The 55,027-nt window shown below is 69.4% G+C and carries 53 protein-coding genes and 1 tRNA gene (1 of these 54 cut by a window edge); 24 read left to right on the top strand and 30 right to left on the bottom strand.

Annotated elements, in window-relative coordinates; genetic code table 11:
* The first annotated feature begins 128 nt into the window (after positions 1–128).
* On the top strand, positions 129–2,006 hold the full coding sequence (gene mutL, locus VN378_RS11725; protein ID WP_325743758.1) for a DNA mismatch repair endonuclease MutL: 1,878 nt from the start codon (positions 129–131) through the stop codon (positions 2,004–2,006).
* Positions 2,007–2,038: 32 nt separating this feature from the next.
* Here mutL and VN378_RS11730 read toward each other — a convergent pair whose 3' ends face one another.
* Positions 2,039–3,526 (bottom strand): DUF262 domain-containing protein, encoded by a 1,488-nt coding sequence (locus VN378_RS11730; RefSeq protein ID WP_325743759.1) that lies wholly within the window; start codon positions 3,524–3,526, stop codon positions 2,039–2,041.
* 171 nt (positions 3,527–3,697) lie between these two features.
* On the opposite strand from VN378_RS11730, the gene VN378_RS11735 reads away from it, so the two are divergent.
* Complete coding sequence (locus tag VN378_RS11735; protein WP_325743760.1) at positions 3,698–4,156, top strand: low molecular weight protein-tyrosine-phosphatase; 459 nt, start codon at positions 3,698–3,700, stop codon at positions 4,154–4,156.
* Between the two features lie 183 nt (positions 4,157–4,339).
* Entirely contained in the window at positions 4,340–4,615 is a 276-nt protein-coding gene (locus VN378_RS11740; RefSeq protein ID WP_325743761.1) for a YjhX family toxin, read from the top strand.
* Here the strand turns inward: VN378_RS11740 and rsmD are convergent.
* Together rsmD and VN378_RS11750 are read right to left on the bottom strand one after the other, a co-directional pair.
* Positions 4,598–5,173 (bottom strand): 16S rRNA (guanine(966)-N(2))-methyltransferase RsmD, encoded by a 576-nt coding sequence (gene rsmD / locus VN378_RS11745; protein ID WP_325743762.1) that lies wholly within the window; start codon positions 5,171–5,173, stop codon positions 4,598–4,600. The genes VN378_RS11740 and rsmD overlap by 18 nt on opposite strands.
* Positions 5,174–5,176: 3 nt before the next feature.
* Positions 5,177–6,670, bottom strand: coding sequence for a pseudouridine synthase (locus VN378_RS11750; protein WP_325743763.1), 1,494 nt, complete (start codon positions 6,668–6,670; stop codon positions 5,177–5,179).
* On the opposite strand from VN378_RS11750, the gene tadA reads away from it, so the two are divergent.
* Both tadA and VN378_RS11760 read left to right on the top strand, forming a co-directional pair.
* Positions 6,659–7,144: a tRNA adenosine(34) deaminase TadA gene (tadA, locus tag VN378_RS11755; RefSeq protein WP_325743764.1), complete on the top strand. Its 486-nt coding sequence runs from the start codon at positions 6,659–6,661 to the stop codon at positions 7,142–7,144. The two genes, VN378_RS11750 and tadA, sit on opposite strands and share 12 nt — an antisense overlap.
* A 39-nt stretch (positions 7,145–7,183) precedes the next feature.
* Complete coding sequence (locus VN378_RS11760) at positions 7,184–7,588, top strand: MliC family protein (protein ID WP_325743765.1); 405 nt, start codon at positions 7,184–7,186, stop codon at positions 7,586–7,588.
* Positions 7,589–7,670: 82 nt separating this feature from the next.
* On the opposite strand, the gene aroB is transcribed toward VN378_RS11760, so the two are convergent.
* Together aroB and VN378_RS11770 are read right to left on the bottom strand one after the other, a co-directional pair.
* Entirely contained in the window at positions 7,671–8,777 is a 1,107-nt protein-coding gene (gene aroB / locus VN378_RS11765) for a 3-dehydroquinate synthase (RefSeq protein ID WP_325743766.1), read from the bottom strand.
* Positions 8,774–9,382, bottom strand: coding sequence for a shikimate kinase (locus tag VN378_RS11770; protein WP_325743767.1), 609 nt, complete (start codon positions 9,380–9,382; stop codon positions 8,774–8,776). Before VN378_RS11770 ends, aroB begins: the two co-directional genes overlap by 4 nt.
* Before the next feature lie 56 nt (positions 9,383–9,438).
* Between VN378_RS11770 and VN378_RS11775 the strand changes: the two genes are divergently transcribed.
* The 4 genes from VN378_RS11775 (at position 9,439) to VN378_RS11790 (ending at position 12,504) form a co-directional block, all read left to right on the top strand.
* Positions 9,439–10,338, top strand: a complete 900-nt coding sequence (locus tag VN378_RS11775; RefSeq protein WP_325743768.1) for a site-specific tyrosine recombinase XerD — start codon at positions 9,439–9,441, stop codon at positions 10,336–10,338.
* Between the two features lie 84 nt (positions 10,339–10,422).
* Positions 10,423–11,373 carry an acetyl-CoA carboxylase carboxyltransferase subunit alpha gene (locus VN378_RS11780; RefSeq protein ID WP_325743769.1) on the top strand — a complete coding sequence of 317 codons (951 nt, stop codon included), beginning with the start codon at positions 10,423–10,425 and terminating at the stop codon, positions 11,371–11,373.
* Between the two features lie 82 nt (positions 11,374–11,455).
* On the top strand, positions 11,456–12,034 hold the full coding sequence (locus VN378_RS11785; protein ID WP_325743770.1) for a response regulator: 579 nt from the start codon (positions 11,456–11,458) through the stop codon (positions 12,032–12,034).
* A 41-nt stretch (positions 12,035–12,075) separates the two neighbouring features.
* Entirely contained in the window at positions 12,076–12,504 is a 429-nt protein-coding gene (locus VN378_RS11790; RefSeq protein WP_325743771.1) for a chemotaxis protein CheE, read from the top strand.
* Between the two features lie 2 nt (positions 12,505–12,506).
* Here VN378_RS11790 and VN378_RS11795 read toward each other — a convergent pair whose 3' ends face one another.
* The 5 genes from VN378_RS11795 to VN378_RS11815 all read right to left on the bottom strand — a co-directional run bounded on the left by VN378_RS11795 (position 12,507) and on the right by VN378_RS11815 (position 17,095).
* Positions 12,507–14,396: an ABC transporter ATP-binding protein/permease gene (locus tag VN378_RS11795; protein ID WP_325743813.1), complete on the bottom strand. Its 1,890-nt coding sequence runs from the start codon at positions 14,394–14,396 to the stop codon at positions 12,507–12,509.
* A gap of 124 nt (positions 14,397–14,520) precedes the next feature.
* A complete protein-coding gene (locus VN378_RS11800; protein WP_325743772.1) occupies positions 14,521–15,729 on the bottom strand; it encodes an acyl-CoA dehydrogenase family protein in 1,209 nt (402 codons plus the stop codon).
* 75 nt (positions 15,730–15,804) lie between these two features.
* A complete protein-coding gene (locus VN378_RS11805) occupies positions 15,805–16,110 on the bottom strand; it encodes an SCP2 sterol-binding domain-containing protein (protein WP_325743773.1) in 306 nt (101 codons plus the stop codon).
* Positions 16,111–16,205: 95 nt separating this feature from the next.
* Positions 16,206–16,895, bottom strand: a complete 690-nt coding sequence (locus VN378_RS11810) for a hypothetical protein (protein ID WP_325743774.1) — start codon at positions 16,893–16,895, stop codon at positions 16,206–16,208.
* 108 nt (positions 16,896–17,003) lie between these two features.
* Positions 17,004–17,095, bottom strand: a tRNA-Ser gene (locus VN378_RS11815).
* Between the two features lie 122 nt (positions 17,096–17,217).
* Between VN378_RS11815 and VN378_RS11820 the strand changes: the two genes are divergently transcribed.
* From VN378_RS11820 to VN378_RS11835, 4 genes are read left to right on the top strand one after another with little or no spacing between them, the layout of a single operon-like run.
* Entirely contained in the window at positions 17,218–18,792 is a 1,575-nt protein-coding gene (locus VN378_RS11820; protein ID WP_325743775.1) for an exopolysaccharide biosynthesis polyprenyl glycosylphosphotransferase, read from the top strand.
* Between the two features lie 13 nt (positions 18,793–18,805).
* On the top strand, positions 18,806–20,257 hold the full coding sequence (locus VN378_RS11825) for a lipopolysaccharide biosynthesis protein (protein ID WP_325743776.1): 1,452 nt from the start codon (positions 18,806–18,808) through the stop codon (positions 20,255–20,257).
* The gene (locus VN378_RS11830) at positions 20,254–21,192 is read left to right on the top strand and encodes a glycosyltransferase family A protein (RefSeq protein ID WP_325743777.1); all 939 of its coding nucleotides are present in this window, start codon (positions 20,254–20,256) and stop codon (positions 21,190–21,192) included. Before VN378_RS11825 ends, VN378_RS11830 begins: the two co-directional genes overlap by 4 nt.
* The gene (locus VN378_RS11835) at positions 21,192–22,130 is read left to right on the top strand and encodes a glycosyltransferase family 2 protein (RefSeq protein ID WP_325743778.1); all 939 of its coding nucleotides are present in this window, start codon (positions 21,192–21,194) and stop codon (positions 22,128–22,130) included. The genes VN378_RS11830 and VN378_RS11835 overlap by 1 nt, the downstream gene beginning before the upstream one ends.
* Here the strand turns inward: VN378_RS11835 and VN378_RS11840 are convergent.
* Positions 22,127–22,828, bottom strand: a complete 702-nt coding sequence (locus VN378_RS11840) for a hfsB (protein WP_325743779.1) — start codon at positions 22,826–22,828, stop codon at positions 22,127–22,129. The two genes, VN378_RS11835 and VN378_RS11840, sit on opposite strands and share 4 nt — an antisense overlap.
* Before the next feature lie 52 nt (positions 22,829–22,880).
* Positions 22,881–24,326 carry a chain-length determining protein gene (locus VN378_RS11845; protein WP_325743780.1) on the bottom strand — a complete coding sequence of 482 codons (1,446 nt, stop codon included), beginning with the start codon at positions 24,324–24,326 and terminating at the stop codon, positions 22,881–22,883.
* A gap of 121 nt (positions 24,327–24,447) precedes the next feature.
* Between VN378_RS11845 and VN378_RS11850 the strand changes: the two genes are divergently transcribed.
* The gene (locus tag VN378_RS11850) at positions 24,448–25,224 is read left to right on the top strand and encodes a polysaccharide biosynthesis/export family protein (RefSeq protein WP_325743781.1); all 777 of its coding nucleotides are present in this window, start codon (positions 24,448–24,450) and stop codon (positions 25,222–25,224) included.
* Here the strand turns inward: VN378_RS11850 and VN378_RS11855 are convergent.
* From VN378_RS11855 to VN378_RS11865, 3 genes are all read right to left on the bottom strand, one after another.
* Complete coding sequence (locus VN378_RS11855) at positions 25,221–25,967, bottom strand: Crp/Fnr family transcriptional regulator (RefSeq protein WP_325743782.1); 747 nt, start codon at positions 25,965–25,967, stop codon at positions 25,221–25,223. The genes VN378_RS11850 and VN378_RS11855 overlap by 4 nt on opposite strands.
* A gap of 61 nt (positions 25,968–26,028) precedes the next feature.
* A complete protein-coding gene (locus VN378_RS11860; RefSeq protein ID WP_325743783.1) occupies positions 26,029–26,343 on the bottom strand; it encodes a sel1 repeat family protein in 315 nt (104 codons plus the stop codon).
* A 193-nt stretch (positions 26,344–26,536) separates the two neighbouring features.
* A complete protein-coding gene (locus tag VN378_RS11865; protein ID WP_325743784.1) occupies positions 26,537–27,256 on the bottom strand; it encodes a glutathione S-transferase family protein in 720 nt (239 codons plus the stop codon).
* A 161-nt stretch (positions 27,257–27,417) separates the two neighbouring features.
* Between VN378_RS11865 and VN378_RS11870 the strand changes: the two genes are divergently transcribed.
* From VN378_RS11870 to VN378_RS11885, 4 genes are all read left to right on the top strand, one after another.
* Positions 27,418–28,017: an RcnB family protein gene (locus tag VN378_RS11870; RefSeq protein ID WP_325743785.1), complete on the top strand. Its 600-nt coding sequence runs from the start codon at positions 27,418–27,420 to the stop codon at positions 28,015–28,017.
* A gap of 162 nt (positions 28,018–28,179) precedes the next feature.
* A complete protein-coding gene (locus VN378_RS11875) occupies positions 28,180–29,160 on the top strand; it encodes an RcnB family protein (RefSeq protein WP_325743786.1) in 981 nt (326 codons plus the stop codon).
* 104 nt (positions 29,161–29,264) lie between these two features.
* A complete protein-coding gene (locus VN378_RS11880) occupies positions 29,265–31,487 on the top strand; it encodes an RNA degradosome polyphosphate kinase (RefSeq protein WP_325743787.1) in 2,223 nt (740 codons plus the stop codon).
* Positions 31,487–32,995, top strand: coding sequence for a Ppx/GppA phosphatase family protein (locus VN378_RS11885; RefSeq protein WP_325743788.1), 1,509 nt, complete (start codon positions 31,487–31,489; stop codon positions 32,993–32,995). Before VN378_RS11880 ends, VN378_RS11885 begins: the two co-directional genes overlap by 1 nt.
* Positions 32,996–33,002: 7 nt before the next feature.
* Here the strand turns inward: VN378_RS11885 and VN378_RS11890 are convergent, their stop codons facing one another.
* The 3 genes from VN378_RS11890 to VN378_RS11900 form a co-directional block, all read right to left on the bottom strand.
* Positions 33,003–33,563 (bottom strand): hypothetical protein, encoded by a 561-nt coding sequence (locus VN378_RS11890; protein WP_325743789.1) that lies wholly within the window; start codon positions 33,561–33,563, stop codon positions 33,003–33,005.
* A 60-nt stretch (positions 33,564–33,623) separates the two neighbouring features.
* A complete protein-coding gene (locus tag VN378_RS11895) occupies positions 33,624–34,256 on the bottom strand; it encodes an isoprenylcysteine carboxylmethyltransferase family protein (RefSeq protein WP_325743790.1) in 633 nt (210 codons plus the stop codon).
* Between the two features lie 83 nt (positions 34,257–34,339).
* Positions 34,340–35,305, bottom strand: coding sequence for a M28 family peptidase (locus tag VN378_RS11900; RefSeq protein WP_325743791.1), 966 nt, complete (start codon positions 35,303–35,305; stop codon positions 34,340–34,342).
* Between the two features lie 150 nt (positions 35,306–35,455).
* Between VN378_RS11900 and ligA the strand changes: the two genes are divergently transcribed.
* Both ligA and VN378_RS11910 read left to right on the top strand, forming a co-directional pair.
* Entirely contained in the window at positions 35,456–37,792 is a 2,337-nt protein-coding gene (ligA, locus tag VN378_RS11905; RefSeq protein ID WP_325743792.1) for an NAD-dependent DNA ligase LigA, read from the top strand.
* A gap of 42 nt (positions 37,793–37,834) precedes the next feature.
* A complete protein-coding gene (locus VN378_RS11910; RefSeq protein WP_325743793.1) occupies positions 37,835–39,070 on the top strand; it encodes a hypothetical protein in 1,236 nt (411 codons plus the stop codon).
* On the opposite strand, the gene VN378_RS11915 is transcribed toward VN378_RS11910, so the two are convergent.
* The 5 genes from VN378_RS11915 to VN378_RS11935 all read right to left on the bottom strand — a co-directional run bounded on the left by VN378_RS11915 (position 39,067) and on the right by VN378_RS11935 (position 43,929).
* Positions 39,067–40,056 carry an aldo/keto reductase gene (locus tag VN378_RS11915; protein WP_325743794.1) on the bottom strand — a complete coding sequence of 330 codons (990 nt, stop codon included), beginning with the start codon at positions 40,054–40,056 and terminating at the stop codon, positions 39,067–39,069. The two genes, VN378_RS11910 and VN378_RS11915, sit on opposite strands and share 4 nt — an antisense overlap.
* Before the next feature lie 72 nt (positions 40,057–40,128).
* Complete coding sequence (locus VN378_RS11920) at positions 40,129–41,943, bottom strand: aminopeptidase P family protein (protein ID WP_325743795.1); 1,815 nt, start codon at positions 41,941–41,943, stop codon at positions 40,129–40,131.
* A 185-nt stretch (positions 41,944–42,128) separates the two neighbouring features.
* Positions 42,129–42,632, bottom strand: a complete 504-nt coding sequence (locus VN378_RS11925) for a hypothetical protein (RefSeq protein ID WP_325743796.1) — start codon at positions 42,630–42,632, stop codon at positions 42,129–42,131.
* A gap of 55 nt (positions 42,633–42,687) precedes the next feature.
* Positions 42,688–43,557 (bottom strand): 50S ribosomal protein L11 methyltransferase, encoded by an 870-nt coding sequence (locus VN378_RS11930; RefSeq protein ID WP_325743797.1) that lies wholly within the window; start codon positions 43,555–43,557, stop codon positions 42,688–42,690.
* 3 nt (positions 43,558–43,560) lie between these two features.
* On the bottom strand, positions 43,561–43,929 hold the full coding sequence (locus tag VN378_RS11935) for a hypothetical protein (RefSeq protein ID WP_325743798.1): 369 nt from the start codon (positions 43,927–43,929) through the stop codon (positions 43,561–43,563).
* Between VN378_RS11935 and VN378_RS11940 the strand changes: the two genes are divergently transcribed.
* Entirely contained in the window at positions 43,910–44,176 is a 267-nt protein-coding gene (locus VN378_RS11940) for a hypothetical protein (protein WP_325743799.1), read from the top strand. The two genes, VN378_RS11935 and VN378_RS11940, sit on opposite strands and share 20 nt — an antisense overlap.
* Positions 44,177–44,253: 77 nt before the next feature.
* Here the strand turns inward: VN378_RS11940 and VN378_RS11945 are convergent, their stop codons facing one another.
* The 3 genes from VN378_RS11945 to VN378_RS11955 all read right to left on the bottom strand — a co-directional run bounded on the left by VN378_RS11945 (position 44,254) and on the right by VN378_RS11955 (position 46,096).
* Entirely contained in the window at positions 44,254–44,466 is a 213-nt protein-coding gene (locus VN378_RS11945) for a DUF3126 family protein (RefSeq protein WP_325743800.1), read from the bottom strand.
* Between the two features lie 137 nt (positions 44,467–44,603).
* A complete protein-coding gene (gene cysE / locus VN378_RS11950; RefSeq protein ID WP_325743801.1) occupies positions 44,604–45,425 on the bottom strand; it encodes a serine O-acetyltransferase in 822 nt (273 codons plus the stop codon).
* 20 nt (positions 45,426–45,445) lie between these two features.
* Entirely contained in the window at positions 45,446–46,096 is a 651-nt protein-coding gene (locus VN378_RS11955) for an NUDIX hydrolase (protein ID WP_325743802.1), read from the bottom strand.
* An 83-nt stretch (positions 46,097–46,179) separates the two neighbouring features.
* Here VN378_RS11955 and VN378_RS11960 point away from each other — a divergent pair, with 83 nt between their 5' ends.
* A complete protein-coding gene (locus VN378_RS11960; RefSeq protein ID WP_325743803.1) occupies positions 46,180–46,797 on the top strand; it encodes a nitroreductase in 618 nt (205 codons plus the stop codon).
* Positions 46,798–46,946: 149 nt separating this feature from the next.
* On the opposite strand, the gene hutI is transcribed toward VN378_RS11960, so the two are convergent.
* Positions 46,947–48,152, bottom strand: coding sequence for an imidazolonepropionase (gene hutI / locus VN378_RS11965; RefSeq protein WP_325743814.1), 1,206 nt, complete (start codon positions 48,150–48,152; stop codon positions 46,947–46,949).
* Positions 48,152–49,045 carry an agmatinase family protein gene (locus tag VN378_RS11970; protein ID WP_325743804.1) on the bottom strand — a complete coding sequence of 298 codons (894 nt, stop codon included), beginning with the start codon at positions 49,043–49,045 and terminating at the stop codon, positions 48,152–48,154. The genes hutI and VN378_RS11970 overlap by 1 nt, the downstream gene beginning before the upstream one ends.
* A gap of 25 nt (positions 49,046–49,070) precedes the next feature.
* On the opposite strand from VN378_RS11970, the gene hutU reads away from it, so the two are divergent.
* Together hutU and hutH are read left to right on the top strand one after the other, a co-directional pair.
* Positions 49,071–50,741, top strand: coding sequence for a urocanate hydratase (gene hutU / locus VN378_RS11975; RefSeq protein ID WP_325743805.1), 1,671 nt, complete (start codon positions 49,071–49,073; stop codon positions 50,739–50,741).
* 175 nt (positions 50,742–50,916) lie between these two features.
* Positions 50,917–52,443 (top strand): histidine ammonia-lyase, encoded by a 1,527-nt coding sequence (gene hutH / locus VN378_RS11980; protein ID WP_325743806.1) that lies wholly within the window; start codon positions 50,917–50,919, stop codon positions 52,441–52,443.
* A gap of 461 nt (positions 52,444–52,904) precedes the next feature.
* On the opposite strand, the gene fni is transcribed toward hutH, so the two are convergent.
* Both fni and VN378_RS11990 read right to left on the bottom strand, forming a co-directional pair.
* On the bottom strand, positions 52,905–53,924 hold the full coding sequence (gene fni, locus VN378_RS11985) for a type 2 isopentenyl-diphosphate Delta-isomerase (RefSeq protein ID WP_325743807.1): 1,020 nt from the start codon (positions 53,922–53,924) through the stop codon (positions 52,905–52,907).
* An 80-nt stretch (positions 53,925–54,004) separates the two neighbouring features.
* A protein-coding gene (locus tag VN378_RS11990) for a PPC domain-containing protein (RefSeq protein ID WP_325743808.1) crosses the window boundary here: on the bottom strand, positions 54,005–55,027 show its 3' portion. 807 nt of this gene lie beyond the right edge of the window; the window shows 1,023 of its 1,830 coding nt (coding positions 808–1,830); its start codon lies off the right edge, out of view; the stop codon is at positions 54,005–54,007.

Consider the following 55,027-nt stretch of genomic DNA (forward strand, 5'->3'; position numbering starts at 1 on the left):
CGCCGAGTCCGAATTGTCCGCTGTTTTTCGAGCGGACTCCCGTCGGGAACACCCGGAGTCCCATGTGGCCGAAGTGTCCATCGTTTCTCTACTTCCGGATGACGGAAAGCGGCATACTTGCGAATCCCATGCTCATCCGCCGCCTCCCCCCTGAAACGGTCAACCGCATCGCCGCCGGCGAGGTGGTCGAACGCCCGGCCAGCGCCATCAAGGAGCTGGTCGAGAACGCTCTCGACGCCGGCGCCACCCGCATCGAGATCCAGGCCGACGGCGGCGGTCTGAGCCGGATCCTGATCGCCGACGACGGGCATGGCATGGCGGCCGACCAACTGGCCCTCGCCGTCGAGCGCCACGCCACCTCCAAGCTGGAGCCGGATGACGCCGGCGATGTCGACCTGCTGCGCATCCACACGCTCGGCTTCCGCGGCGAGGCCCTGCCCTCCATCGGCTCGGTGGCGCGCCTGACCATCACCAGCCGGCCCCGCGACGGCGGCGAGGCCCATCAGATCACGGTCGAGGGCGGCGACCAGCGGCCGGTGGCGCCCGCCGGCTTCCCCGGGCCCCACGGCGCCCGCGTCGAGGTCCGCGACCTCTTCTACGCCACCCCCGCCCGCCTCAAATTCATGAAGTCCGAGCGGTCCGAGGCCATGGCCATCTCGGAAGAGATCAAGCGCCAGGCCATGGCGCACGAGGGCGTCGCCTTCACCCTCGACCTCGACGGCAAGACCACCCTGCGCCTGCCCGCCGAACATCCGGGCGACGCCGGCCGCCTCAAGCGTCTCGCGGCCCTCCTCGGCCGCGACTTCGAGGCCAACGCCCTGCTGATCGACCAGTCGAGGGACAATGTCCGCCTGACCGGCTACGCGGGCCTGCCGACCTACAGCCGCGGCAACGCCGGCCACCAGTACCTCTTCGTCAACGGCCGTCCGGTGAAGGACCGGCTGCTGCAAGGGGCGCTGCGCGGCGCCTACGCCGACTTCCTCGCCCGCGACCGGCATCCGGCGGCGGCGCTGTTCCTCGAGATCGACCCGCTCTACGTCGACGTGAACGTGCATCCCGCCAAGGCCGAGGTCCGCTTCCGCGACCCCGCCCTGGTCCGCGGACTCATCGTCGGCGCCCTGCGTCACGCCCTGGCCGGCGCCGGCCACCGCGCCTCGACCACGGTGGCGGCGGACGCGCTGGCGGGCTTCCGGCCGCACGCGGGCGTGTCGTCCGGACCCGCCTTCAGCCCGTCCTCACCCTCGGCCCAGGGCTGGAGCGGCTGGCAGGGCTGGGCTGCTCCAGCCAGCGCGAATGCCCAGATCATTCCGGGACTTAACGACCGGTCGGCGCGCGTCGAGTCCGGCGCCGGGGACAACGAGGATTTGCGCTACGGAATCGCGGGGAATTCGGCGACGCCGGAGTCGCACTCCGAGGATATGAGAGACTATCCCCTCGGCGCCGCCCGGGCGCAGCTGCACGGCACCTATATCGTCGCCCAGACCCGCGACGGCCTCGTCGTCGTCGACCAGCACGCCGCCCACGAACGCCTCGTCTATGAGCGGATGAAGGTGCAGATGGCGCGCGGCGCGGTGACACGTCAGGCCCTGCTGACCCCCGAGGTCGTCGAGCTCGACCCGGCCGAGGCCGCGCGCGTCTCGGCCCGCGCCGACGAACTGGCCGAACTGGGCCTGATCGTCGAACCGTTCGGCGCCGGCGCCGTGCTGGTGCGCGAGACGCCCGCCCTGCTCGGCGACACCGACGTCCAGGGCCTGATCCGCGACATCGCCGACGACCTCGCCGAGCACGGCGCGGCCCTGGCCCTGTCCGAGCGGCTCGGCGAGGTTTGCGGCACCATGGCCTGCCACGGCTCGGTCCGCGCCGGGCGCATGCTCTCCGGCCCCGAGATGAACGCCCTGCTGCGCGAGATGGAGGTCACCCCCCACTCGGGCCAGTGCAACCACGGCCGTCCGACCTATGTCGAGCTCAAGCTGGCCGACCTGGAGAAGCTGTTCGGGCGATGTTGAGGGAGGCTTCACCTATCGAGATGGCCAACCACCTAACTATTGGTCAGCAGAAGTGTTTCGAGATCGCTTCTGATTGCTCGCAGTAGGTTGAGCTGCAGTACCGGAAACTGAGCCGGCGCCGCGACCGCAGGAGAAGAAGCGCCAGCATACGCCGCGAATACGTCTCCGTGCTTCTTCTTCTTTTTGGCGACAGACTTTGTGTCGCCGTGATCGGTATCGTGCTGGAGTTCGGTGCGTAGGGTGTTCACATCCTTGAAGGACGTCGGCTTATCTTCGATTTTCGAGCCCGCTCCCTCCCACAGGAGGAAATAAAGGTTTTCGATCAAAACTTTGTAGGCCTCATAGCTTCCGGCCGATTCACCAATCATTGATTGGGCGCTAGCCGTTTTACTGGTCGCCTTGAAAAGATCCGACCCATTCTTCGCCGAATAGGCCTCATTTATCGCCGCGATATCCGCGCGAATTTGTTTCGCGACGGCCCCAATCTCGTTGTCGAAATTCGCGGCGGATACAACGTCGGCATCCGCGGTTTCGAGAAACTCGGGCACCGCTTGGAAAAGCTTCCGTAAAAGCACTTGATTGCGGACAATCGGCCCAGCTTTAACGTTTGAATTTACGCTCCGCTGGAAGGCGATGAGATCTCCATCCGTGGCGTCTTGCCCTTTCTCAACCTCCTTCGCGAGTGCCGTGACGAAGCTTCCGGCGAACTGGCCGATTTGGGCCTCTTTTCCCTTCAAGCTACCTGACTTCTGCAGTTGGCAGACCATCGTGATGAAAGACTGGGTGATTGAACGGCTTCGAAAAACCTTGGTGCCGGAAGGGACGCCAGCCGCGAGAGCGTCGAGCGCGGCCTTGATCCGCTTGGCCACCTGAGACTGATCTGAGAAGTTCGAGTTCGCCTCGAAAACCTGCCTCACGTCCTGATAGCGAACACCGGTTCCAATGCCTTCGATTTCAAGAGTTGCGACTTTCGCCATGACATCAAAATGCGCGTAGCGGCGATCCGCAAAAGCGACCCGGTTTTTGAAGAACGGATGTCCAGCCGATTTCTTGCAAAACGCCTTCAGTTTGCTGGGTATCGCGTTAAGTTTCTCGCTCGAGTTCAGTTGTAGACCGTTTTGTAGCCGCTGGAAAAACTCCATCAGCTCATCGTCAGATGCATCGGTGATTTCGTCGAAATCGATCTCAAAGTCGTCGACTTGATCTGACGTCTCGGCACTGAGATCACCGTAGGTCGCGCCACCGAATTCCTTCGCGGTTTCTTCGGAAAGGGACAGGTCGCCCGACAGAAACTCGAAGATAGTAGCAAGCCTCTGCTGACCATCAACCACCTCGTAAGTCTGCGGTCCGGTCACCATGAAGTAGAATTTCGGCAGCCGCCACCCTCTGAGGATCGAGTCGATCAGCTTCTGTTTTCGTGCGGTGTCCCAGACTTCATCCCGCTGCCATTCTGGAATTTCGTAACGGTCGCGCCGCTTGAAAATCTTGTCGAGCTCTCGCTTATCAGATGTGATCTTCATCTAGGCCTCGTGTCGTTCCTTCTCATGGCTACAACGTTATCGTCACTGCCGAAAGGTCAATGCAATCATTGCGAGAGACGGCAGTGCCTACGCTTGAGTGGACTCACGGGCATCGACCCGCGTTTGTCGTGCCGATTCAACTAGCTCCCTTCCTCTTTCCGGGCCCGCGTTATGCCCTCCATCCTCTTCGTCTGCCTCGGTAACATCTGTCGGTCGCCGCTGGCCGAGGGTGCCCTGCGCGCCGAAGCGACCCGGCTCGGTCTCGAACTGATCGTCGACTCCGCCGGAACCGGCGACTGGCATGCCGGAGAGCCACCGGACGAGCGGGCGCAGGCCGTCGCGCTGCGCCACGGCGTCGACATCTCAGCCCTGCGCGCCCGTCAGGTCCGGCTCGCAGACTTCCGCCGCTTCACCCATGTGATCGCCCTCGACCACGACAATCTCGCCAAGCTGCGCAAGCTCGCGCCGGCGGATGCGACCGCCGAACTCAGCCTGCTGCTGGACCATGTCGAGGGCCGTGAGGGTCAGGCCGTCGCCGACCCCTGGTTCGGCGACGCCGCCGGTTTCGAGGTCACCTGGGCCGAGGTGACAGCGGCGGCGCGAAAGCTCGCCGCGCGATTGCGCCTCTAGCGCCAGAACCGCGACCTGCGCTATGTCGCGCCGTCCAACCCTCGGGATCACCCCGACAGGAAGCCCATGTCCGAGATTGCCCGAAAGGCCTGAGGCCGACGGTGCATAACCGTCGAAGCCTCTGATCACCCGCCGGCGTGACTGCGCCGGCGAGAGCCTTCACGCATCCACGGACTTACCCAAATGAACATCTCCCGAGCGGAGCAGCGCACGCTGCACGCCCTGGCGCAGGGCGGCGCGATCGTCCTCGAACGCGACGCCGACGGCCGCATCCTGCGCGCCGACTGTTTCACCCGCGACGGCTATCTGCTGACCGACTGCAATCTGTCGGTCTGGAGGAAGCTGAAGACCAAGGGGCTGATCGCCTCGCTCGGCGGCGGACCCTACCGGGTCAACCGCGACGGCCTGGCGCGCCTGCGCAGCCAGCTCGACAACCGGGTCTCAGCCCGCCGTTGGTGAAACCCTGAGAAAAAGGACGCGCGCGGCGCCGTAGTCGCGCGCGTCCAGCCGTTCATAGCCGGGCGTGTCGGTCTCGGGCTCGTCCGAGCCGCGCTCGAACACGACCACAGCCCCGGGCTTCAGCCAGTTGCCTTCCAGCAGTCGGAGAAGCGTCTGCTCCCCCAGCCCCTTGCGATACGGCGGATCGAGGAAGGCGAGATCGAAGGCCTCGCCATCGGAACCGGGCCGGCCGCCGAGGTCGGTGGCGCTGCGCCGGTGCACGCGCGTCCGGCCCATGACGCCATAGGCGTCCGCATTTTCGCGAATGGCCCCGCGCGCCTCCTCGTCCGTCTCGACGAACAGGGCGAAGGCCGCGCCCCGGCTGATGGCCTCGAAGCCCAGGGCGCCCGAGCCGGCGTACAGGTCCATGACCCGCATCCCCTCCAGCGGCTCGGCCCAGGCGGCATGCTCCAGCACGTTGAAGATGGCCTGACGCGCGCGGTCGGAGGTCGGGCGCGTGCCCTCCCCTTCCGGCGCGACGATGGACCGGCCCTTCAGAGTCCCTGCGACGATCCGCACGGGTCAGCCCCTGGAGCGGGGACCGCGCGGACTGCCGCGCCCGCCGGCGGGGCCGGCGCCCGGACGCGAACCGCCCGGCTTGGAGAAGCCGCCGGGCCGGTCGCCGGACTTGCCCGCGAACGGCGGCTTGGCGCCCGGCTTGCGGTCGAACGAACGCTTGTCGCCGGGCCGGTCATCGGACCGCGCCGCCGGCCGCGCGCCCGTGCGGGCGTCGCCGCGCGGACGGTCGATGAACTGGTCCTCGCGCGGCTTGAACACCCTCTTGGGGCGTTCGCCGGCGGGCTCGGCGCCCTCCGGCCGGGCGCGCGGGGCGAAACTCTTCTTCGGATGCTCGAATTTCGGTCCCGCCTTGGCCCAGCCTGCCTTCTTGGGCGGCCGTGCGGCGCGTTCAGCGGCGGCGTCGGCGGCGGCTCCGGCGGCGCGGACGCGGCTGGGCTTGCGCGACGGATCGGAGATGGCCGAGCCCGAGGCGCCCTTGACGATCGGGGCCGAGGTGCGGCGGCCCGGGATCGGCGCCGGCGTGGCGACCGTATTGCCCTGGGGCAGGCTCTCGGGCCGGATATGCTGGGCCAGCAGTTCGCGGATCACCCGCGGACCGACCTCCTCGACCGATCCCGTCGGCAGGGTGCCCAGCTGGAACGGACCATAGGCCAGGCGGATCAGCCGGTTCACCGTCAGGCCGAGATGCTCCAGCACCTTGCGGACCTCGCGGTTCTTGCCCTCGGTGATCGAGACGCTGATCCACAGGTTGGCCGGGGCGTTCCCCTCACTCTCCCTGGCCTTGTCCAGGGTGGCCTCGATCGGGCCGTAGCGGATGCCGTCGACGGTGACGCCGTCCTTGAGAGAATCCAGCTGCAGCTGGCTGACCCGGCCCCGGGCCCGGGCCCGGTACTGACGCACCAGTTCGGTCGTCGGCAGCTCCAGCGCGCGGCTCAGCTCGCCGTCATTGGTCAGCAGCAGCAGGCCCTCGGTATTCAGGTCGAGGCGGCCGACCGAGATCACGCGCGGCAGGCCGCTGGGCAGGGCGTCGAACACCGTCGGGCGGCCCTGCGGGTCATTGTGCGAGGTCATCAGGCCGGCGGGCTTGTTGTAGCGCCAGACGCGCGTCGCCTGGGCCGAGCCGATCGGCTTGCCGTCGACGGTGATGACGTCGTCGCGTGTGACCAGAACCGCCGGCGTGTCGAGGATCTTGCCGTTCACCGCCACCTTGCCTAGGCCGATCAGCCGTTCGACCTCGCGGCGCGAGGCGATGCCGGCCCGGGCCATGGCCTTGGCGATCCGTTCGCTGCGCCTGGGACCCTCATCGGTCTTCGGTCCGGGCTTGCCGTCCCTGGCGAAGGGCTTGCCGCCCGGTTTGCCGAAGGACTTGCCGCCCTTGGGCGGACCGCGGTCGTCGCCGCCCTCGGCGCGCTTGACATAGGGTTTGCGGGGACCGTCGCGGCTGTCGTCTTGACGCGGGCGCGGCTTCTTGTCGTTGTCTCGGGGATGGCTGGCCATGATGAGCGGTTCATGCACATGGCCTTGGCGTGTGCGCAAGCGGCGGCGGACGCGGGAGAGACTCCCGTAGGCTGCGTGATCGTCGACGAATCCACCGGAGATGTGGTCGCGGAGGGTCGAAACGGCCCCATCGGCGCGCATGATCCCACCGCCCACGCCGAGATCATGGCGATACGCTCAGCCGCCGCGAAACTGGGAAATTACCGCCTGACGGGCCTGACCCTCTATGTGACGCTGGAACCCTGCGCCATGTGCGCCGGGGCCATCAGCCACGCCCGGATCGGTCGGGTCGTCTGGGGCGCGGACGATCCCAAGGGCGGCGCAGTAGCGCACGGACCGCGCTTCTTCGAACAACCGACCTGTCACTGGAAACCCGCTGTCGAGGGCGGCGTGCTGGCCGCTGCAGGGGGCGACCTCCTGCGCGACTTCTTCCGCGCCCGGCGCAAAGGAACGGCGGCTCCCGACGCACGTTAGTCCGCAGGGCCCTACGGCTCCGCTTGTTAGAAGGTCTGCATGAAGTCGCTCGCCGTCCTCGCCGTCGCCTGTCTCGCCCTGTCCGCCTGCGGTCAGAAGCCGAAGGACGCGCCGACCGACGGCGACTCCGTGCGCGTCCGGGCCCAGGAGGCCCAGACGGCGCGCCGGCGGACCGGCGCCGAGGCCCAGGACCGGGCCCTGAACCGCGTCATCCGCACCGTCTATCTGTGCAACAACAGCGAGCGTCTCTCGGTCGATTTCGACAATCCGCGGCAGATGGCGACGGTCCGCAACTCCAGCGGCGAGGCCGTGGACCTGTTCCAGGAGCGCGCCGAGGACGGCATCTGGTACCGGGCGTCGGGCTACGAACTGAGGGGCAAGGGCGTCATGGCCACATGGACCTCCGACGGGCGCGATCCCACCGACTGCCGCGCGGTCGACTAGGCGGGGGCCGCCCGCCTGATGTCGGGACAGGGCCGGCCCTCGCGCCGCTCATCGTCGAGGACAGCAACCGGGCGGGCCAGCTTCAGGCGGCCCCCTCGCCTTTCAGAAAGTCGATCAGGGCGGCGCTGTCCACCGCCTTGTCGACGAAGGCGTCGCCGATGGCGCGGGCCAGAATGAGCGTCAGCCGGCCGCCCTCGGCCTTCTTGTCGCCAGCCATGCGCGCCAGCAGCCGCTCGGCGCGGAAGACGCCCGCATGTTCCAGCCGCGTCGGCAGGCCGGCGGCGGCGACCGCCGTCCCCACCCGTTCGGCCTCGGCGCCCGCGCACAGGCCGAGGGCGGCGGACAGGCGGAAGGCCATTGCGCAGCCAAGGGCCACCGCTTCTCCATGGGTCAGAAGGTCCTCGTCGAAACCCAGCTCGGCCTCGATGGCGTGGCCGAAGGTGTGGCCGAGGTTCAGCAGGGCGCGGCGGCCGGCCTCCTTCTCGTCCTCGCCGACGATGGCGCTCTTGATCTCGACCGAACGGACGACGGCGCGGGTCAGGGCGACGGGATCCCCCTTCGCGCCGACGGCCCCCTCGCCGGCCAGCCAGTCGAAAAAGTCCCGGTCGCAGATCAGGCCGTGCTTCAGCACCTCGGCCCAGCCCGAGCGCAACTGACGCGCCGGCAGGGTGGCCAGCACGTCGATGTCGGCCACGACCATGCGCGGCTGGTGGAAGGCGCCGACCAGGTTCTTGCCGCGCGGCGTATCGATGGCGGTCTTGCCCCCTACCGACGAGTCGACCTGGGCCAGCAGGGTCGTCGGGACCTGGACGACATCGATGCCGCGCATGTAGAGGGCCGCCGCGAGACCGGCCAGATCGCCGACCACACCGCCCCCCAGGGCGATGATCAGGTCACGCCTGTCCAGGCCGAAGGCCAGCAGGCGATCGATGACCCGCTCCAGTTCGGCGAACGACTTGGAGTTTTCGCCGGGCGGAACAGTCAGCAGGCGACCGCGGACCCCCGCGGCCTGCAGCGAGGCCAGGGCGGCGGGACCGTGGAGACTCGCGACGGTCTCGTCGGTGATGATGACGGTGCGGCCGCGGACCAGCGGCGCGATCAGGACGCCCAGTTGGCTCAACAGGCCCTGGCCGACGATCACGTCATAGGGCTCGAAGCCGCCGCCGCTCACAGGAAGGGTGGCGGTCATGCCGCGGTCACCACGCCGAAGGCGTCCAGAGCCCGGACGATCGCCTCCACCGCCTCGGCGTGGGCGCCGGTCGCGACATCGACGGTCACATCCGCAAGCCCGTAGAAGGGGTACCGGACCTCGGCCATGGCCGTCAGCGCCTCAAGCGGGTCGCGGCCGCGCAGCAAGGGACGGGTGTCGCGGCGCTGCACCCGTTCGGCGACGGTCTTCAGGTCGGCGCGCATCCAGACCGTGACGGCCCGGGCCTGCAGGGCCGCGCGGGTGTCTTCGTTGAGGATCGCGCCGCCGCCGGTGGCCAGCACCATGCGCGGGCCGTCCAGCAGGCGCTTCATCACCCGGGCCTCCCCGGCCCGGAACTCGGCCTCACCCAGCCTGGCGAAGATGTCCGAAACGGTCATGCCCGCCGCCGCCTCGATCTCCACATCGCCGTCGGCGAACGGCAGGCCGAGACGTTTGGCCAGGCGGCGTCCGACCGTCGATTTGCCCACGCCCATCAGCCCGACCAGGGCTATGGTGCGTTCATGGACGGGAATCGCCACGGCATGATTCACGCGCGGCCTCGCAGGAGGCGGCGGGCCGGCGACGGACGGGGCGCGGGGAGGCACGGCATGACAGGCCCATCCTCTACACCAAGCGCCGCCGTCGGGAAGCGTCGCGACGCATGAGCACGCCGCAGATCGAAGCCTTTCTGGAGATGATGGCCGTCGAACGCGACGCGTCGCCCCATACCCTGTCCGCCTATGGGCGGGATCTGGCGGACGCGGAAGCCGGCGTCGTCGGCGGTTTGATGAAGGGCGAGGAGGCGGGACTGGAGGCGTGGTACGCCGGACTGGCGAAACTCGGCCTGTCCCCGGCGACCCAGGCGCGGCGGCGGTCGGCGGTGCGCCAGTTCTACCGGTTCGCCCTCGGCGAGGGGTGGCGCAGCGATGATCCGTCGCGCCGGCTCGATGCGCCGAAACAGGGCCGCAGCCTGCCACGGACGCTGTCGGGCGAGGAGATCGAACGGCTGCTGGCCGCTACCTCAGCGCATGAGGGGGCCGCTGGCCTGCGACTCGTGGCCCTGGTCGAACTGGCCTACGCTTCGGGCCTGCGGGTGTCCGAGCTGCTGGGATTGCGGCTCGAGGCGGTGCGACGCGATCCCGCCTGGCTGATCGTCCGCGGCAAGGGCGGCAAGGAACGGCTGGCCCCGCTCAATGCGTCGGCGCGCGAGGCAGTCAAGGCCTGGCTGGTCGCCCGCGACGCCGCGCGGCCTGAAAAGGCGCCGGACAGTCCCTGGCTGTTCCCCTCATCCTCGGCCAAAGGCCATCTGACCCCGCGCCGCTTCGCCCAGTTGCTGGATCAGGCCGCGCTCGACGCCGGGATCGCCCCCGCCCGGGTCAGCCCCCACGTCCTGCGCCACGCCTTCGCGACCCATCTGCTGGACGGCGGGGCCGATCTGCGCGTCGTCCAGACCCTGCTGGGCCATGCGGACATCGCCACGACCCAGATCTACACCCACGTGGCGACGGACCGTCTTACGCAGGTCGTCAGGAGCAAACATCCTCTTGCGCGGGACGACTGAACCGTCGCTTGCTCACCGGCGTTGACCTGACTAGGTTCCGCCGCCTTCCGATGCGCCATAGGCGCGCCTCTTCCGGACCGCCTCATGGCCGTGCACTACCTCGAGTTCGAAAAGCCGATCGCCGATCTGGAGGCGAAGATCGAGGAGCTGAACCTGCTCTCTTCGACCTCCGGCTCGTTCGACGCCGAGGTCGAGGGCCTGCGCCAGAAGGCCGAGCAGCTGCGCAAAAAGACCTACGCCGGTCTCGATCCCTGGATGAAGACCCAGGTCGCGCGGCATCCGCAGCGGCCGCATTTCGTCGACTATGTCGAAGGCCTGTTCACCGACTTCGTGGAGCTGAAGGGCGACCGCCAGTTCGGCGACGACCAGGCCATCCTCGGTGGCCTGGCCCGCTTTCGCGGGGAGCCCGTCGTGCTGATGGGCCATGAGAAGGGCTATGACACCCAGACGCGGGTGATGCACAATTTCGGCATGGCGCGGCCCGAGGGCTATCGCAAGGCCGTTCGGCTGATGGATCTGGCCGAGCAGTACGGCCTGCCGGTCCTGACCTTCGTCGACACCGCCGGCGCCTATCCGGGCCTCGGCGCCGAGGAGCGCGGCCAGGCCGAGGCCATCGCCCGCTCGACCGAACGCTGCCTTACGCTGGGCGTCCCCTCCATCGCGACCATAACCGGCGAAGGCGGGTCGGGCGGAGCCATCGCCATCGCCGCAGCCGGCCGCGTCCTGATGATGGAGCATTCGATCTATTCGGTGATCTCGCCCGAAGGCGCGGCTGGCATTTTGTGGCGCGACGGAGCCCGCGCCCGGGACGCCGCCATGGCCATGAAGATCACGGCGCCGGATCTGCTTGAGCTGAAGATCATCGACCGGATCATTCCCGAGCCGGTCGGCGGGGCGCACGCCGACCGCGAGGCGGCGATCGCGACGGTGGGCGACGTGCTGGCCGAAGAACTGAAGGCCTTGTCCGGAATGACCCCCGACCAGTTGCGCAAGGCGCGGGCGGACCGCTTCTACGCCATCGGCCGCGCAAGCTGACGTTAACCACTCCTTCCACTCTGGCGTGCCATTTGGCACAGGGGACAGGTGATTGGTTGCGAGTGCTTGTGAGGGGGTCAGTATGAGCGGTGTCGGCGAGTCCCTGCGTGAAAGCGCAGTGATCAATCTGACCGGCGCGACGACGATGGTGGTCGACGATTCATCCTTCGGCCTCGACCTGACGTGTCAGGCCCTCAGGGGCTTCGGCATCCGAACCAGCTACACCTGCCAGAGCGCCGCCGAGGCCATGGAAATTCTGGTCGACCACCCCGTAGACCTGCTGGTGGTCGACTGCGAGATGCCCAGCGTCGACGGCTACGAACTCGTCCGCTGGTTGCGGCGATCCGCCAGGGCCAACGCCCTCGCGCCCGTCATCATGACCGCCGCCCACATTCGCCGCTCCAAGATCGACGAAGCTCGCGACTGCGGCGCCAATTTCGTGGTCACCAAGCCGTTCAGCGCCTCAACCCTGCTAGAGCGAATCGTCTGGGTGGCCCGTGACACGCGTCCGTTCCTCGAGGTCGGCGACTATTTCGGGCCGGACCGCCGCATCCGCGATCAGGGTCCGCCTTCGGACGAGCGGCGCGATGCGGTGATCCGCAAGGCGGCCTTTGAGGCAGAGCAGGCCGCGCGGGTGGCATCGATGGACGGCGCGTCATGACGGTCATCACCCATCCCCGGGCCAGGTCCAGGCTCTCGAAGATGATCGACTCGCCCGGCGGCGTCAGCGTCGGCGCGGCCCTGACCCAGGCCCGGGCCAACATCGAGGCCAGGCGCGCCGAGGCGATGGCGTTGGTTGAGATCCAGATCGCCGCCCTTGAGGCCGTGATTCCTCCCGCCGACCTGGACCAGCAGGCCTTCAGGCTGAACGAGGCCTATTGCGCGGCCAACGCCGTCATCGACGCAGCCAGCCCATTCGAACTGATCGACCTGTGCCGGGCCGCCAGCGGCCTGTGCGACCTTATCGACGGCGCGCCGGCCGACCAGACCTTCGACTGGCGCATCGTCACCGTCCACGCCCGCTCGCTGCGTTTGCTGCAGACGCTGCCGCTTGAAGAGACGGCGGCGCGCAACACGGTGCTGGACAGTCTGAAAATGGTCGCCGACCGCAAGCTGCCGCCCAGGGCCTGAGATCAGGCCGGTTGCCGCTCGGTCCGGGCGCCGCGGGTCTGTTTGCGCCACAGGGCGGCGTATTCCCCCCCCTGACGCGCCACCAGCTCATGATGCGCGCCGCGTTCGACGATCCGCCCCGCCTTGAGCACCAGAATCTGGTCGGCGTCGGCGATGGTCGACAGCCGGTGGGCCACGACCAGGGTCGTGCGACCGGTGCGGGCGCGACGCAGGGTCTTCTGGATCGCGGCCTCGGTCCGGCTGTCCAGCGCGCTGGTCGCTTCGTCGAGGATGAGGACGCAGGGATCGGCCAGCAGGGCGCGGGCGATGCCGACGCGCTGGCGCTCTCCGCCCGACAGCTTCAGGCCGCGCTCGCCGACCCTGGTGTCCATGCCGTCCGGCAGTTCGCGGATGAAGTTCGACAGTTCCGCAGCCTCGGCGGCGGCCCAGATCGCAGTCTCGTCGGCGTCGGGTCGGGCGAAGCCGATATTGGCGCGAATGGTGTCGTTGAACAGGGCCACATCCTGCGGCACCAGGGCGACGGCGGCGCGGAGCGATTCCTGGGTGACCTGCCGGGCGTCCAGCCCCTCGATGAGCACGCTCCCCTCCTGGGGATCCAGCAGGCGCAGGGCCAGTTTGACGATGGTGGACTTGCCCGAGCCCGACGGCCCGACAAGCGCCGTCGTCGTGCCCGGGGGCGCCAGGAAGCTGACGTCTTCCAGGCCGTTGGCGCGGGCGTCATGGCGGAAGCCGACGTGTTCGAAGGCCAGGGCGGCGCCTTTCGCATCCGCCGGACGTGGCAGCGGGACGGCGTCGGGGGCGTCGGCGACCTGGGGGGTCTGCCGCGTGACCTTCAGCATCTCCTCCATGTCGATGAAGGACTGGCGGATTTCCCGGTAGGCGAAGCCGAGAATGTTCAGCGGCGCATAGAGGGAGATCATGATCAGGACCGCGGCGGTCACGTCGCCGGGGCCCATGCGTCCGGCGGCGGCTTCGAAGCCCGCCATAACGGCCATGATCCCGAGCCCGACGTTCATGATCACCGCCTGCATGACGTTGAGCAGGGCCAGCGAGCTGTTCGCCTTCAGGGCGGCGCGGGTGTAGTCGCCCAGCGCGGCGTCATAGGTCCGTGCCGCGCGGGCCTCGGCGCCGAAGGATTTGACCGTCTCGTAGTTCAGCAGGGCGTCGACCGAGACGCCGGCGGCTTCCGTATCGGCGGCGTTCATCTCGCGCCGGTGCTCGAGTCGCCAGTTGGACAGGGCGAAGGTCGAGGCGGCGTAGACGGCGACGACGCCGACGGCCACGGCGCCGAAGCGCCAGTCGTATCTGCCGGCCAGGACGCCGGCGGCCAGCACCAGTTCGACCCCGGTGGGGACCAGGTTGAAGGCGAGGATGCGCATCAGGAAGTCGACCGAGCGTGCGCCCCGGTCCATTGTCCGCGACAGCGAGCCGGACCGTTTGGTCTGATGGAAATCCAGCGACAGGCTGAGCGCGTGGGCGAAGGTCTCGGCGGCGGCGGTGCGCTGGGCCGCCGAGCGGACGGGAGCGAAGACGACGTCGGCGGCGTTGGGGGCGATGGCGGACAGCAGGCGCACGAAGGCCCAGCCGAGTGCGAAGGCCGCGAAGCCCATGCCGAAGGCGACGCCCGCCCCCTGCCCCGCCGCCAGATGGTTGACCGCCGCGCCCAGCACCAGCGGAGCCAGCACGCCCAAGGCCTTGCCGCCGAGGGTCATGGCGATGGCCGCGACGAGACGAAGACGCAGTTGCGGGGCGTTGGAGCGCCCGACCAGTTTGATGAGATCGCCCAGAGCCTGCCAGGTCGGCGGGCCATCCGCGGTGGGCGGAAGGGGCGCCCCGGCCTGCCCCGCCTTCGCTACTGAATCACCGCGCCGTCCCGACCGTTCACCGTGCATCGCCATGGGCGGACATATGGACCGCGAGGGCCGTTACGCAAAGAGCGCCATGACCGAAGCGGAAACTGCACCTGGACCGGCTGCATGAACTGCATAGGGCGGACGGCGGAAAGCGCCGTAGCGGCTATCCCCGCCGACCGCCGTGTTTCGCATACTCCAGCCGCGCCACCGTGCGGTTGTGGACCTCGTCGGGGCCGTCGGCGATGCGGAGGGTGCGGACCATGGCGTACATCTCGGCCAGAGGCGTGTCGGCCGAGACGCCGGCGCCGCCGAAGGCCTGGATGGCGTCGTCGATGACCTGAAGGGCCATACGCGGGGCCGCGACCTTGATCTGGGCGATCTCGGACTTGGCGTTCTTGGCGCCGGCCTCGTCCATCATCCAGGCCGCCTTGAGCACCAGCAGGCGGCACATCTCGATATTGGTGCGGGCCTCGCCGACGCGCTGTTCCCACACCGAATGCTCGGCCAGGGTCTTGCGGAAGGCGGTGCGCGACAGCAGGCGCTGGACCATCAGCTCCAGCGACCGTTCGGCGATGCCGATGACGCGCATGCAGTGGTGAATGCGGCCCGGCCCGAGGCGCCCTTGCGCGATCTCGAAGCCCCTGCCCTCGCCCGCGATCAGGTTCCCGACCGGGACGCGGACATTCTCAAGCACCACCTCGGCGTGGCCGATCGGAGCCTCGTCATAGCCGAACACGGACAGCATGCGCTCGACCCGGAAGCCGGGCGTGTCGACGGGGACGATGATCTGGGACTGCTGGGTGTGGACCGAGGCGTCGGGGTCGGTCTTGCCCATGACGATGGTCACCGCGACGTTCGGGTGCGCCATATTGGTCGACCACCATTTGCGGCCGTTGATCACATAATGGTCGCCGTCGCGGACGATGCGGGTCTGGATGTTGGTCGCGTCCGACGAGGCCACCTCGGGCTCGGTCATCAGGAAGGCCGAGCGGATCTCGCCGGCCATCAGAGGTTTCAGCCATTTGGCCTGCTGGGCCTCGTTCCCGTACATATGGAGCACTTCCATATTGCCGGTGTCGGGGGCGTTGCAGTTGAACACCTCGGCCGACCACAGATGGCGGCCCATCAACTCGGCCAGGGGAGCGTATTCGAGATTGGTCAGGCCGGCGCCGTGGTCGCCGGGCAGGAACATGTTCCACAGGCCGGCTTCGCGCGCCTTGGCCTTCATCTCCTCCATGGCCGAAGGCTGGCGCCGGGGATTCTCGCGCACCTGGGCGCGATACTCTTCCTCGCGCGGCAGGACGTGGTCGTCCAGGAACCGCTTCACCCGCTCCTGCCAGTGCAGGGCCCTGTCGCTGTGGCGGAATTCCATGGTCTTGCTCCGGAAAGAAAACGGCGCGATCCCCATGAGGGACCGCGCCGCGGAAAACCTTGCTTCAGATCACAATCAGCGCTTCAGCAGCGGGGCCAGCTTCTGGGCGATCATCATGTCGCCGGCGATCTTCAGCTTGCCCTGCATGAAGGCCATCATCGGATCCAGCTGGCCGTTCGACAGGGCCATGAAGTCGTCCCAGCCGATCGAGACCGTGGCGTCGGCGGGCTTGTCGTCGTTGGTCACCGTGTTCGGCACCGAGGCGCCGTCGATGAAGATCTTGCCGACGTCGCCCAGATCGATCTTCACGGTCTTGCCCAGACCGGAGTTGTCGCCCACGGCGCCGCGGATGTGTTCGGTGACTTGAGCCAGGTCGGCCATGGGTCTCTCCCTGAAAGACGTTGAGCTACCGACCTAGACCGCGCGCGACGCGGCGCCAAGATCACCCGAGGTCAAGTTGGCGCGACGGCGCGGCTTCAGCCGACCTCGGGGCCCCAGGGGCCGTCCGACGGGGTCCCGGCGGGACGTTCGTCGCGTGGCGGGTCGTAGGACGGCCCGTCGTCGCGAGGCCGTTCGTAACGCGGCGGTTCGGAGGAATGACGCCGCGGCGCGGCGCGGTCCTCGAACTCCGCGCGGCGCTGATCCTCAAGGGCGTCCAGGCGCGCCCGACGGGCGCGGCGCTCGGCGCCGAAGTCCGGCAGGGGATTGTCGAACCCGAACCAGCGGCGCTCCCGGTCGCGCCGGGGCGGCTCAGGCTCGAACGGCGGGGCGGCGGCGTCGGACGAGGCATAGCGCCGCACGTTCGCGGGCTGCGTCGGCGGCGTATGCGGCGCGAGGTCCCCGGTCTCCATCCATGCCACGTCATGGACGGGCGCGCGCCCGGCGGGCGGGGGCGGCGCATAGCGGAAGCCGTCGACCAGTTCGCCGACTTCCATCACCGATCCGGGCGCCGCTTTCGGCTCCACGGGCGCCACGACCTCGATCTTCAGGGCGTCGCCCGGCGCCACGGGAGCCGCATCCGGAAGGTTGACGAATTTCAGACCCATCAGCCCGAGGGCCGCCGCGCCCAGGGCGCCGATCGCCGCCATATGGGCCGGGCGGACCCGGCGCGGCGGGCGCGGCGCGGAATCGAACGGGGATCGGGGCTGGGACGGATCGGGAAACATGGAGGCACCAGAACTGAAGCGGCGCTCCTGCAACCCGTCAAAAGGGGTCGGGTTCAAATAAGGTGGGACGGATATCCCGCCGGCCGGCGATCGCGGCGCTGGAGGGTCTGGCGGAGACGCAGGGATTCGAACCCTGGGTACCCCTTACAGGGTACGACGATTTAGCAAACCGTTGCCTTCAGCCACTCGGCCACGTCTCCGGCAGGCGGCGTGATTAGCCGAGCGCGCGGGCGGACGCAACGGGGGACCGACGCCCTCGTGCGTTAACGGGACAGTGAGAGCGGGTATGCAAGGTGCGGCGAGGAAACCCCGCGCGAGCCCCATGACCGACGCCGCCAGCCGCTCCCTGTCGTTCGATGCCAGCCTGCCCGGGCCGGAAAGCCGCGACGCGGCCGGACTTCAGGCGCTGGCTGCTGCATCGCTGGCCGGCGCGCCCGAGGCCGACGGGGCTGCGCGCCGCGGGCCCTTCCGGCCCGATGTCTGGCGCAACGCCCGCCAGCGGCACGCCTCGCGTCTGGCGGCCCATTATTTCCGCGGGATCGATGTCCTGGCCGTGGCCGGCGTCACCCTGCTGTGCGCCTGGGCCGCCGCGACCGGTCCCCTGCTCCACGCCCAGCTGTCCCAGGTCCTGCCATTCGCGCTCGGTGCCCTCACCATTCTCGGCCTGCTGCGGTCCCTGGGGCGCTACCGTTTCGCCCGGGGCCAGCGGACGGCGCTGCATCTGGCGTCGGTTGCGGCGATCGTCGGGACCGGGTCGCTGGCCGCCATGGCTTCCGGCTGGGCCTTGCAGGGCGCCGCCGCCCAATGGTCCGCGTACCTGGTCTGGACGGGCCTGGTGCTGGTCACCCTCAACGCGCTGCACATCGGCTGGAGCGATATCGTCGCGCGCTGGCGTGCGTCCGGAGCCCTGACGCCCAATGTCGTTCTGGTCGGCGCCACCCGGCATGCCGAGGCCCTGATCCGCGAGGCCCTGAAGCGGCGCGATCTGAACGTGCTCGGAATCTTCGACGACCGGCTGGCGCGCAGCCCCCGCGCGATCGAGGGCGTGCCGGTGCTGGGGACGGCCGACGACCTGCTGACCCACAGGATGACGCCCTATGTCGACCGCATCGTCCTGGCGATCGATCCAAAGGCGGAGGCGCGCGTGCGCGACCTGACCGCGCGGCTGCGGACCCTGCCCAATGAAGTGACCCTGCTGGTCGAGCCCAAGGACCCCGTCGAGACGCGCAACGCCCTGAACCGGCTGGCGGCCGCGCCGCTGGCGGATGTGCAGGGTCCCGTCGACGACGACCGCCGCGCCTTCAACAAGCGGCTGCAGGACATGGTCTTCGGCCTGACCGCCTTGGTGCTGCTGTCGCCGGTGATGGCCGGGGTCGCGCTCGCCATCCGTCTGGACAGCCCGGGCCCGATCTTCTTCCGCCAGCGCCGTCACGGCTTCAACCACGAGGAAATCGTGGTGTGGAAATTCCGCTCGATGAAGCAGGAGTCGGCCGACGCCACGGCCAGCCGGCAGGTTACGCACGACGACGACCGGGTCACGGCGGTGGGCCGGTTCATCCGCAAGACCAGCCTCGACGAACTGCCGCAGTTGCTGAACGTCCTCACCGGCGAGATGTCGCTGGTCGGGCCGCGGCCGCACGCCATCGGCATGAAGACCGGCCATGTCGAGAGCGCGCGGCTGGTGGCGGAGTACGCCCACCGCCACCGCATCAAGCCGGGCATGACGGGCTGGGCCGCCGTCAACGGCTCGCGCGGACCGCTGCACACCGCCCAGGACGTGCGCCGCCGGGTGCAACTGGACATCGACTATGTCGAGCGCCAGTCGTTCTGGCTGGACCTGTGGATCATGGCGGTGACCCTGCCGGTGCTGCTGGGCGACCGCGCGGCCGTGCGATGATCCGGGGTCGTTGATGTTCTGGCGCGGCGTCTGGGGCTATCTGCCCGCCAATATCGTGCAGGGGGTGGTCGGCTTCCTGTCGATCGTCCTGTTCACCCGCCTGCTGAGCCCCGAGGATTTCGGCCGGTATGCGCTGGCCTTCTCGGTCATGACCCTCGCCCATGTGGCGGTTTTCAGCTGGCTCGAGGCGGCCATGGCGCGCTTCTGGGCGGCCCAGTCGCCCGGCGCCGAGACTTGGGGCCATTTCGCCAGCCTGTACCGCACGGCCTTCGTCCTGAGCGGGGTCTTCATCGTCGTGACAGGCGTGGCCGTCTGGGCCTTCCCGGTCGATCCGCTGTTCAAACTGGCTCTGGCTGCGGGTCTCTCCGGGGCGCCGGCGCGCTGTCTGGTGAAGCTGGGGCAGGAACGGTTCCGCGCCGCCGGCGAGGTGGGCAAGGCCGCGGGTCTGGACATGGCGGTGGCCGTCGGCGGTCTGGCCATCGGCGTCGGCTTCGCCCTGATCGGCGCGGGCGGCGCGGCGCCGCTGCTGGGCCTTGGGCTGGCGCCCTTGGCCGCCCTGCCCTTCGTCCTGCCCGGCGAGCTGAGACAGGCCCGCGGCGGCGCCTTCGAGCCGGCGCGGGTGCGGGACTACGCGCTATACGGCTATCCCATCGCGGCCTCGCTGGCGCTGACGGTGGTGCTGTCCTCGACCGACAGGTTCCTGCTGGCCGCCTTCATGGACGAGGCCGCGGTCGGCGCCTATCACGCCAGCTATTCGATCGCGAACCGCACGCTGGACGTGCTGTTCCTGTGGCTGGGATCGGCGGGGCAGCCGGCGCTGGTCATGGCGCTGGAGCGGGGCGGGCTGGAGCGGCTGAAGGAGGCCGCGCGCGAACAGCTGTCGACCTTCCTGCTGATCGGCCTGCCGGCGGCGGCGGGGGTGGCGCTGGTGGCGCGACCGTTGGCCGAACTGCTGATCGGCGAGGACCTGCGGACCGCAGCCACAGGCGTCACGCCGTGGATCGCCCTGTCGGCCCTGCTGTTCGGACTGACCGCCTATTATTTCGGACAGGCCTTCACCCTCGGCAAGAAGACGAAGCGGCTGCTGATCGCCATGGCGATCCCGGCGGGCGCCAATGTCGTCCTGAACCTGGTCCTGGTGCCGCGTTTCGGCATCATGGGCGCGGCATGGGCCACGGCGGCGAGTTTCACCCTGGGCCTGATCGCGACAATGATGATCGGCCGCAGGGTCGTTGCCCTGCCCATCCCGTGGGAGAGTCTGGTCCGGTGCGCGATCGCCACCGGCATCATGGCGCTGGTCGTCGCCCGCCTGCCCGCGCCCGGAGGGTTCCCCGAGCTGGCGCTGGACGCCTCCGTGGGCGGTCTTGTCTATGCGGCGGCGGCCCTGACCCTGAATGCGGCCGGCGTCCGGGACGTCGCCCTGCGCCTGCTGACGCAGTTCCGCATCCGGAGGGCCGCGGCGTGAGCGCACGGGCCGACATCCACGACAACGCCGCCTGGGCTGTCGCCCGTCCCGCCCTGTCCGTGCTCACCCCCTTTCTGCGCGATGATCCGACGGACCTGCTGACGGCGCTCGAGACGGAGGCCGGGGCGCTGGCCGGAGCGGTCGAGGTCATCGTGCTGGACGACGGCACCGCCGATCCGGCCCTGACGCGCCGGCTGACGGCGCAACTCGACGCCATGGCCCTGCCCGTGCGCCTGATCACCCTGCCCGCCAACGAGGGCCGGGCCATCGGCCGCAACCGTCTGGCCGGTTCGGCGCGCGGCGGCTCGCTGCTGTTTCTCGACAGCGACATGCGGCCCGATCATGCGAACTTCCTGCGCGACTGGGCGGCGCTGGTCGCCTCCAGCGATCCCGCCGTGGCCTTCGGCGGCTTTTCCCTGCTGCAGGCCCCGACCGACGCCCGCTTCCGGGTCCACCGCGCCATGGCGGCGAAATCGGAATGCGTGCCTTGCGCCGAGCGGGCGAAACAGCCCGAGAAATACGTCTACACCTCCAACCTGCTGGTCCGCCGCGACGTGTTCGGGTTCGAAGCCTTCGATCCCGGCTTCACCGGCTGGGGCTGGGAGGATGTGGAATGGGCCATGCGCGTGTCGCGCCGGTTCGCCGTCGTGCACATCGACAATCCCGCCACCCACATGGGGCTGGACACGGTCACGGCGCTGGCGGGCAAATACGAGCAGTCGGCCCCCAATTTCGGACGCATGGTCCAGCGCCATCCCGACGTGGTCGCGAACTATCCCAGCTACAGGGCGGCGAAACTGCTGAAGCGGCTGCCCGGCCTGCCGCTGCTGCGCCGCGCCGTGCGCGGGGCGGCCGAGGCCGGCTGGCTGCCGGTCGCCGCGCGAGCCTTCTCGCTGCGCCTGTATCGCGCCGCCCTCTATGCGGAGGCGGTGTGATGGGCGACGTCGCCATCATCGTTCCGACCCTGCGCCGGCCCGAAAGCCTGGAACGGGCGCTGCGGTCGCTGTTCGGCCAGACCGGGGTGGCCGACCGCGTGGCCGAGATCGTGGTCGTCGACAACGACCCGCAGGGCTCGGCGGCGACGCTGACGGAGAGGCTGCGCGCCTTCTCCCCCTGGCCGCTGATCTACCGCCATGCCCCAACCCCCGGCGTGGCGACGGCGCGAAACGCCGGACTGGCTGCGACCGGGGCCCCGCTGATCGCCTTTCTCGACGATGACGAGGCCGCCGCTCCCGGCTGGCTGCGGGCGTTGCTCAGGGCCCGGGCCGAGACCGGCGCCGACGCTGTGTTCGGCCCGATCACCGGCCGGGCGCCGGGAGCCGAGGCCTGGCTGCAAGCCTATCTGGAGCGCTTCTTCGGCCGCGATGGGCCGGACCGCACGGGCCTGATCGCCGAGCCGTACGGCTGCGGCAACTCACTGCTGCTGCGCGCCACCGCCCTGCCGGGGCCAGCGCCCTTCAATGTCGCGGCCGACCAGGCGGGCGGCGAGGACGACGCCCTGTTCGCGGCCCTGGCGGCGCGCGGCGGCCGTTTCGGCTGGGCCGCCGACGCCCGCGTCGAGGAGTTCGCCCCGGCGCACCGGGCCACGCTGAAATACGCCCTCGCCCGCGCCTTCGCCTATGGACAGGGACCCAGCCAGACGGCGGCGGCGGCGGGGAACTGGCCGGGCGTAACGCGCTGGATGCTGATCGGCGTGGCCCAGACCGTGGTCTGGGGCGCGGCGGCTGCGGCCCTGACCCTCGCGGCCCGGCCCGGACGCGCCGAGATGTACGACCGCGCCGCGCGCGGTCTGGGCAAGGTGCTTTGGACCAAGGGATTCGAACCGCAGTTCTACGGCGCGCGGGAGCTGGCCCGGCTGGACGCCGCCGCCTAGCCCGTCAGCCGCTTCAGGAAGGCCGGCGGCTTGTAGGTCGAGCGGTTGACCACGACCCCTGCGATCCGGCCGCCCACCGCCTCGATCTCGTCGCGCAGCATCAGCGGTTCGTTCGCGGCCGTGCTTTCAGCGGCGACGACGAGCACGGTGGAATCCACCAACGGCGCCAGGGTGATGGCCATGTCGTTGCGGTCGGCCGCGGGTGCGTCGATCACCACTGTGTCGGCGTGTTTCCTCAGGGCGTCCCAGTAGCGGGCGTCGCCCACGGCCTCGGCGCGCTGCCCGGACCGCAGGTGTTCGGCGGCGAACCGGGTGACCCACAATCGTCCGCCCAGACAGGGGCGCGCCGTCATCAGGCGGGCCGGATGCACCGGCTTGCCGGCCCGGTCCATCAGACGCGGCGTGACGGCGAAGAAGATCGATCCGTCCGGCGTGGCGATGGCCGCCTTGCCCAGGGCGCCGAACCGGTCGGGCTCGGCCGCGACGGCTTCCATCTGGCCCTGCTGGGACAGATCGGCGTCAATCAGCCAGACGGGACGGCGCGCGCGCACGGCGGCCAGGCGCGCGTATTCCCGGGCCACCGTCGAGACCCCCTCGCCCGAGTTGGCGGCGGCGATCTGCACCACGCGGCCGCGATGGCCGGGCGCCGGCCCCAGCGCGGCCCAGAGAGCCGCCATTTCGGTTGTCAGATCGACCATCGAATCGCTACGCGCCCGGCTACAGGCCCCTACGCTACCATGGCTTGCGGGATCACCGGGCGGCCTTCATCGGCGCGACGGCCAGGACCGGCATTTCCAGCGTCCGGCCCGTCGAGGCGGGCGTGACATAGCCCTTGCGGGTGAAGATCCGCAGCAGGCCCACGCACAGGGCGGTGAAGCCGGCGAACAGGAAGACGAGGGCCAGCAACGGGGCCTTGAGGCTGGTCCCCTTCGTGGGCGCCTCGGCGCGTTCGATGACGGTGACATTGTCGGCCCCGGCGGCGACAAGGGCGCTGTCGGCGCGGGCGGCGCTCTCGCGTTGCTGGAAGTCGCGAATGTTGGCGGTCAGGACCTCGCGGTTGCCGGCGAGGTTGGCGTTGGTCGATTCCAGCCGGGTCAGTTCGGCCTGGCGGGAGCGGATCTGGTCCAGCTGGCCGTTGGCCACGGCCAGCCGCGCGGCCAGGCCGTCGCGGTCGGCGGCGGCGGTGATCCGCGCCGTCTCGATCGCGGTGAAGACGGTGCTGGGCCCGGTGCGGACCTCCTTGGCCCCCACCGTCGTGCCCGTGGCGACATAGGCCTGCAGGTCGGCGATCTGCTGTTCGATGTCCTTCACCGGCTGGGCGTCTGGCGTATAGCGCGACAGCAGGGCCTCGCGCTGGGTCCGCAGTTGCAGGATCTGGTCCTGGGCCGAGACGTTCAGGTCCTGCTGCAGCACCACCTCGGCGGGCTGCTGGGCCAGCTGGGACTCCAGCGTCGACAGCCGCTGGCTGGCCTGGTTCAGCTGCGCCCGCAGCGACAGGGCCTCGGCGTAGGTGGTCTGGTAGGTCGCAGCCAGGGTCGCCTTGGCGGTGGCGAAGTCGCCGATGGCGTTGGACTGCATGAAGGCCTGATAGGCCGCATCGGCCTGGGCGAGGTCTTCCTCGAACGCCTCGCGCTGCTGGGCGATGGCGGGGGTCCTGCGGTCGCTGAACACGACCCGGCGCTGCACCAGATACTGGTCGACCACGGCGTTCAGCACCTGGGCGGCGCGCACCGGGTCGTCGGACTTGTAGGACACCGAAATGATGGCGCTGCCCGCCGTCACCCCGACTCCGAGGCTGGAATCGATGACCTTGAGGGCCGCCGCTTCCTTCTCGGCCGGCGTACCCGCGGCGTCAGGACCCAGCACGGTGTCCGCGCCGACGGCCCGAACGGCGCGGCGCTTGACCTCGAGGCTGCCGAGGATGGCGGCCTCCGACTGGGCCACGGCGTCCGCCTCCAGCGGCTGGGCGCGCTCGGTGGCTCCGACGCGCGGCTGATAGACATATTCCGATCCGGCGCCGGCGTAGACGCTGGCGGTCGCGGTGTAGGATTTCTTGAGGGTCAGGATCGCCGCCGTCCCGATCGCAAACACCAGAAGGAAGATAACGACCATCAGCAGCAGTTCGCGGAACAGCAGGCCGACGACGTCGAAGAAGCCGTAGCGCGGGCGGACTGTGGTGTAGGCCGTCGTACGCATGCGGCGGACTGATTCCATGGAACAGGACTGACCCGCCAAGCCTTGGGCTACCGGCGTTAACCAGCGGTTACCCATAAGCGACGACGCTGCTTCCAACGTCGCCTTGAGGAACGAATCCGCCATGTCCATCGACCGCCGCCTGATGCTGCTGGGCCTTGTCGGGGCGGGCGCGATGGCCGGCGGCTGCGGCGGCGTGGCGAGCAGTCTCACCGGCGGCGAATATGGCGACCGCATGCCCCTGCCCCGGGATTCCGGCGGCGATCGCGTGCAGAATGTCGGCCGGACCTCCTTCCCCGAGATCGGCTTCGCCGACTGGACCGAGACCGAGCCGGAATACGTTCTCTATCCCGGCGACGAGATCGAGATCGCCACGCCCACGGCGGTCGAGCTGACGCGGACGCAGAAGGTCGGGCCGGACGGGCGCATCTCGCTGCCGCTGGTCGGCCAGATCATGGCCGCCGACCGCACCATCGCCGAACTGGAGGCCGACGCCTCGGCCGCCTACGCCAGTCAGCTGCGTCGGCCCGTGGTCGAGGTGACGCTGAAAACCGCTGGACCCTTGAAGGTCTGGGTCGACGGAGAGGTCCGGACTCCCGGCGTCTACGACATGCCCGGCGACATCGACGCCTATCAGGCGGTCATTCAGGCCGGCGGCTTCCTGCCCACCGCGAAACAGGGCGAAGCGGCGCTGATCCGGCGCGGGCCGGGCGGCGTGCGGATGATGCGAGCGGTGGATCTGCGGCCCCGGCGGGGCGAGGTGGTGGCCTTGCGGCGGGGGGACATCATCTTCGTGCCGCGATCAACGCTGGGCGAGGTGGCGAATTTCGTCACCCTGTTCCGCAACGCCCTGCCCGTCGGCTTCACCTACGCCCTCGGCGGGCAGTATCAGAGCTTCTAGGGCCTCGAGACGGCCTGCTCCGCCGCCTCCAGTCCGGCCCGCGCGGGCCCGGCGCCGGGCTGGCCCAACACGCGGCGAAAATGCTTCATCGTCGCGTAGCATTCGCAGGCCCGCCGCTCGAGGCCGGCGGCGTCGCGAATGGCGATCTTTCCACGGACGTAACGGATCAGGCCGTCAGCCTGCATCTGGCTGGCGATTGCGGAAATGGTGGTGCGCTGGGCGGCGACCATGGTCGCGAGAAACTCCTGCGTCATCTGGATCTCGCTCGATCCAGCCTTGTCCAGGCACACCAGCAGCCAGCGGGCGAGGCGCGCAGGGGCCTGGTGGGCGCCGTGGCAGGCGATCTCCTGCCGCGCCTCCGCCAGCAGCAGTTCAATGTGCTGGTTGACGGCCTTCCGCAGCTGAACGCTCTCGTTGAAGGCCTCGCGATATCGGGCCGCCGGCGCGCGCAGAGCCCGGCCGCTCATTTGCGAGATGATCAGCGAGTGGCTGACGCCGCCGCCGCAGGCCTCGACAAATCCTACGGCGCTTTCGCGCCCGACGACCGAGCTTTCCACCTGGGTTCCGTCGATGAGCACCGAGAGGATGGACAGGAGCCCTCCCAGCGGAAACCAGACCTGGGCCACCTCGTCCCCGGGGGAATAGATGATATCGCCGGCCTTGAGTTCGACCGGGCTGAGGTGGGGTCGCAAACGCGCCAGGTCGTCGGGCTCCAGCGCGTCGAGAAGAAAATTCCCCAGCATGGAAGCTGAACGGTTCAGGCGCGTATAGGTTCGCTGTTGCGCGCCGGCGCGACCGTCAGCCTCAGGCCGCGAGCGAGACGACTCCGGCGTCGATCCAGCGGCGGGCGGCCTTCTGGGCCTCGGCGATCTCGTCCTGCTCCATCTCCTGGCTCATCTCGCGGCGATAGACGCGCGCTTCGATGCTGCCCTTCATGGCGGCGAGGTTGAAGATCATATGGGCCGAAACGCGGTCCATCGGGCAACCGCCCTGGCCGCTCGAATACATCATGCCCAGCCGGAACAGATCGTCGCCGCTCATGTCGGCGGCGGGCAGGGGGAGCCCAGAATTCTGGCCCTGCTCCTGATCGATTTCCGGCGCCATTTCTTGCGCGTTCATCACCGTGTCTCCCGGGTTTTGGGCCGTTCTGGCCCTGCCCTCTGACAGCGATCAAATACCCGCGGTTTGAAGTTAAAGTTAACAGCGAAACGGCCCGCCAAGCTTTTCAGTAAAACGAAAATGAATACTCTCGAACCGATTCAGACCTCTGAAATCTCTCGTAAATCCCTGAGTCATACCGCCTAACGAAAAATCACCGGGCCCGCTGACCGAACAGGACCTTGCGCGCCGCCTCCGCAGACTTGCCCGAGGACGCCAGATTGCCCCGCAGGGCCTCGCCCAGCGCCCGGCCGGCGATCACGGCCGGCCGTTCGCCGACCCGCTTCATCCAGGCCGAGAGGTGCGGAAATTCGTCGAGGTTCTGCCCCTGAAGCTCGGGCAGGATCCATGGCCAGCTGGCCATGTCGGCGATGGAATAGTCGCCGGCCAAAAAGTCACGGTCGGCCAGTCTTCGGTCCAGCACGCCGTAAAGCCGGTGCGTTTCGTCGGTGTAGCGGCGGACGCCATAGGCGATCTGGCGCTGATCCTTGATCAGGGCCGGCGCGTATTGTCGGAAATGGTGCGTCTGACCCGCCATCGGCCCGAGTCCCCCGACCTGCCAGAACAGCCACTGGTCCACCTCGACCTTGCCGCGCGGGTCCTGCGGATAGAAGCGGCCGGACTTCACGCCGAGATACTGGAGGATCGCCCCCGACTCGAAGATCGACAGCGGCCGACCGTCGGGCCCGTCGGGGTCCACGATGGCCGGCATCCGGCCATTGGGGCTGATGGCCTGAAACGCCGGGGCGAACTGGTCGCCGGCGCCGATGTTCACCGGCTTCATCTCGTAGGGCAGGCCCATTTCCTCAAGGGCGATCGAGATCTTCCAGCCGTTCGGGGTGGGCCAGTACCAGAGTTCGATCGGACGGGTCATTCGGCGCTCCTGAAACGGCAGGATCTCAGGTGGGCGTCCGCGACGCCTCGCACAACAGCGCACCTGACAGACGCGTTCAGGACGCATTCATCCGCAGGGGATGAGCGTCGCGTCGTGATTAACGGACGGCAGCCAGTCTCCGTCCAGCCGGAGAGACGACCATGAACCGCTTCACCAGGGCAGCCGTGCTCGGGCTGGTGCTGGCCACCGCCGCCCCGCTCGCCGCCGAGGCCCAGAGCCGCGGCGACCGCCGCGAGAACCGCCGCGAGTATCGCGAGGACCGGCGCGACGACCGCCAGGACTATCGCCGGGAGCGGCGCGACGACCGGCGCGACTGGCGCAGCGGCGAGTACGACAATCGCCGGGAATTCCGTCAGGACCGGCGCGACGATCGCCGCGATTTCCGCGAGGAACGCCGTGAGGACCGCCGGGACTTCCGCCGCGACCGGCGGTGGGACCGTAGCAATCGCGACTGGTGGCGCGGCCGGGACGACTTCCGCGACTATCGCGGCGTCCGCAGCGGCTATTGGTACGCCCCCAGCTACGGCTACTATCGGGTCGAGCCGCGCTACTACAATTATCGCTGGCAGCGCGGCGGCTACCTGCCCCCGGCCTATCGCGGCTACTACGTTCGCGATCCGTACGTCTATGGCCTGGGTCCGGCCCCGCGCGGCTACCGCTACGTTCACGCCGGCAACGACATTGTCATGATCGCCGTCGCCACGGGCCTGATCGCCAGCGTCCTGTCCGGCGCATTCTAGCCCTCGGGCATCGTCCGGGAAGCGCCCCGCGGCCTTGGCTGCGGGGCGTTTTCTATCCGAAAGTTAACCTTGCAACGGCGTTCGTTCAGTCACGGTTCATCGACCTGGCGCGACGTTTCAATCAAGCCGTCTGACAGGGACGTGCGGGGAAAGACCGAGACCATGAAACGCACTCTGATGATGGCCGCAGCCGTGGCGGCCTTCGCCGTGCCCGCGGCCGCGCCGCTCACCGCCCTGGCCCAGGACGGCGAACGGGGCGGCGGCCGACGCGGCGCCGCCCGCCAGAACGGCGGGGAACGCATCATCCCCGACGCTCCGGTCCAGGCCGAGGCTCCGCGCGAGAGACGCGAAGAGCGGCGCGAGAACCGGCAGGAACGCCGCGAAGAGCGGCGCGAAAGCCGCCAGGAGGCGCGCCCCGAGCCGCCGCAGAACCGCGAGCAAAGGCAGGAAAACCGGCAGGAGCGTCGCGAGGAGCGGCGGGAAAACCGGCAGGAAGCGCGCCAGCCCGGGACTCCTCGCGATCCGAACCAGCCCCTGTTCCGCAACAACCAGGACATTCTCGACGCCCGCGCCCGTGAGGCGCGGCAGCAGAACCGTCAGGAGAACCGCCAGGACCGCCGCGAAGAGCGGCGGGAGCGTCGCGACGACCGCCCCCACACGCCGCCGCAAGACCGCGAGGAGCGTCGCGAGAACCGTCAGGATCGACGCGAAGACCGGAGGGAGAACCGCCAGGATCGCCGTGAGGACCGTCGCGAAAACCGTCAGGACCGGCGCGAATACCGCGAGTTCCGCCAGCGCTTCAGCAGCGACTCCTGGCGGCGCGACTGGAACCGCAGCCACCGGTCCGACTGGTGGCGCAACGACCGCCGTTTCCGGGGCTACAACGGCCTGCGCATCGGCTTCTATTTCGCGCCGGGCTACGGCTATTACCAGGTTCCGCGCAACTACTGGGGCCAGCGCTACTACGAGGGCCAGTACCTGCCCTCGATCTTCTGGCGCTATCAGCTGAACGACTGGCGCACCTACGGCCTCGGCTATCCGCCCGAGGGCACGCGCTGGGTGCTGGTGGACAACCACATCTATCTGATCGACGCCTACGACGGCTACATCATCGAGGTCATCTACGACGCTTGGCGCTGGTAGTTCGTCAGCCTACGGAAGAAGCGCCGCCGGATCGCACGATCCGGCGGCGTTTCCGTATCCGGAACGAGGTTGCGGCGAGACGCGCGACACGCCAGAACCGGCGCATGACCGACGCGGCGATCAGCGACAAGACCCGGGGCGAGGAGGTCCCGTCCTCGCGCGCGCCGCAGCTGCATCTGTCCGAAGAGCTGATGCAGTCGCCCACCCGCTTCTTCAACCGCGAAATCTCGTGGCTGGCTTTCAACGGCCGGGTGCTGGAAGAGGCCGCCAATCCGGCCCACCCGCTGCTGGAACGGCTGCGCTTCCTGTCCATCTCGGCCAACAACCTGGACGAATTCTTCATGACCCGCGTGGCCGGGCTGAAGGGCCAGGTCCGCGAGCGGGTGCGGGTGCTGTCAGCCGACGGCCTGACGCCCGCCGAACAGTTGGACAAGGTCAATGTCGCCGCCGGCGCCCTGATGGCCGAGCAGCAGCGGCGCTGGCGCAAGCTGCGCAAGGAACTGACCATCGCCGGCATCGAGGTGGTCGACGCCGACAGGATCAGCAAGACCGAACGGGACCGGCTGGAGCCCGAGTTCCTCAACCAGCTGTTCGCCGTGCTGACGCCCATGGCGATCGACCCGGCCCACCCCTTCCCCTTCCTGCCCAATCTCGGCTTCTCGCTGGCGCTGAAGCTGAAGCGGCGGTCGGACAACCGCACCCTCTACGCCCTGGTGCCGGTGCCGACCCAGGTGAAGCGGTTCTGGCCGCTGGCGACCGACGGCCGGTCCAGCCCCGGCAAGAAGCGCTACGTCAGCCTGGAAAGCCTGCTGACCCTGTTCATCGACCACCTGTTCCCTGGCTGCGACGTGCTGGAGCGCGGGGTTTTCCGCCTGATCCGCGACTCGGACATCGAGATCGAGGAGGAGGCCGAGGATCTGGTCATGGAGTTCGAGGAGGCGTTGAAGCAGCGCCGTCTCGGCTCGGTCGTGCGCATCAAGATCGAGGCGTCCATGCCAGACGATCTGCGCACCTTCATCACCAACGAACTGGACGCCGCGCCGCAGGACGTGGTCCTGGTCGCCGGCATGCTGGGCCTGGCCCAGGTCGCCGACCTGATACCCTCGGGCCACCCCGACCTGAAGTTCAAGGGCTACGAGCCCCGTTATCCCGAGCGGGTGCGCGACAACGGCGGCGACATCTTCGCCGCGGTCCGCGAGAAGGACATGCTGATCCACCACCCGTTCGAGAGCTTCGACGTGGTGGTCCAGTTCCTGCGCCAGGCCGCGCGCGACCCCAACGTCATCGCCATCAAACAGACGCTGTACCGCACCTCGAAGGACAGCCCCATCGTCGCCGCCCTGATCGAGGCGGCCGAGAACGGCAAGAACGTCACCGCCCTGGTCGAGATCAAGGCGCGTTTCGACGAAGAGGCTAACCTGCGCTGGGCGCGGGCCATGGAGCGGGCGGGCGTCCACGTCGTCTTCGGCTTCGTCGAATGGAAGACCCACGCCAAGCTCAGCGTCGTCGTGCGGCGCGAGGGCGAGTCCCTGAGGACCTACTGCCACTTCGGGACCGGCAACTACCATCCGGTGACGGCGCGGGTTTACACCGATCTGAGCCTGTTCAGCTGCGACCCCATGCTGGGCCGCGACGCCTCGCGGGTGTTCAACTACATCACCGGTTACGCCCAGCCTGACGAGCTGGAGGCGCTGGTCGTCTCGCCGCTGAACATGAAGACCACCCTGATCGACCTGATCGGCAAGGAGATGGCCGCCGCGGCCCAGGGCAAGCCCGCCGCCATCTGGGCCAAGATGAACTCCCTCGTCGACCCGCAGGTCATCGACGCCCTGTACCGCGCCAGCCAGTGGGGCGTGCGCATCGAGCTGATCGTGCGCGGCATCTGCTGCCTGCGCCCCGGCGTGGAGGGCCTGTCCGAGAACATCCGGGTCAAGTCGATCGTCGGCCGCTTCCTGGAGCACGCCCGCATCGTCGCCTTCGCCAACGGCCGGGACCTGCCGCACAACAAGGCCAGGGTCTTCATCTCGTCCGCCGACTGGATGAACCGGAACCTGGACCGTCGGGTCGAGCTCATGACCCCCGTGCTCAACGCCACCGTCCACGACCAGGTGCTGGACCAGATCATGGTCGCCAATCTCAAGGACGACGCCCAGAGCTGGGTGCTGTCCGCCGACGGCGCCTATCAGCGGGTTCAGCCCGCCGATCCGGACCGGCCCTTCTCGGCCCACAAATACTTCATGACCAACCCCAGCCTGTCGGGCCGGGGCCGCAAGGTGAAGACCCTGCCCGGCCAGCTCAGCTACGAACCCTCGCGGAAGAAGCGCTGATGTCCGCGGCCCTGCTGTCGGCGATCGGCGCGCCCCGCGACGTCGCGGCGATCGACATCGGCTCCAACTCGGTCCGCCTGGTCCTGTACCGGCTCGAAGGCCGGGCCATCTGGACCGTGTTCAACGAAAAGGTCCTGGCCGGGCTCGGCCGCGATCTGGCCGTCACGGGTCAGCTGTCCGTCGAGGGCGCGGCCCAGGCCCTGACGGCGCTGAAGCGGTTCGCCGCGGTCATCGAGGGCGTGCGCCCCGCCCTGGTGTTCGTCGCGGCCACGGCGGCGGTCCGCGAAGCCGCGGACGGACGGGCCTTCTGCGACAAGGTCGCCGCCGAAACCGGACTGCAAATCCGCGTCCTGTCGGGCGAGGAGGAGGCCCGCTACGCCGCCCTCGGCGTCCTGGCCGGCATACCCGGCGCCGAAGGCGTCGCCGGCGATCTGGGCGGCTCCAGTCTGGAGCTTGTGCGCATCTCGAACGGCGAGGTCGGGCGCGGCGTGACCCTGCCCCTCGGCCCGTTCGCCCTGGCTGACGAACGCGGCTTCGACGCCGACCGGCTGCGTGAGGCGATCGCCAAACGGCTGAAGCCGGTCGCGGACTTCAAGGCCGACACCCTCTACGCCGTGGGCGGGGCCTGGCGGACGCTGGCCCAGGTGCACATGGAAATGAACGGCTATCCCCTGCGCATCGTCCATCAGTACGCCATGAGCGCCGATGAGGTGCTGGCCACCGCCGGGCTGGTCGCGCGGGCGTCGAAGGCCTCACTCGAAAAATGGCCGGGCGTCTCGAAGAAGCGGTCGGAAATCCTGCCCCACGCCGCCCTTGTTCTGGAGGCGCTGGTCGAGCGGCTGGAACTCAAACGGGTCGTCGCCTCGGCCTGGGGCGTGCGCGAAGGCATGCTGTATGAGGCGCTTGAGCCCGAGATCGCCGCCGCAGACCCCCTGCTGGCGGGCTCGTCGGCTCTCGGCGCCCGGCAGGGCATTTCTCCGACCTTGCCCGGCGCGCTCAAGGGCTGGATCGCGCCCCTGCTCGCGGCCATGCCGGTGACTTTCGACAAGGTCCGCGACGACGTGCTGGCGGACGCGGCCTGCCGGCTGGCGGATCTGGGGGCCCGGTTGCATCCGGACCACCGTGTCGAACTGGCCTTCGACCAGGTGCTGCGGGCGCCGGTCCCGGGCCAGACTCACGCCGAGCGCGCCTGGCTGGCTACGGCGGTCAACGCCCGATACGGCGGCCCGACCGGCACGCCCGAGCCGGACACCGTCACGCGCCTGTTGACCGAGGAACAGCGGCAGGGGGCCCGCGCCCTGGGGCTCGCCATCCGGTTGGCCTGCGACCTGTCCGGCCGCGCGCCGCAACTGCTGGTCAACGCCCGCGCCGCGGTCGAGAGCGGGACCCTCGTCCTGACGGCGGCCGACGGCTACGCCGACGTGCTGCTGGGCGAGCAGACCCGGCGACGCGGCAAGGCCCTGGCCGACGCCATGGGTCTGAAGCTGGATATCCGCAACGGCGGCTGACGCCCGGTCAGTCGCCCATCCACCAGCGCAGGCGCACGTCCCGCACGGTCTGGCCGGCGGCGGTCAGGGTTCCGGTCACCACGACGCCCTCATCGCCCAGGTTGCGCCGCGAGGTCGCCAGAACGCCCTGGTCGATTCGCCCCTCGAAGCGCACGGCGCCCAGTTCGGGCGATGTCCCCTCGAACTCGATCCGGTCGTCGGACACGGCGTAGCGGGTGGGCAGAACCCGCGGGGCGATGCTTCGGGTTTCGCCCAGTTCGGTTTCCACCATCGGACTGGTCTCGTCCTTGAACTGCAGCATGACGGGCGCGAAGGTCGCCTCGGTGTCCGCGCCCGTCCACTCCTGGAACTCGGCCGACTGGCCGATGAAGACGTGATCGAAGCTCCACTTGCCCAGACGGACCTCGCTCACCGGCATGTAGAAGCCCGACAGGTCCGACGTCGCAGCATAGCTGAACGCCCGGGCGGCCGAAGCTCCGGGAGCCGCAGGCGCATCGGCCGGCTTGGCGGGACGGTCGCAGGCCGACAGGATCAGGAGCCCCGCGGCAAGGCCGATCAGATGTCGCATATCATTGTCCCTCGGGTGTTCGCCGCGGACCGGACCACGCCCGCGCTCCGCTGTCCACCGTCAAGGCAGACGCGCGACGACCCGCAGCCAGTGCGCCGCCTGTCCGGCGTCGATCAATTCGAACACCGGAATGGCCAGCAGAAACACCAGACCGTCGCGGATCGTGGTCACGAACAGGGCTGGCCGGATCGTCAGCTGTTCCTCGTCCTTCCACAGCGAGAAGCGCGGCCAGAAGCGCGGCGTGCGGGCCTTGTAGGCGGCATAGACCGCCCCGAACTCCCGCTCCAGGAAGGCTTCCTCACGCAGCACCGTCAGGTAGAAGACGGCCATCGCCGCGAGAACGAACATCAGGCCGATGGTGACGCTGCCGCTCTGGGCTCCGATGCCGAACGCGCCGACGAAGCTGAAGATATACAGCGGGTTGCGACTGATCGAATAGGGGCCCCGGTCGACGATCTCGGCCTTTTTGCGTCCGCCTATATAGAGCGAGCACCAGGCCCGGCCGACGATCGCCAGGATCATGGCGACGAATCCCGCGCTCTCGACATGCTCATGCCATTCGCTGTCGACCCCGCCGATCGACTGGGTCACCAGGGCGAGCCCGACAAGGCCCGCGAGAGCGGCGAGCACGGCCGCCTTGCGGATTTTCTGGACCATGGAGAGATCCATGGTCGGCCGGTGGATTGCGGTCATGGGGTCGCCTCCGATCTCCCGGACCAAACGACCTCAGCGCAGGCTTTTCAAGCCCGATCTTTGCGACCGAAACGCGCTCGCGACTAGCGGTCCAGCGCGGCGTCCAGCGCCCGGAACGACGCGATCGACAGTTCGGTCGCGCTGATGAACACCGACGGCGTGATGCGCTCGAAATCATCCGATGGGCGGTGATAGTCCGGGTGGTAGTTGACCCCCAGGTAGAGGAACGGAATCTGGGCCCGGTGGAAGGCGGCATGGTCCGAGGACTCGACCCAGTTGTCCTCGCCGGTGTCCTGCGGCGTGTCCTTGCCGAAGGCCAGGGCGACGGCGCCGTTGGCGGGAATGGCTTCCAGGATCGGCCGGAACGCGGAGTTCTGGTAGGTGCCGGTGACCCACAGCTTGCCGTCGGTCTCGGCGCGCGCGGTCATGTCGAAATTGAGGTTCATGGCGATCGAGGTCAGGGGCACCGGCGGCGCCTCGACGAAATGCCTCGCTCCCAGCAGCCCGCGTTCCTCGCCGTCGAGGGCCACGATCAGCACGCTGTGGTCAGGAGCCTCCCGCTTCAGGTCCGCGGCCAGGGCCAGCATGGTGGCGACGCCCGAGGCGTTGTCGTCCGCTCCGTTGAAGACCTGGCCCTCGGCGTTGACCCCGACGTGATCGTAGTGGGCGGTAACGACGATATAGCGGTTGGCGACGCGGGCTCCCGGGATCAGGCCGATGACATTGACGCCGTTCCAGGTCTTCGCTCCCGCCCGGGTGCGGCCCTGCATTTCCCACGGCTGCATCCGGCCCATCGGCGGCGGCGCGACGCCAAGGGCTTCCAGTCGTCCGACGATGTAGTTGCGCGCCATCTCCCCGCCGGGCGCGCCGGTGTCGCGACCCTGCATGTCTTCGGCCGACAGGATGCGCACGTCGTCCAGCAACCGGGCGTGCATGGCCGGGGGCGCCGGCGGCGTCACGACGACGGGAGTCGGCGCCGCATTCGCGCAGGCTGACAGGAAGAGAGCCGCCGCGAGCGGCGACAGGGCGGGAATACGAACGGGACGCATGACGGCTCCTGAAGGGACGGCGCGAGGCTAGCGGTCGTCGGCGCCGGTGTCAGATTAACTCCCTGTCATTCCCGCCCACCCGCCGACAAGGCCTCGAAAGCCGCGCCGGCGATGCTAGAACAACGGAAGAATCCTTCTGGCGAGCTGCGCATGTCCGAGACCCCCGTCGATCAGCTGAGCGAGTCCGCCGCCCGCGAGGAACTCGACCGGCTGGCCGCCGAACTGGCCCGGCACGACGCCCTCTATCACCGTCAGGACGCCCCCGAGATTTCGGACGCCGAATACGACGCGCTCAAGCGCCGGGCGCTGGAGATCGAGGAGCAGTTCCCTGACCTCACCGGCCCCGCGTCGCCTTCGCAGGTCGTGGGCGCGGCCGGCTCGAGCCAGTTCGCGCCGGTCCGGCACGGCGTGCCCATGCTGTCGCTGGACAACGCCTTCGACGCGGCCGAGGTCGCCGACTTCGTCGCCCGCATCCGCCGATTCCTCAAACTGCCGGCGGACGAGCCTGTGGCCTTCGTCGCCGAACCCAAGATCGACGGCCTGTCCGCGAACCTGCGCTACGAGAACGGGGTGCTGGTCACCGGCGCCACCCGCGGAGACGGGCGTACGGGCGAGGACGTCACGGCCAATCTTCGCACGCTCGAGGACGTTCCCGAACGTCTGTCCGGCTCGGGCTGGCCCGCCGTGGTCGAGGTGCGGGGCGAGGTCTACGCCCCCAATGACGCCTTCGACGCCTTCAACGCCGCGGCGGAGGCGGCTGGAACGCGCACCTACGCCAACCCGCGCAATTTCGCCGCGGGTTCGCTGCGTCAGAAGGATGCGGCGATCACCGCCAAACGCCCCCTGCGCTTCTTCGCCTACGCCTGGGGCGAGGTGTCGTCGTCATTCGCCGGGACCCAGTGGGACGCCCTGCAGACGCTCCGGTCGTGGGGCTTCCCGGTCAACCACCGTTCGCGTCGGGTCGAGGACGCGGCCGGACTGATGGCGCTCTACGACGGCCTGCAAACGGACCGGGCCACGCTCGGCTATGACATCGACGGCGTGGTCTACAAGGTCGACCGGCTGGACTGGCAGGCCCGCCTCGGCTTCGTCGCCCGCACCCCCCGCTGGGCCATCGCCCATAAATTCCCGGCGCAGCAGGCCCAGACGGTGCTCGAGGACATCGACATCCAGGTCGGCCGCACCGGCTCGCACACGCCGGTGGCCCGCCTCCATCCCGTCACCGTCGGCGGCGTCGTCGTGCGCAACGCCACCCTGCACAACGCCGACGAGATCGCCCGGCTCGACGTCCGGCTCGGCGACACAGTCACCCTGCAGCGCGCAGGAGACGTTATCCCGCAGATCCTCGGCGTCGTGGACGCCGACCGCCCCGGCCGCGGCGAGCCGTGGGAGTTTCCGCACCTCTGCATCTGCCCGCTGAAGACCGCCCTGGTGAAGGAAACCAACGCCTCGGGCGAGGAATCGGTAGTGCGCCGCTGCACCGGCGAACTGGCCTGCCCGTTCCAGCGCATCGAACATCTCAAGCATTTCTGCAGCCGGCGCGCCTTCGACATCGAGGGGCTGGGCGAGAAACAGCTGACCGCCTTCCATGAGCGGGGCTGGATCAACCAGCCCGCCGACATCTTCCGCCTCGCCCGCGATGCGGAAAAGCTGGACGCCCTGCGCGCCGAGGACGGCTATGGCGAGACCAGCGTGCGAAATCTGGTCGCCGGCATAGACGCCCGGCGCACCATCGCGCTGGACCGGTTCATCTACGGCCTGGGCGTGCGCGACATCGGCGAACAGACGTCCATCGTTCTTGCCCGCGCCTTCGAGACCTGGCCCGCCTTCAAGGCCGCCTGTCTCGCCGCCGCCGAGGGCATGCCGAGCGAGGACTGGATCCGGCTGAACGAGGCCCATGCCGTCTCGCCGCGCGTGGTGGCGACCCTGGCCGAGGCCACGCCGCCCGCCGCCGATCCATGGCCCGAGGCGCCGATCGACCAGAAGATCGCCCTCGCCTTCCCCGGTCTCGCTGCGCCCGCCCGGCGGGGACTGGCGACCCTGGCTGATGACTGGGCCGACCTGGTTCGGCTGTCTGCAGTGGCGCGCGACGAGGGGCCGTCAGAAGGCCTGGGCCAGATCGCCGGCGTCTCGGGCGTCGGCCCGGTCGCGGCCCGGGCGCTGGCCCTGTTCTTCCGCGAGACCCACAACCGCACCATGGTCGACGCGCTCGTCGCCGAGCTCGACCGCATCGAGGACGCCGAAAAGCCGAAGTCCGACACCGCAGTCGCCGGCAAGACCGTGGTCTTCACCGGCGCGCTGGAACGCTTCACCCGCGACGAGGCCAAGGCACGCGCCGAAAGCCTCGGGGCCAAGGTGTCCGGCTCGGTGTCGAAGAAGACCGACTATCTCGTCGCCGGACCGGGCGCGGGCTCGAAGATGGCCGACGCGCTGAAGCACGGGGTGCAGGTGCTGACCGAGGATGAATGGCTGGCCCTGATCGGCTGAGGACTTCACCAATAAATAATCCGTTCTGGTTTCAATGACTTCATGGCCAGTTCCCTTGTCGCCGACGGGCTGGAGGCCCGGCCGAGCGTCGAGCGCTTCTCCACCCACGAGCTTGGACCCACGCTCGAACGCTTCCAGGCGTCGGGAATGCTGGAAGAAGGCCGGATCAATCTGATCGGCCTGGACGCCGTAGCCGAGCGGCTCGGGGACAAGTGGGAAGGCCGCCAGGAGCAGATCTACGACCACGTCGAACGCACCCTGACGCGCCATCTCGAGGGCGGCGGCTTCTTCCAGCGGGTGTCGCCGACCGACTATCTGGTGGTCCAGCCCGGCCTGGGCAAGTTCAGCGGCCAGGTGTCCTGCCTGTTGTATCTGCGTGAACTTCTGACCCATTTCCTCGGCGGGGCCGCGCCGGAGGCCGCCGACGTCCTGGAAGTCACCAGCCTGAGCGGCGGCCGCATCTTCGCCGCCGAGATCGACCAGGCCTATGCCGTCGCGGCGGCCAAATCCGAACCGCCGCCTGTCCAGCCGGAAACGGATGCACTCCCCTCATCCTGGAATCCGTTCGTCGCCGCGGACGGACGGACCCTGCGGGTCTCCTGCCATCTGGAACCGGTGTTCGAGCTCAAGACCTTCGCCCAGATCGGCTTCAGGATTGTCCGCCGCGTCCTGCACATGCCCGGCGAGATCGAACTCAACGCCCAGGAACAGCGCAACCTGACCACCGCCGACATCGAGAAGGTCGATCTCGCGACGATCGCGCGCGGCGTCAGCCGCCTTCGCTCGGAACAGGGCAACGCCAAACAGCCGACCCTCTTCCTGCCCGTATCCTACACGACCCTCTCCAGCCAGCGCGGCCGCGGTCCCCTGATCGCCCGCTTCAAGGAGGCGACCCAGGGCGTCGAAAAGGGCCTCATCTGCGAGATCAGCGACATCGAGGGCGTGCCCGGCAGCGCCCTGGCCGCCGTCACCGTGCTGATCAAGCCATTCTGCGTCATCGTGGTCGGCAAGCTGCGCGAGGCCCCCGGCCGTTCGCCCGAGGATCTGCGCGGCGTCCGCCTTCAGGGCGTGGCCTTCGAGGCCGGCCAGCATCCGCTTGAGCCGGCCGACTTCTCGTTCTGGGCCGAGCGGGCCGTGGCCCACGCACGCCGGGTGACCCGATCCGTCATCATCCACGGCCTGTCCGGCCCCGAGTATCTGGGTCTGGCCGGTCTGGCCGGCGCCACCCACGCCAGCCTCGCGGCCCGGCGAACGCCGCCGACGCCGCCGCCCGGCTAGCGGTTCAGGGCCGCCCGCGCCGCCTCGGCGTAGCGATGGCCCGCGGCCGCGCCCTTGGGGAAGACCGCCTCGATGCGCGCCAGATCCTCGGGCGTCAGCGCGATGTCGACCGCCGCCACGTTTTCTTCCAGCGTCCGGATGCGCCGCGTGCCGGGGATCGGGACCAGGTGTTCGCCCTGCGCCAGCACCCAGGCCAGGGCCAGCTGCGCCGCCGTCACGCCCTTGTCCGCCGCGATCCCGGCCACCGCATGGACCAGGTCGATGTTCTTCTGGAAATTCTCGCCCTGGAAACGCGGGTTCGAGCGGCGGAAGTCGTCGGGCGCCAGGTCGTCGACCGATTTGATCTCGCCCGACAGGAAGCCCCGGCCCAGCGGACTGTAGGGCACGAAGCCGATGCCCAGCTCCTCACAGGTCGCCAGCAGTTCGTCCTCGGGATCGCGGGTCCAGAGGGAATATTCGGTCTGCAGGGCGGTGATCGGGTGCGCCGCATGACCCTTGCGCAGGGTCGCCGGGGAGGCCTCCGACAGGCCGAGAAAGCGCACCTTCCCCTCCTTCACCAGCTCGCCCATCGCCCCGACCGTCTCCTCGATCGGCGTGTCGGGGTCGACGCGGTGCAGATAGTAGAGATCGACGTGGTCCATCCCCAGCCGCTTCAGGCTGCCCTCGATGGCGCGGCGCACATTGGCCGGCGAGCCGTCGACGGACAGGGCCGTGCGGTCGGCGTTGTAGCCGATGCCGAATTTCGTGGCGACGAAGGCCTTGTCCCGGCGGTCGGTCAGCGCCTTGCCGACCTGGATCTCGTTGGTGTGGGGGCCGTACATCTCGGCCGTGTCGAAGAAGGTGACGCCGAGGTCGAGCGCGCGGTGGATCACCGCCGTCGCTTGCCCCTCGTCCGACGGCTGGCCGTAGAAGGCGGCCATGCCCATACAGCCCAGGCCGATGGCCGAAACCTCGGGACCCGAACGGCCCAGCGTGCGCGTCTTCATCAGCGCTCTCCTTGAAATGTGGGGGACCGGCGACGCATCCGCCGGCTCACGGGAGATGGGCGCCGTTCGGCCTTATTTCAAGGGGGCCGCCTGCGCCTTCAGCCAGTCCAGCGCTGCCCCGTCCAGCAACGGCCCGACCTTGGCCAGCACCCCGGCATGATAGGCGTCGACATAGGCGCGCTCGTCCGGGGTCAGCAGATCGACGTCGATCAGCTTGCGGTCCAGCGGCGCCAGGGTCAGCTGCTCGAAGCCGTGCATCGGCCGTTCGCCGCCGGGAACGGGCTCGGGCGGCGTCACCACCTGCAGCGTCTCGATGCGGATGCCCCAGTGGCCCTCGCGGTAATAGCCGGGCTCGTTGGACAGGATCATCCCGGTCAGCAGCGGCTGGCTGTTGACCGCCTTGGCGATCCGCTGCGGCCCCTCGTGCACCCCCAGATACGAGCCGACGCCGTGGCCGGTGCCGTGGTCGTAGTCGAAGCCCTGCATCCACATCGGCAGGCGCGCCAGGGCGTCCAGCTGATGCCCCGTCGTGCCGGCGGGGAAGCGAACCGTGGCCATGGCCACATGGCCCTTGAGCACCAGGGTGAACATCCGGCGCTGGTCGGCGGTCGGCTCGCCCACGGCCATGGTGCGCGTCACGTCGGTGGTGCCGTCCAGATACTGGCCGCCGCCGTCCACCAGCAACAGGCTGCCCTTTTCCATACGTCGGATGGTGCGCGTCACCGGCTTGTAGTGCGGCAGGGCGCCGTTCGGACCTGCCCCCGCGATGGTGTCGAACGACAGGTCCTTCAGCGCCCCGGTCGCCTCGCGGAAACCTTCCAGCGCCTCGGCCACCTGACGCTCATCGGGGAGGATTTGCTGCCCCACGGTGTCGACCCAGTGCAGGAAGCGGGTCAGGGCTGCGCCGTCGCGGATATGGGCCTGACGCGCGCCCTCGATCTCGACGGGATTCTTGCAGGCCCGCGGCAGGGCGCAGGGATCCATGCCCCGCACCACGGTCGCGCCGGCGGCCGCCAGCCGGTCGAAATACCAGGCCGACGACTGGCCCGGATCGACCAGCACCTTCTGGCCCGACAGGGCGTCCAGCGCGCCTTCCAGCGCCTCGGGCGCCTCAAGCGTCACCGCGTCCCCCAGCCAGCCGGGCAGTTCGTTGGTGACCTTGCGCGGGTCGAGGAACAGGCTGGCCGTGCCGTCGGCCCTCACCACCGCCTGCCCCAGCGGCAGGGGCGTGCGGATCACGTCCCCCCCGCGGATATTGAACAGCCAGGCCAGCGACGCCGGCGCCGTCAGGACCGCCGCGTCGGCGCCGGCCTTGGCCACCGCCTCGCCGATGCGCGCGCGCTTGGAGGCGCTGCTCTCGCCGGCGTAACGATCCTCGTGCGGGACGACGGGCGCCGCCGGCTGGCCCGGCCGTTCGTCGGCCCAGGCCAGGTCCAGCGGATTGGGTTCGACGGGCTTCAGCTCGGCCCCGGCCTTCGCCGCCGCCCGCTTCAGCCGCGCCAGCGCATCGGGACTGTGCAGCCGTGGATCGTAGCCGATCACCGAGCCCTTCGGCGCGCGCTCCAGATAGTTCGCCACCCCGCCGCCATCGAGATCGAGAATCTCGAACTGGCCGGCGTCGACCTGGGCCCGGACCTGGACGGTGTAGCGGCCGTCGGCGAAGACGGCGGCGCGGTCCTTCATCACCACGCCCGCGCCGGCCGAACCGGTGAAACCGGTCAGCCAGGCCAGCCGGTCGTTGGCGGCGGGCAGATATTCGTTCTGGTGCTCGTCCTCATGCGGGACCAGCAGGCCGTCCAGGCCCTGTTCGGCCATCTTCGCGCGGACGCGGGGAAGGTGCTTCGCTCCGAAGGACGGATCGGTGGTTTCGTCGAAGGACTGGCGCATGGCGGAGGCATAGCACCACCGCCACGGTCATGGGGAGAGGCCGAAACCGACTTCTCCCTCCCCCTTGGGGGAGGGTGGTCGCGCAGCGACCGGGTGGGGGCGGCTCGGCGGATCATCGCGCCGTCCCCACCCTGTCGTCGCTGCGCGCCGACATCCCTCACCCGAAGGGGAGGGAGAGTGCGGCATCAATTCTGCGGCGAGGTCGGGGTGACGACGGTCACGCCGCCGTTCGGGGCCGGCGCGGGCGCCGGGACCTCGCGTTCGATGATCACCGGCGAGGATGAGCGCGCCTCGGCGGCCCGGGCCTCGCTGGCGGCGCGGACGGCTTCGGCCTGGGAGCGGGCGGCGTCGGCGCGGGCGATGTCGACACTGGCCTGGGCGCCGGCGACCTGGCCCTGGATCAGGGCGGAGTCCGCCTGGGCCTGGGCCGCCGCCGCATCGGCCTGGGCCTGCAGCAGGGCCTCGTCCGACTGCGGCCCGGCGCCGCGTGCGAACAGGATCCACAGCACGGCGAGGATGACCAGGCCGCCGAGGATGCCGGCGATCCACCAGCCGGTGTTGTTGGCCTCGCGCACCACCGTGGTTTCCACGGTCTCGGTGTGAAGCGGCGCGGTGGTCGTCACGGTCTCGGTGTAGACCGGCGTGCCGGGCGGGACGTAGTTCGGGTCGTTCGGATCGTACTGGGTCACAAGGCAGTCCTCCAATGAACTGCCGCAACGACTGCGCTTCGCCTCCGTTCCGCCGTTAACCCACCCGCCGCAGCACCAGGGCGCTCCAGGCGTCGCGATGGATGCGCCGTTCGAGGATGAAGCCGCGCGACAGATAGGCCGCCGACACCCGCCGCTCCTGCGTCCGCAGCAGGCCCGACAGGATCGCCACCCCGCCCAGGCTCAGCGCCTCCTTGATGTCCTGCGACAGGCTCACCAGAGGCGGAGCGAGGATGTTGGCGAACACCAGATCGTAGGGCCCCTGCCCCCGCACCTTGCGGTCGTTCAGGCCGAAGGCGTGGACGAAGCGGGCGTTGGCCTGGTTCAGTTTGGCGTTCTCGTTGGCGATGCGCACCGAGGGCTGGTCGATGTCGGTGCCGACGGCGACCTTCGATCCGGTCTTCGCCGCCGCGATGGCCAGCACGCCGGTTCCGCAGCCGACGTCCAGCACCCGCTCGAACCGTTCGCGCTTCAGCAGTTCGTCGAAGGCGACCAGACAGCCGACCGTCGTGCCGTGGTGCCCGGTGCCGAAGGCGGCGCCGGCGTCGATCTTCAGGTTCACCGTGTTCTTCGGCACGATGCCCTGATCGTGGGCGCCGTAGACGAAGAACCGTCCGGCCCGCACCGGCGGCAGGCCCGACAGCGACATGGCCAGCCAGTCGGCGTCGGCCAGCTTCTCGACCACGACGGTCAGGCCGTCGTGCGCCTTCAGCCGCGCCTCGATGCCGCGCGCGTCGTCTTCATCATTGGGAAAGGCGTCGATCCGCCATATGCCCCGGTCCTCGTCTTCCTCGAGGATCGAATAGGTGGCGCCTTCAAGGAGCGGATCGGAGTCCAGCGATGCGGCGGCGGCTTCGGCGACGCTCCGCGGGCCTCTGGCGATTATTTGAACTGCGGACTCGGACATTTCTCAAACACCGCTATCATATCGAATCGAGGCGCGCGCTGGCGTGCGCTCCGCCGCCAGCATCAACCAACTGAACCGAGGGGTCGGGGAATCCATGGCTAAAGCACCATCCAAGCCGAGTACCGCCAAACCGAAGGCGGCCGCCGCCGCTTCCAAGCCGAAACCGGCGACAAAGTCGAGCGCTGCGCCGAAAGCCGTCGCGAAACCGGCCGCGAAGGCCGCTGCGCCCAAGGCCGCCGTCAAGCCGGCCGTGAAGAAGGCCGCGCCGAAGGCCGCCGCCAAACCGGCGACCAAAACCGTCGCCCCGGCCAAGGCCGCTGCGCCCAGACCCGCCGCCGTGAAGAAGCCCGCAGTGAAGAAGGCCGCCGCCAAACCGGCTCCGAAGGCGGCCCCCAAACCCGCCGCGAAGAAGCCCGCCGCCAAGCCGGTCGTCGCGCCGAAGCCCGTCGCCGCGAAACCGGCTGCTGCTCCGGCCGCCGCGCCGAAACCCGCTGCTGTCGCGCCGGCTCCCAAACCCGTCGCCGCCGCTCCGGCCCCGGCTCCGAAACCGGCTGCTCCCAAGCCCGCCGAGAAGGGCTTCCTGTCCGGCCTGCTCGACGCGATCTTCGGCAAGAAATAAATCGCGACGCCTGAACGACGAAGCGCCGGTGGATCGCTCCACCGGCGCTTTTTCGTGCCCGGCCTGCGCCGGAGAATTCAGTCCTGCGGCAGGTCTTCCGCCAGGATCGCCATCTCGAACATGAAGCTGCCGGCCTCGTCCTCGTCCTCGAAGACGACGCCGATGAATTCGTCGCCGACATAGACCTCGGCCGAGTCGCTGGGCTTGCCGCGCGGCTTCAGGATGATGCCGCCCGTGTTGAAGGTGCGCTTCAGGTGCGTCTCGACGCGCTTCATGTCGGCGGTGTTCATGGTCGGCCTCGGGGATCACTCGTGAAGCCGCGGACCCTAGAGAAACCCGTCCGGCAGGGAAACCCCGGATTACTGTCTCCTCCCCATCGCAGATGGGGAGGGGGACCCCGAAGGGGTGGAGGGGTAGAAGAGACGACCTAGATGACGAAGTCGTAGACGATGTCGGCCAGCGTATGGTCCATGGTCCGCGCCGGCGTCGCCCCGGTGGGGCAGTTGACCAGCCGCGCAGGCACGCCCGCCACCGTGCATCCGGCCGGCACGTCCTTCAGCACCACCGAGCCCGAGGCCACCTTGGCGTAGTCGCCGACGGTGATGTTGCCCAGCACCTTGGCCCCCGCGCCCAGCAGCACGCCCTTGCCGATCTTGGGATGGCGGTCGCCGCGCTCGGCGCCGGTGCCGCCCAGGGTGACGGCGTGCAGCATCGACACCTCATCGCCGACCACGGCCGTCTCGCCGATGACGATGCCCGTGCCGTGATCCAGAAACAGGCCCGAGCCCATCCGCGCGGCGGGGTGGATGTCCACCTGGAACAGCTCGGAAATCCGGCTCTGGAAGTGGAAGGCCAGCGCCTCGCGCCCCTGCCCCCACAGCCAGTGCGCCACCCGATGGGCCTGCAGGGCCTGGAAGCCCTTGAAGTAGAGGAAGGGCTGCAACAGCGACTTGATCGCCGGATCGCGCTCGGCGACAGCCTGCAGATCGGCTTCCGCCGACGCCACGATACGCGGATCGGCGTCAAAGGCGTCGCGGCAGATTTCGCGCACCGACATGGCGCCCAGTTCGCTGTCGCCCAGCTTGCGCGCGATCTGGAAGCTGAGGGCCGAGGCCAGGTCATTGTGCGACAGAATCACCGCGTTGAGCTGCGAGGCCAGATGCGGCTCGCCGCGCACCGTCTCCTCGGCCGCGGCGCGCAGCAGGGCCCACGGTTCGGTGCGTGCGGCGACGACTTCAAGCTTGGGCATCAACGGCTCCTTCGCCTGCATCATACGCTCGCCAGCATGGCCTTCGCCAGTTCGGGCGGCAGTTCGCCCTCCCGCGCCATATGGTAGGCCCTGAGCGCCGTCGCCAGCGTGAACATGTCCCGGATCGCGCCGGTCCCGATCTCGCGCAGCAGGTCGCCGAACGGCACGCGGACGACACGGATGATCTCGGTCGGATCGGGCGCGACCGGAACCGGCGTCAGCCCGCAGGCGATCCAGGCCATGGCCCGCTCGTCGGTGATCGAATTGCTCATCTCGGCCTTGCAGGCGGGAATCCAGGTCGCCGCCTCCAGTCCCGCCTCCTCCATCAGTTCGCGTCGCGCGCCCTCGATCGGATCCTCGTCGAACGGCGCGCCGCCCTCGGGCATCTCCCACGACCAGTTCATCAGGGCGAACCGCTGCTGGCCGACCAGGGTCACCGTCCCGTCGTCGTGGACCGGCAGCACGCCGACGGACAGATTGCGCGGCCGCATGACGACATAGTCCGCCTTGAACCCTGTCGGCGCCGACGCATCGTGTCGCGTCAGCCGCATCCATGGGTTCTCGAACACGGTGGCCGAGCCATGGTCGGTCCAGGGCGGCGGCCGGTCGCTTCCGTCATCCCATGCGGGCAGCGGGCGATCGGCGTCGAAGGCGGTGCGGGAATCGGTCATGGCGTGCGTATGGCGAGGGTCCGCCCGTCCCGCAACGGCGCCGGCCGTTTGACGTCTCGCGCGGGCGACGCCATGTGAGCCGCATGACCCGTCCCGCCCTGCCGCGCTTCGCCCTCGGCGACCCCCTGCCCGCCCCGACATCTTCCGACGAACTGCGCCTCAGGCTGGCGACCCGCCGCTCGGCCCCGGCCCAGGCCCTGACCGAACCCGGCCCTTCCGCCGAAGAGATCGGGGACATCCTGACCCTCGGCGCCCGCAGCCCCGACCACGGCAAGTTGTTTCCGTGGCGGCTCGTGGTGCTGGGCCGTCAGTCCCGCGCCGAACTGGCGGAGGCCCTGACTCCGCTGGCCGCCCTCCAGCCGGAGCCGAACAAGGCGAAGGCCGTACTGGGCAAGCTGACGGCCGCGCCGGTCACCATCATGGTCGTCTCGGCCCCCGTTCCCAGCCAGAAGGTCCCCGAGTGGGAGCAGCAGCTGTCCGCCGGCGCCGTCTGCATGAACCTGGAGCACGCCGCCAACGCCCTGGGCTATTCGGCCAGCTGGATCACCGACTGGTACAGCTACGATCCGCAGGCGCTGGACATCCTCGACGTCGGCGGCGGCGAGCAGGTGGCGGGCTTCGTCCACATCGGAACGCTGGCTGAGGCCCCGCTGGAACGTCCCCGTCCCGATCTCGCCGACAGGGTGACCTGGCGGCCCTAGGCCCGGCCCAGCAGGGTCGTGGTCAGCAGAACCGTAGCCGCGCCCATCAGCAGGGTCGTCGCGACGAGCGCGGCGATCAGCAGGCGTTCCATAGCGTCCGGGCGTCGGCTCATGTCGGTCTCCTGCACGCACGATACAGGGATTCGGCCCTACCGCCGCCGCCCCGCGACATAGCTCCGCTCCAGCAGCGGCTTGCCCAGCCAGTAGGCCAGTTCCGCCGGCCGCGTGATGTCCCACACCGCCAGATCGGCCGCCTTGCCGGCCTCCAGCGTCCCGATCTCGTCGCCCAGCCCCAGCGCCCGCGCCGCGATCCGCGTCGCCCCCGCCAGCGCCTCCCCGGGCGTCAGCCGGAATTGCACGCAGGCCAGGGTGATCGCCGCCGTCATCGAGGCGACCGGCGAGGTGCCCGGATTGCAGTCCGTCGCCACCGCCATCGCCACCCCATGCCTCCGGAACAGGTCGATCGGCGGCGGGGTCGTCTCGCGCAGCATCAGATACGCCCCCGGCAGCAGCACGGCGACCACCCCGCCCCCGGCCATGGCCCGCACGCCGGCCTCGGTCGTGTGCTCCACATGGTCCGCCGACAGGGCCTGATACCGCGCCGCCAGCGCCGCCCCGCCGCCGTCCGACAGCTGGTCCGCATGCAGCTTGACCGGCAACCCCAGCGCCCGCGCCTTGTCGAACAGCCGCGCCGTCTCCTCGACGGTGAAGGCGATGGGTTCGCAATAGGCGTCGACCGCGTCGACCAGTCCTTCGGCGTGCGCCGCCGGCAGGATGTCGTCGATCGCCAGATCGACATAGGCGGCCCGATCGAGCTCCGGCGGCGCCGCATGCAGGCCCAGATAGCTGGTGCGCACCCGCACCCCGCCCTCGCGCCCGATCCGGCGCGCGACCCGAAGCATCTTCAGCTCGCTGTCGCGGTCCAGCCCGTAGCCCGACTTGATCTCGACCGTGGTGACGCCCGTCGCCTTCAGTCCCGCCAGCCGCGCCCGCGCGCTGGCGTAGAGGTCCTCCTCCGAGGCCGCCCGCGTCGCGGCCATGGTCGAGACGATGCCGCCCCCCGCGCGCGCGATCTCCTCATAGGTCGCGCCGTTCAGCCGTTGCTCGAACTCGCCCGACCGGTCGCCGCCGAACACCAGATGGGTGTGGCAGTCAATCAGCCCCGGCGTGACCCAGCGCCCGTCCAGACGGTCGGTCTCCGCCGCCGTATGCTCGGGCAGATCGGTCCGCGGTCCAACCCAGGCGATACGCCCCTCGCGGATCAGGATCGCCCCGTCCTCGATCGCGCCATAGGCCTCGCCGCCTTCGACCATGGTCGCCAGGCGGCAGTCGGTGATCAGCCTGTCCGCGCGGATCATCGCGCCTCGAACCCCGCCAGCAGCTCGCAGAACCACCGCCCCGCCGTCAGCGAGCCGAGATCGCCGATCTCCAGCGAGGGATCATATTCCGTCAGGTCGACGGCCCTGACCTTCGGATGCGCCCCGATGACGCGCGTCGCGTCGAAGAAGTCCTGCACCGACACCCCGCCCGGCCGCGCGCCCGGCGACGCCGGCCACTGGCTGCGGTCGATCACGTCGATGTCGAAATCGACGTAGATGACCTCGCACAGCTCCGACAGCCGCCACAGTTCCTGCCCGACGACGGTCGCCAGACCCTCGTCCCGGCATTCCCGCGCCGTCCGCACCGCTATCCCCGCCCGTTTCGCCTTCTCATGCGCCCGCTTCGTATTGGCGAAGGGCGCGAGGCCGACCTGACTGATCCGCCGCCCGTCCAGCCCGTCTTCCAGCAGCGCCTGGATCGGGTTGCCGTTGGTCAGGCCCTGATCGGTGTCCCTCAGGTCGAAATGGGCGTCCAGCGTCAGCACCCCGACCCTCTCAAGCCCCAGTGCATGCACGCCGGGCCGGGTGATGGCGTTGTTGCCCCCGATCAGCACCGTCAGCGCCCGCGTCCCCTGCGCCGCCGCCGCATCCCGCACCGGCCCGAAGGCATCGGCCGGCGAGACGCCCTTCAGGGCCACGTCGCCCGCGTCATGCACCCGCGTCGACAGCTCGCCGCCGGTCTCGACATCATAGGTCGAGAACCGCGGCAGCACGGCCCGGAACGCCTTTGGCCCAAGGTCGCATCGTCCCGGCGTCAGCGACCGTTCATTCAGTCCGGCCCCGATCAGGGCCACCGCCGCATCGGGGCAGTCACCGATCAGATCGGCTACGCTGCGCCATCCCAGCGCGTCTGAGTCTTCCAAGGTCATGGGCGGGCAGCGTAGAGAGGCCGCCATGACGACTCAACAGACCCCGAACACCCGCGTCATCCGCAGCCCGCGCGGTCTCGAGATGACCGCGAAGACCTGGGCCGCCGAGGCCGCCCTGCGCATGCTGATGAACAACCTCGATCCCGAGGTCGCCGAGCGGCCCGAGGACCTCGTCGTCTACGGCGGCATCGGCAAGGCCGCGCGCGACTGGCCCTCGTTCGACCGCATCGTCCACGAGCTGCGCGCGCTCGAACCCGACCAGACCCTGCTGGTCCAGTCCGGCAAGCCGGTCGGCGTCTTCCGCACCCACGCCGACGCCCCCCGCGTCCTGATCGCCAACTCAAACCTCGTGCCCAAATGGGCGACCTGGGAGCATTTCAACGAACTCGATCGCAAGGGCCTCATGATGTACGGCCAGATGACGGCCGGCTCGTGGATCTACATCGGCACCCAGGGCATCGTTCAGGGCACCTACGAGACCTTCATGGAGGCCGGGCGCCAGCACTATGGCGGCGACTGGTCGGGCAAATGGATCCTGACCGCCGGCCTCGGCGGCATGGGCGGGGCCCAGCCGCTGGCGGCGACCATGGCCGGCGCCTCCTGCCTCGCCGTGGAATGCCAGCGCAGCCGGATCGAGATGCGGTTGCGCACCCGCTACCTCGATGTCATGGCCGAGACCCTCGATGAAGCGCTGGCCCTGATCGAACAGGCGAAGTCAGACGGAAAAGCCATATCCGTCGGCCTGTTGGGCAATGCAGCGGATGTATTGCCTGAACTCGTCAGGCGCGGCGTCCGCCCCGATCTGGTCACCGACCAGACCAGCGCCCACGACCTGATCAACGGCTATCTGCCGCAGGGCTGGACCGTGGCCGAATGGGAGGACAGGCGCGTCTCCGACCCCGCCGCCGTCGAGGCCGCGGCCCGCGCCTCCTGCGCGATCCACGTCCAGGCCATGCTCGACTTCCAGTCGGCCGGCGTCCCCGTCACCGACTATGGCAACAACATCCGTCAGGTCGCCTTCGACGCGGGCGTCAAGAACGCCTTCGACTTCCCCGGTTTCGTGCCCGCCTACATCCGCCCCCTGTTCTGCCGCGGCATCGGCCCCTTCCGCTGGGCCGCCCTGACCGGCGATCCGGACGACATCCGCAGGACCGACGCGGCGATGAAGACGCTCTTCCCCGACAACGCCGGCCTGCACCGCTGGCTCGACATGGCCGGCGAGCGCATCGCCTTCCAGGGCCTGCCGGCCCGCATCTGCTGGATCGGCCTCGGCGACCGCCATCGCGCGGGCCTGATGTTCAACGAGATGGTGGCCTCGGGCGAGCTCAGCGGCCCGATCGTCATCGGCCGCGACCACCTCGACTCCGGCTCGGTCGCCAGTCCGAACCGTGAGACGGAATCAATGATTGACGGCTCGGACGCCGTGTCCGACTGGCCCCTGCTGAACGCCCTGCTGAACACGGCCTCGGGGGCCAGCTGGGTGTCGCTGCACCACGGTGGCGGCGTCGGCATGGGCTACAGCCAGCATTCCGGCGTGGTCATCGTCGCCGACGGCACGCCCGAGGCGGCGAAACGCCTCGAACGCGTCCTCTGGAACGACCCGGCCACCGGCGTGATGCGCCATGCCGACGCCGGCTATGAGATCGCGAAACAGGCCGCCCGCGAGCATGGCCTCAACCTGCCGAGCCTGGTTTGACTTCCCTTCTCCCCTTGCGGGAGAAGGTGGCTCGCGAAGCGAGACGGATGAGGGGTCACGCCGGCCCCTCCATCCTTCGACCTTCCACCGCTGACCGGCCGCGTCAGCGTAACCCCTCATCCGTCAGCCCTTCGGGCTGCCACCTTCTCCCGCAAGGGGAGAAGGGAGAGCAAATATGACCCTCACCATCGGCCGTGCGCCCCTCACCCTCGCCCAACTTCGCGCCGTCCTCGAAGGCCCCTGTACCGTCGAGCTCGCCCCGTCCGCCTGGACCGCCGTCGAACGCGGCGCGGCCGTGGTCGCCGCCATCGTGGCCGAGGGGCGCACCGTCTACGGCGTCAACACCGGCTTCGGCCTGCTGGCCAACACCTCCATCGCCACGGAGGATCTGGAGACGCTGCAGAAGAACCTCGTCCTCAGCCATGCCTGCGGCGTCGGCGCCCTTCTGCCCGACAACGTCGTCCGCCTGCTGATGGTGCTCAAGATCGCCTCGCTGTCGAAAGGGGCGTCCGGGATTCGCCGCGGGACGCTTGAAGCCCTGATCGCCCTGGTCAACGCCGACGTCCTGCCCTGCATCCCGTCCAAGGGCTCCGTCGGCGCCTCGGGCGACCTCGCCCCCCTCGCCCATATGTCCTGCGTTCTGATCGGCGTCGGCGAGGCCCGCCACAACGGCGAGACCTTGGCCGCCGAGGCCGCCCTCGCCCGCGTTGGACTGAAGCCGCTCGTCCTCGGCCCCAAGGAGGGCCTCGCCCTGCTCAACGGCACCCAGTGCTCGACGGCGCTCGCCCTCGCCGGCCTGTTCGCCGCCGAGGCCGCCTTCGCCGCCGGCATCGCCGCCGGCGCCCTGTCGGTCGATGCGCTCAAGGGCTCGGACGCCCCGTTCGACGCCCGCATCCACACCCTGCGCGGCCAGCCCGGCCAGATCGCCGTCGCCGCCCGCCTGCGCGCCCTCATGGCCGGCTCGGCCATCCGCGACAGCCACCGCGAAGGCTGCGCCAAGGTGCAGGACCCCTACTCCCTGCGCTGCCAGCCCCAGGTCATGGGCGCCGTGCTGGACGTGCTGACCAACGCCGCCGCGACGCTGGAGCGCGAGGCCAACGCCGTCACCGACAATCCGCTGGTCTTTATCGAGGACGGCGACGTCATCTCGGGCGGAAACTTCCACGCCGAGCCGGTCGCCTTCGCCGCCGACATGATCGCCATGGCCCTGTGCGAGATCGGCAACATCTCGGAACGCCGGACCTCGATCCTGGTCGATCCCAAGATGAGCGAGCTGCCGGCCTTCCTCGTCAAGGAAAGCGGCCTGAACTCCGGCTTCATGATCGCCCAGGTCACCGCCGCCGCCCTCGTCGCCGAGAACCGGATGGTGGCCCATCCCTGCAGCATCGACACGGTGCCCACCTCGGCCAATCAGGAGGACCACGTCTCCATGGCCACCCACGGCGCCCGCCGCCTGCTGGACATGGCCGAGAATACCGCGGCCGTCGTCGGCATCGAACTCCTGGCGGCGGCCCAGGGTATCGAATTCCACCGCCCGCTGACCTCGTCGCCCGAGCTGGAAAAGGTCTGGACCATCGTCCGCGAGGCCGCCGCCGCCTACGGTTCGGACCACTATTTCGCGCCCGACATCGCCCGCGCGACGGACGGGGTGCGCGCGGGTCGTTACCGGGTGTTCGCGGGGGACCTCCTGCCGTCGGCGTAGCCACTTTCCTTTCGTCATCCTCCGGCGAGCGTAGCGAGACCGGGGGACCCAGCGGCGCGCGAGGGCGCGAAACTGCCGCGGACACCCTGCGTGAACAGATCGCCTTCGGCGCTGCTGGGTCCCCCGGTCTGCGCCGCGAAGACGCGGCTTGCCGGAGGATGACGAAAGCAGGAGGGCGCATCATCGAGACTCTCGCCCCTCCCGACCCGCTACTCTCGTCCCTGGAGTCCGCTACTTCCGTCCCTTCGAAAGGCGGGATTCAAGCCGTCCGGACACCCTGCGACCGCTTCTGACGCACCCGCATGTTGTAGTCCTCCAACGCCCGCCGGGCCGGGATCTTTGACATCATGCACGACACGCCGCGCCGCCTCGGAGGCCCGGTTTCGCAGCCGGACGGCCGGCTCGGCCACTCCCGAAAACGGGCGCACAATTTTTCGGCCGGATAAGAGACTCTCGCCCCCTCACCCCTGCAACGGCGCCTTGCGAAGGGCGGTCAGATTGGCCGAGCCGGTGCAGAAGCAGACGGTGCGCATCTGGCGGATCACGGTCTGGAAATGCTCGACCACCGCCTCGGTCGAGACCGTCGCCGCCGCCAGCACCCCCGCCGCCTGACCCACCATGTCGGCGCCCAGCCGGATGGCCTTGGCCGCCTCGACGCCGTCGCGGATCCCGCCTGAACCGATGATCGTCGCCTTCGGACAGGCGGCCCGGACCTCGGCGATGGACCGCGCCGTCGGTATGCCCCAGTCGGCGAAGGCCGCGGCATGGGCCTTGTCCCCCTCGCCCTCGGCCCGCTCGCCCTCGACCGTGGCCCAGTTCGAGCCCCCGGCCCCGGCCACGTCGACCGCCGCCACGCCCATGGCCAGCAGTCGCTTCGCCGTGGCCGCCGACATGCCGGCGCCCGTCTCCTTGACCACCACCGGCGCGTCCAGCGCCTTGACCAGGGCCTCCAGCGCCGCGCCGACACCCCACCAGTCGCGGTCGCCCTCGGGCTGACAGGCCTCCTGCAACGGGTTCAGATGCACGATCAGGGCGTCCGCGGCGATCATGTCCAGCACCCGCCGGGCCTCGTCGACGCCGAAGCCCCGCGTCAGCTGTGCCGCGCCGATATTGGCCAGGATCGGCGTATCGGGTGCCTTGAGCCGCAGGGCCATGTCCAGCCCCGGCGCCCCGTCGGTCTCCAACGCGGCCCGCTGCGACCCGACCGCCAGGGCGATGCCCAGCTGTTGCGCCGCTTCGGCCAGCCGGGCGTTGATCGCCTCGGCCCGCGCCGGTCCGCCGGTCATCGAACTGATCAGCAGCGGCGCCTTGAGCCGCCGCCCCAGAAAGTCCGCGCCCAGATCGATCTTGCCGTGGTCCAGATCGGGCAGCGCCTCGTGCATGAAGCGGATGTCGGCGAAACCGCTGTCCAGCGCGTGGCGCGCCCTGCCCGACAGGATCACATCCAGATGCTGGTCCTTGCGGGCGTTGATGTCGATCACGCGGCGAACTCCACTCTCGCCGCGACCCTAGCGGCCCCGCGTCCCGGTTGGAACGCCGCTGCCGGCTCCCCCGATCGCGATCAGGGCTGTTTCTCGACGTTCAGCGCATAGGCGCCGGTCTGCCCCTGCTGGAAGGTCCCCGCCCGCACCTCGTATGTCCCGTCCGCCGGCGCGGTCCATTCCAGCTTGGCGTGGGTGTCCGACAGCCCGTCATCGTCCGACCCCAGGGTCTCGAACGTCCCGTCCTCCTTCTCGCGGCCGACCACCACGAAGCTGTCGACCTCGTTGGAAACCATGGTGATCAGCAGCTTCTCGTCTTCCTTCAGGATCACGCGATAGGCGTCGTAATAGCTGTTGTCCTCGGCGGTGGCGTCCGCCTCGGTCAGGGTTCCGCGCGCGGTCGCGCCGACCAGCAGGCTGCCCGGCCGCGGCTGCGGCCCGCGGTCGACCAGCTCCAGCGAATACAGGCCCTTGCCGTCCGAACCCAGGGGCAGGGCCCGCAGCACATAGTCGCCGTCCTCGGGCAGGCTGTAGTTCAGCCGCGAGTCCGTCCCCTCTCCGAGGCCGTCGTCGTCCGAGGCCAGGACCTCGAACTCCGTCCCGGCCCGGCCGATCTGCAGGAAGGTGTCGAAGTCGCCCGAGCGCATGATGGCCTGGATGCGCTGCCCGGCCTGGCCGGTCAGGGCGTAGGCGTCGAATCCGCGGTCCTCGCTGTCGGTCGAATCGGTTTCGGCGATCTCCCCCTGCAGCGTCGAACCGAACGTCAGGGCCTCGGGCGGCCGCTCAGGCTCGATCTCGGTGATCGTCAGCTCGTAATTGCCGATGTCTTCGGAAAAGGCGCGGGCCTCGACGACATAGGCTCCGGTGCGCGGCAGGGTGAAGGTCAGGCGCGAATTCGTCCCCTCGGCGGCGCCGTCGTCATCCTCGGCCAGACTGACGCGGTTTTCGTCGAACAGCTGCAGATAGGTGTCGAAGTCCGACGAACTCATGTCGATCCGGACGCGCTGTCCTTCGCGGCCCTGGAAACGGTAGGCGTCCGCCGCCCGGCCGGACTCGCTCTTGCCGTCGCTGGCCGTCAGCTCGCCCTGGACCGTCGCCCCGAT

Origin of the sequence: Brevundimonas sp. (genome assembly GCF_035561115.1) — a bacterium.
In the GTDB taxonomy this organism is placed as follows: domain Bacteria; phylum Pseudomonadota; class Alphaproteobacteria; order Caulobacterales; family Caulobacteraceae; genus Brevundimonas.

What these genes read in the sequence shown, in the direction of transcription:
- mutL (WP_325743758.1), top strand. Translation starts at nt 129, where the DNA reads ATGCTCATCCGCCGCCTCCCCCCTGAAACGGTCAACCGCATCGCCGCC.
- VN378_RS11730 (WP_325743759.1), bottom strand. Translation starts at nt 3,526, where the DNA reads ATGAAGATCACATCTGATAAGCGAGAGCTCGACAAGATTTTCAAGCGG.
- VN378_RS11735 (WP_325743760.1), top strand. Translation starts at nt 3,698, where the DNA reads ATGCCCTCCATCCTCTTCGTCTGCCTCGGTAACATCTGTCGGTCGCCG.
- VN378_RS11740 (WP_325743761.1), top strand. Translation starts at nt 4,340, where the DNA reads ATGAACATCTCCCGAGCGGAGCAGCGCACGCTGCACGCCCTGGCGCAG.
- tadA (WP_325743764.1), top strand. Translation starts at nt 6,659, where the DNA reads ATGGCTGGCCATGATGAGCGGTTCATGCACATGGCCTTGGCGTGTGCG.
- VN378_RS11750 (WP_325743763.1), bottom strand. Translation starts at nt 6,670, where the DNA reads ATGGCCAGCCATCCCCGAGACAACGACAAGAAGCCGCGCCCGCGTCAA.
- VN378_RS11760 (WP_325743765.1), top strand. Translation starts at nt 7,184, where the DNA reads ATGAAGTCGCTCGCCGTCCTCGCCGTCGCCTGTCTCGCCCTGTCCGCC.
- aroB (WP_325743766.1), bottom strand. Translation starts at nt 8,777, where the DNA reads ATGACCGCCACCCTTCCTGTGAGCGGCGGCGGCTTCGAGCCCTATGAC.
- VN378_RS11775 (WP_325743768.1), top strand. Translation starts at nt 9,439, where the DNA reads ATGAGCACGCCGCAGATCGAAGCCTTTCTGGAGATGATGGCCGTCGAA.
- VN378_RS11780 (WP_325743769.1), top strand. Translation starts at nt 10,423, where the DNA reads ATGGCCGTGCACTACCTCGAGTTCGAAAAGCCGATCGCCGATCTGGAG.
- VN378_RS11785 (WP_325743770.1), top strand. Translation starts at nt 11,456, where the DNA reads ATGAGCGGTGTCGGCGAGTCCCTGCGTGAAAGCGCAGTGATCAATCTG.
- VN378_RS11790 (WP_325743771.1), top strand. Translation starts at nt 12,076, where the DNA reads ATGATCGACTCGCCCGGCGGCGTCAGCGTCGGCGCGGCCCTGACCCAG.
- VN378_RS11795 (WP_325743813.1), bottom strand. Translation starts at nt 14,396, where the DNA reads ATGCACGGTGAACGGTCGGGACGGCGCGGTGATTCAGTAGCGAAGGCG.
- VN378_RS11800 (WP_325743772.1), bottom strand. Translation starts at nt 15,729, where the DNA reads ATGGAATTCCGCCACAGCGACAGGGCCCTGCACTGGCAGGAGCGGGTG.
- VN378_RS11805 (WP_325743773.1), bottom strand. Translation starts at nt 16,110, where the DNA reads ATGGCCGACCTGGCTCAAGTCACCGAACACATCCGCGGCGCCGTGGGC.
- VN378_RS11810 (WP_325743774.1), bottom strand. Translation starts at nt 16,895, where the DNA reads ATGTTTCCCGATCCGTCCCAGCCCCGATCCCCGTTCGATTCCGCGCCG.
- VN378_RS11820 (WP_325743775.1), top strand. Translation starts at nt 17,218, where the DNA reads ATGACCGACGCCGCCAGCCGCTCCCTGTCGTTCGATGCCAGCCTGCCC.
- VN378_RS11825 (WP_325743776.1), top strand. Translation starts at nt 18,806, where the DNA reads ATGTTCTGGCGCGGCGTCTGGGGCTATCTGCCCGCCAATATCGTGCAG.
- VN378_RS11835 (WP_325743778.1), top strand. Translation starts at nt 21,192, where the DNA reads ATGGGCGACGTCGCCATCATCGTTCCGACCCTGCGCCGGCCCGAAAGC.
- VN378_RS11840 (WP_325743779.1), bottom strand. Translation starts at nt 22,828, where the DNA reads ATGGTCGATCTGACAACCGAAATGGCGGCTCTCTGGGCCGCGCTGGGG.
- VN378_RS11845 (WP_325743780.1), bottom strand. Translation starts at nt 24,326, where the DNA reads ATGCGTACGACGGCCTACACCACAGTCCGCCCGCGCTACGGCTTCTTC.
- VN378_RS11850 (WP_325743781.1), top strand. Translation starts at nt 24,448, where the DNA reads ATGTCCATCGACCGCCGCCTGATGCTGCTGGGCCTTGTCGGGGCGGGC.
- VN378_RS11855 (WP_325743782.1), bottom strand. Translation starts at nt 25,967, where the DNA reads ATGCTGGGGAATTTTCTTCTCGACGCGCTGGAGCCCGACGACCTGGCG.
- VN378_RS11860 (WP_325743783.1), bottom strand. Translation starts at nt 26,343, where the DNA reads ATGAACGCGCAAGAAATGGCGCCGGAAATCGATCAGGAGCAGGGCCAG.
- VN378_RS11865 (WP_325743784.1), bottom strand. Translation starts at nt 27,256, where the DNA reads ATGACCCGTCCGATCGAACTCTGGTACTGGCCCACCCCGAACGGCTGG.
- VN378_RS11870 (WP_325743785.1), top strand. Translation starts at nt 27,418, where the DNA reads ATGAACCGCTTCACCAGGGCAGCCGTGCTCGGGCTGGTGCTGGCCACC.
- VN378_RS11875 (WP_325743786.1), top strand. Translation starts at nt 28,180, where the DNA reads ATGAAACGCACTCTGATGATGGCCGCAGCCGTGGCGGCCTTCGCCGTG.
- VN378_RS11880 (WP_325743787.1), top strand. Translation starts at nt 29,265, where the DNA reads ATGACCGACGCGGCGATCAGCGACAAGACCCGGGGCGAGGAGGTCCCG.
- VN378_RS11885 (WP_325743788.1), top strand. Translation starts at nt 31,487, where the DNA reads ATGTCCGCGGCCCTGCTGTCGGCGATCGGCGCGCCCCGCGACGTCGCG.
- VN378_RS11890 (WP_325743789.1), bottom strand. Translation starts at nt 33,563, where the DNA reads ATGCGACATCTGATCGGCCTTGCCGCGGGGCTCCTGATCCTGTCGGCC.
- VN378_RS11895 (WP_325743790.1), bottom strand. Translation starts at nt 34,256, where the DNA reads ATGACCGCAATCCACCGGCCGACCATGGATCTCTCCATGGTCCAGAAA.
- VN378_RS11900 (WP_325743791.1), bottom strand. Translation starts at nt 35,305, where the DNA reads ATGCGTCCCGTTCGTATTCCCGCCCTGTCGCCGCTCGCGGCGGCTCTC.
- ligA (WP_325743792.1), top strand. Translation starts at nt 35,456, where the DNA reads ATGTCCGAGACCCCCGTCGATCAGCTGAGCGAGTCCGCCGCCCGCGAG.
- VN378_RS11910 (WP_325743793.1), top strand. Translation starts at nt 37,835, where the DNA reads ATGGCCAGTTCCCTTGTCGCCGACGGGCTGGAGGCCCGGCCGAGCGTC.
- VN378_RS11915 (WP_325743794.1), bottom strand. Translation starts at nt 40,056, where the DNA reads ATGAAGACGCGCACGCTGGGCCGTTCGGGTCCCGAGGTTTCGGCCATC.
- VN378_RS11920 (WP_325743795.1), bottom strand. Translation starts at nt 41,943, where the DNA reads ATGCGCCAGTCCTTCGACGAAACCACCGATCCGTCCTTCGGAGCGAAG.
- VN378_RS11930 (WP_325743797.1), bottom strand. Translation starts at nt 43,557, where the DNA reads ATGTCCGAGTCCGCAGTTCAAATAATCGCCAGAGGCCCGCGGAGCGTC.
- VN378_RS11945 (WP_325743800.1), bottom strand. Translation starts at nt 44,466, where the DNA reads ATGAACACCGCCGACATGAAGCGCGTCGAGACGCACCTGAAGCGCACC.
- cysE (WP_325743801.1), bottom strand. Translation starts at nt 45,425, where the DNA reads ATGCCCAAGCTTGAAGTCGTCGCCGCACGCACCGAACCGTGGGCCCTG.
- VN378_RS11955 (WP_325743802.1), bottom strand. Translation starts at nt 46,096, where the DNA reads ATGACCGATTCCCGCACCGCCTTCGACGCCGATCGCCCGCTGCCCGCA.
- VN378_RS11960 (WP_325743803.1), top strand. Translation starts at nt 46,180, where the DNA reads ATGACCCGTCCCGCCCTGCCGCGCTTCGCCCTCGGCGACCCCCTGCCC.
- VN378_RS11970 (WP_325743804.1), bottom strand. Translation starts at nt 49,045, where the DNA reads ATGACCTTGGAAGACTCAGACGCGCTGGGATGGCGCAGCGTAGCCGAT.
- hutU (WP_325743805.1), top strand. Translation starts at nt 49,071, where the DNA reads ATGACGACTCAACAGACCCCGAACACCCGCGTCATCCGCAGCCCGCGC.
- hutH (WP_325743806.1), top strand. Translation starts at nt 50,917, where the DNA reads ATGACCCTCACCATCGGCCGTGCGCCCCTCACCCTCGCCCAACTTCGC.